We start from the raw sequence: 56,270 nt of genomic DNA on the forward strand, positions 1-56,270 counted from the left end.
GCTCAGATCATCGCTGAGACGCTGGTTGGTCTCGAGCTCCAGCTCGACGCCTTCGGACAGCTCGGTTGACGGCGGGAAGGCGCGCTCGATGGCAACGAGGGCGCCATTTTCCCGAAATGTGTTCCCGATTGGCTTTTCCCGAAACTGCCCGGTGCAGATGGAGAAACGGGACAACCTATGGCCGTCTGATCGACCTCCCCTTGGCGGTCGAAGCTGTTGGCAGATAACGTGAGTGCGACGCCTCGTTTGCGAGCAGCGCCGGATGATGGCGAGCACATTGGCAGCTAATTCGAGCACGGTGCCACGCGCCAGTGGCAGATAGCGTGAGCAGGAAATAGCGCTGTTGGCGAGCAGACACCGCTACGATTGCAAGCCCCTACACCTACCCGGGCGAGCCCATGCTAAGGAGCCGTTGAGAGCATCTATCGGGCAAGCCGATCGAGGCGGCCGCCTCGCCGGCTTCGGCGCCGACCTCCGAAGCAAAGGGCAGGCTGTACTCCCGCCCGATCGGAAACCGCCTACCTCCCACGACGATCGCGTCGCCGCGAGCGTCGAGGGTCGATCCTAGCGGCAGGACCGGCGTCAGGACGGTGGAGCCGACGCGGACCTGAAGGCAGCCATCCTTCACGAAGAAGGTGCCATAATCCCGTGTGGCGTTCCGCAACCGGTTCGCGGCCTCCGGCAGCTCGGTCACGACCGTCACGCCCGAGCTTTGGCCAACCGCGAACGGCCATACCTTCTTCTCCCGGTCAGCGTTACAGGCGGCGAGCGCCCCTAACGCCAACATCATCGGGACCGCTCGGGCGCTCAAGGCACCAATAGCCCTTGGGTGGTGTGGATCAGGAAGGGAACCCTGTCGTTCACCCGATCGATCGGCATATATGAGAACGAACAAGCGCTCCCGGTGCAGGGACGCCCATAAGCGTCGGTGCTGCCTCCCTTGAGAATGCCATAGGCGACGATCTCGTACGAGCCGTTCGGGTATGAGAATACAGGCGCCCCGCTGTCGCCGCCGAAGGCGATCACCTGCTGGCTCGATCCGCTGACCTTCACGAAGCTCGAATAACTCACGCCTCGATCATCGGTGCCCGACACCGAGCTTGACTGGACGGTGCCGCAGGTGAAGCCGGTCGTCATGCCGCTCTTGCACACGGGCATTCCGATATAGTGGTTCGAGTTGTAGGACGACTGCTTGAGCGTACCCCGGGTGGTGAAATAGCCATCTCCATAGAAGCCCGGAACCGTGTTCACGTAGGACGGGTAATCGGTCACCGCCTTGGAGTTCTGGAAATAGACCCAGTACCCGGTGCTAAGGCCGACCACCGGATGATAACGGAAATCATAGAGGTCGCCATAACGCGTCTCCGTTGCGGCCGGCAGTTGCACCAGGTGGCTACCATCGGACCCGACCACGTAGGGCGGGTTCGTCCGGCAGTGGGCGGCGGTCAGGATCGAGTCCCGGCCGTTGCTGTCCCTTCCGGCGAAACCGTAACTACAGGTCGCGCGCCCGGTCGAGTCGACCAGCTCCCATCCGCCATAGACCGCATCGCCTGGCCGCACGTTGGTCTGGAAGGTTTGTAGAATCGGCCCCACCTCGACCTTCACGGCCGAGCGCAACGTCGGGGGGATCAAGCCCCGGGCCGTCTGAGCAGCCGCTTGGTCTTTCACCGTGACGACATAATTCTGGCTTCTCGGCTCGAAATACGTCTCGAAGGGAAGCTTGGCGGCGGTGATGGCCTTCAAGATCGCATCCAGGTCCTGCTGCGCCGCCGCGAGCGATTTGGTCGCGTTGCGCAGCTGCACATAGCGCCGCAGCTTCGCCGGAATCTGATCCAGGAACGCCTTGCGCTCGTCCTGGCCGGTGAATGCGACGATGATCTTGAACGTCGGCGTGTGCTCCACCCACAGGCCCGCGAAGCCGTCCGGATCGCTGGCGACCGCGACGTCCACGATTTGCTGGACATCGCGGAGGACGTCGACACGCTCTGCCGCCTCCGCGGCCGAGATACCGTATTGCTGGGCTAGGTACTCGACCTGGAGGTCCTTGCCCGACCCCTTGGAGTTTTGCGGTGTCGGGAGTGGGGGAGCCTTCATCTCCTGCGCCGCGAGCGGCGTGGTGCAGAGAAGGGCCGAAATGACGGTAAGCAACGTACGCATGCATTCTCCTGATGACGATCATCTACAGCATGGACGGCCCGACCGTTGCGGCGGACCACCCAAGCCCGACTCACCATGAGTGCGGAACAAAGGGTGAACGATTTAGAATCCTACATTGCAAGCCCTTTTTGCAGGTCCGACCTGCGCTTCTCTGAAACGAGGGCGTATGAGAGAGCCCGCCTCGCTGTCGGCGTAAAGCGGGCGGCGAGGCGGGCTTTTCCCAGAATTTGTTCCCAATTCACTTTTCCCGAAATGGCTCGACCTCGACGGGAAATCGAGAAAGGATCAGGCGGCTTCCAAGGTCGGGATACGCGCGATGATATCGGCATCCTTCACGGCCTGCACGCGCAGGTCGTAATTGCGCTGCATGTTCACCCACATTTCGGGCGTGGTGCCGGTGAGCTTGCCGATCCGAAGCGCCATAGTCGGGGTGACATCCTGCTTTTCAGCGAGGATATCGTAGAGGGTCTGCCGCGACACCTCGATCAGCCTGGCGATCTCCGCCTTGGGCTTGTTGAGCGCGGGCAGAATGTCCTCCCGCAGCAGCTCACCGGGGTGCATCGGGGCAAGGCCGGATACGAGCTGGTTCATCATCTGTCTCCTGTCCGGGCCGATCCCGGATCATCATGCGTCTCTGTGTAAGTCCTATGTGTAAACTAAAGCCTTACATGTCAAGCAATGACTGACAGATTTTTAGGAGGGGGGACACCCTCCTAGTGATAGTCCTCGATGTTCACGTCGATCGCATCGCCGTCATCCCAAGCCCATGTGACCCGGTAATTGCCGCTGGCATCGACCGCATATCGTTTGGGCTTGGTGCTCAACCCATGAAAGCGAAAGCCCGGAACATTCATGTCCTCGGGCTTCGTGGCAGCATCCAGCGTGAGCAGGATGCGGCGAACGCGGTTGTGGTTCTGGACGGGAAGTTTTGAGCCATCTCCCTTGGTGGCGAAGGCTTCGAGCGCCTTGCTGGTGTATGTTTTAATCATAGACACATTGTAAGGCATTTCCTGACATTTGTCAAGCATTACCTTACACTCTGCCGAAAACGATTCTTCGACAGCGACCCTACCGCCCGAACCCGATATCCGGCCCGTCACGTCCACGCTGACGGTCTAGCTCCTGCTCTCGCTGCCGATCGCGCCCACGCTGCCCCGATTGGTCCAGCTCAATCGCCGGCACCTGGTCGCGCTGGGGTGACTGGTCGAGCGCCGGCACCGCCCCGAACCCGCCCTCGCTGCTGGTCTGTAGCCCCGATCGCATCGCCCGCGCTGCGCCCTGGACCAAGCTGGACATGCCCTGCATCGCTAGATCGGCACGCTCGCGGAGTTGGTGGGACCACTCCCGTATCCGCTCCTGACCACGCTCGATGTAGAAGCCCAGCCCCCGCTTCTCCATGATCGCCTCGTTCATCTGCCCGCGCGGGGTAACGGCGTGCGGCTCCTTGCCGGCCGCGATCTGCTCGGCCGACGCGCGCCGCTCGATCGCGGCCGACGCATGGCCCATCTTCACGGTCGGTTCGATATCCAGCCCCTGACGCTCGTAACTGCGGTGATCGACCCGCTCGGCTACCTGGGCGTGTTCCAGCGCGCTGTTGACCATCCCGGCCCACCGCTCGCGGATCGCCTCCACCTCCACCGAGGCCGTCGAGCGCTCGTACGACCAGTCTCAGAACCGAAAACTTCCCGCACCGCCCGCGCCCTCGTCAAAGACGATAAGCATCCCGGCTACGGCCAAACGGGCAAGGCGGCCCTCAGGCCACGCTTACAGCTTGTCTTGCTCGCAATCAGCGTAGATTCCTGCTCACGCTTGGTGAGAACGGGCGACCGCGCGTGCTCGCGCTCAACGACGCTGTGCTCGCATTCAGCGTAGCTTGCTCGATATCGGTGCCCTCATGCTCACATTGGGGTCACGACACGAAAGTGAGTTTTGCGTACGCTAGGAGCGAACAGAACGTGTCCGTAAACCCGTTGCGCGCCGATCTTGTCCGGCAAGCCGTCAAAACCGTGCGCTGCCGGACACTCTGACGCTGACCGGCATACCAGCGTTTGACGGCGACGGCAGGAACCGCCCAAATCCTGCCGTTCAGTAAATCGTCTCGGCGTTTCGAAACCGGCCATTTGCCGTGCAGAAATATTCCCGCTTTCCCATGTACGACGGGCTGTTTTGAGAAAACTCAATCGGGAACAGATTTCGAGAAAGTAGCTCCCCTAGGCGCATCAAGAGAACGATCCTGCCCAGCTTTCTCGCTGCGCCTTCCCAATCGGGAATAGGCGGCGAGCAGACAGCATTATTGCGGAGCCGATCATACGTGTTAGGCGTGTACGCATGACCAATACATACATGGCACTGGCGCTATCGTTAGCAGGACAGTCTCTTGGCTATCCCGTTTATGTTCATGTCGAAGAGGGGGTATGCCATTTTCAAATCCAAGATATGGTCATGTCGAAAGAGCGAGAAGTTCGCGATTGGTTAAGAGAATTGCCAGATAAGCAACGGAAAATCGATTTGGTTTCAGACGACAAGCGGGCAGCTAGTTGCGTTCGTAAGGCTGAAGCGATCGTGCGGCGATCTGGGTTCTTCCATATCGCTGTGCGCCGAGGTACAATGAACGACTACCCAGATGGCTTGCGGCCGGGAAAGTAAAAGCGACATATCGAAGGCTGCCGCCGCAACGGGAGGGATAGTCACTTTCCCATTTCTCGATCCCATGCGAGACGGGATCGCTATGCTTTGGGGTGTCATTCCGCCCCCAACCGGACCCGGCTACCAGCGGCACGTTTTTCAACAGCCCCTAGGGTTTCCAAGAGATAGCACATTCATTTGTAAACAGCGGAAGAGCCGTGCCGACCGGTGTCGCCCGGCTCCTCTATTTCTAACGCCGCGGCGTCCGCTCAGTGGCGCGCTCGGCCTGCAAACAGAGTTGCCAAGGAATTTGAACAGCGGGACGCGTGGATTGTCGGCTGCGTAGCCAGCTGCGAGCGATTGGACGCAATGGAAGAGTGCGCAGTCGCGCCGAGGGGCGTGTGGCATTCGTTCACTTCAGATTGGAGGGGTGTTCGCCGGCCGTGCGTAATGGATGTGAGGACGGCGGAGGAATGACCATGGACATGGATTTAGACAGCGCGTTGCGCCGCCTTGGCGAGCAACCGCTTGATCCCCGGCTCGCTGAACTGGAAGGCGAAGTCATGCGACTGATCGCGGCGGAGCGCCGCGCGGGTGGCGTAGTGGCGCTGCGATCCGGCATGCTGGCAGCGCTAGGCGCAGTCGCCTTGGGAGTGGTGGGCGGCGGATTGTCGTCCACAGCGGCGACTGCGCAGGTGCCGACGCTAACACCCTTCGGGCCTGCCATGCCGCTAGCGCCTTCGACCTTGCTCGCGTTCCAGTGACGAGCGGCGCCCGGAGGGCGATGCTGATCGCCATCATCGCGTTCGTGGCGGCGGTCGCAGGCGTTTGGGCTGGACGTGAGTTGTTCCCGTCCCCGCCAAGCCCGGGCGTTGAGCTTCACAGCTTGCTCCACGACGGGCTCGAGCTAGACGAAGCTCAACGGACTAAGCTCCAGGCGCTGGAGTCTCACTTCGCCGTTCGAAGGCGTGCCTTGGAGCTGGAGCTCAGAGCCGACAACGCCCGGCTCGCCGCCGCCATCGAGGCCGAACATGGTAACGGGCCGCAGGTCGCGGCGGCCGTCGATCGTTCGCACGGCGCGATGGGTGAGCTCCAAAAGGAGACGTTGAACCATATGTTCGCGATGCGGCAGATCCTGCGGCCGGATCAGACGACGGCGTTCGACCGCGCGGTGGTGAAGGCGCTGACCGCAGACGCGCGGTGAGCCTCGATCTCGCGGCCTGCACGGACGGCGAACTCGCCGCCTTGACGCTCGGCGGACGTCAGGCTGCGTTCGCTGAGATCATGCGGCGGCACCAAAAACCGGTCTACCGCCTGATCCGCTCGCATATCGGCGACGCCGAAGAGGCGCTTGACCTCACTCAGGAATGCTTCGTGGCCGCCTTTCAGAACTTGCGAAAGTATGACGGAGAGCGACCGCTCGCTGCGTGGCTGACCCGCGTGGCGATCAACAAGAGCCGCGACTGGCACAGGCGGCGGCGCATACGCCAGATACTATCGTTCGCCTCTTCGCTGCCGCCCGAGACCATGGAGAGTGGGCGGGACGAGGCGCCAGGTGCCGACGCGGTAACCTTCGATCGCGCAGAGCTTGCGCGGCTTTCGCGCGCGGTGTCCGAGCTGCCGGCCACGCTCAAGGAGACGCTTTTGCTGCGGACCGTGGAAGGACTGTCCCAGGGGGAGACCGCGGCCGCGCTGGGGATCAGCGGCAAGGCCGTGGAGATGCGACTCCGGCGCGCGCGTGAAAGATTGTCGAAAAATCTCGACTTAGTGTGAGGGGATGGGCCGGTTCGCGCGTAGTGAAAGGTAAGGTCGGCGGCCCTCCCCCGGGTCGCCGGCCGCAAGCCATGAACTTGGAGCGAAGGAACGGCATGAGCCGCAAACTGAACCGGCGCGACGTAATGCGCGGAACCGCCGCGCTCGGCGGCACCTTGGCCATGTCGGCCTACTTGCCAGCTTGGGCGCAACCTGTGTCGCGCGGTATCGCCAAACCCCTGCCGACCGTGTCGGGCACAAACATCGCGCTGACCATCGACCGAATGAAGCTGGTCATGGACGGGATCACCACGCCCGCGATCGGGGTAAACGGCACGGTCCCGGCACCACTCGTCCGCCTCAAAGAGGGCCAGAAGGTCCGCCTTGCGGTGACCAACAACCTCGACGAAGATAGCTCGATCCACTGGCACGGGCTCATTCTGCCGTTCCAAATGGACGGCGTACCCGGGATCAGCTTCCCCGGCATCAAGGCGCGTTCGACCTTTGTGTACGAGTTCCCGATCTTGCAGTCCGGCACCTACTGGTATCACAGCCACTCGGGCGAGCAGGAGCAGGCAGGACTCTACGGACCCATCGTGATTGATCCGGCGGGTGCCGACCCAGTCGCGTTCGACCGCGAGCATGTGATCGTCCTCTCCGACCATAGCGAAATGACGGGCGAGGAAATCTTTCGCAAGCTCAAGCAGATGGGCGGCGCCTATTTCAACTATCAACGCCCGACGCTGAGTGGGCTGCTGGCCGGCCGCGAAATGCGCCTTAAGGATCGCCTCGATTGGGGGCAGATGCGGATGGACCCGGCGGACATCGCGGACGTCACTGGTTCGACCTACACCTTCCTGGTCAATGGCTTTGGACCTTACGACAACTGGACGGGTCTCTTCCGACCGGGCGAGCGGGTTCGGCTGCGCATCGTCAATGCCGCGGCGCAGACGAACTTCAACGTGCGCATCCCTGACCTGCCGATGACGGTGGTGCAGGCCGACGGCCAGAACGTCCGGCCGGTAACCGTGGACGAATTCCAGATCGGCGTCGCGGAAACCTTCGACGTGATCGTGACGCCCGAGGACCGCGCCTACAGCTTCGTTTCCGAGGCGATCGACCGATCCGGCATGGGGCGCGCGACACTGGCCCCGCGCGAGGGCATGATCGCCCCGGTCCCGCCGCTCCGCCCACGCACGTTGCTGACCATGACCGACATGGGCATGGACATGAGCGGCATGAGCGGGATGGAGGGGATGTCCGGTATGGCGGACGAGAACCCGGTCGCAAAGCGCGGGCCGGATCCCACGTTGATGCAGAATGCCTCGCGCAACCTGTGGAAGCTCACCGGGTGGAAAGAGCCCACCGATCACGGAACGAAGGCGATAGGCGCTGCGATGGCCAGCATGGCTGGGATGGGGGGCGACCAGATGAGCGGCGCTATGCCTGGGATGGACCATAGCCAAATGGCGGCGGGCGCTGCCGGGATGGCGGGCATGGACCATGGTCAGATGAGCAGCGGCGGCATGGCCGGGATGGATCATGGGTCAGGCGGCAGCATGGACATGAACATGCGCAACCCCAAGAACGCGCCCGGCGTCAAGATGGGGCCGGGAGTGCAGACCATCTCGCCGATGCCGAAGGACCGCACGGGCGAGCCGCCGCAGGGGCTGGAGGATGCGGATCATCGCGTGCTCACCTATCGCGACCTTGTCGCGCTGGACCGCAACCCGGACGTTCGCGCCCCGTCGCGTCAGTTGGAGATCCACCTCACGGGCAATATGGAGCGCTACATGTGGGGCTTTGACGGCCAGAAGATGAGCGACCCTGCCGACCCCATCCCGTTCCGCAAGGACGAGCGCGCGCGCGTTACCCTGGTCAATGACACGATGATGCCGCACCCCATCCATTTGCACGGCCACTTCTTCGAGTTGGTGACCGGACATGGCGACTTTGGGCCTCGCAAGCACACTGTGAATGTGGCGCCAGGCGGTAAGATGACATTCGACGTAACGGCCGATGCGCCCGGCGACTGGGCGTTCCACTGCCACAATCTCTATCACATGACCGCGGGGATGATGCGTGTCGTGACGGTTCGCCCGATGGGCGAGGAGAATCGCGATGCAGCCTAAGTTCCTCCTGATCGCCGGCGGCGCGGCGCTTGGCCTCGCAACGCCGGCGGCCGCGCAGATGGACCATTCCAACATGCCCGGCATGAAGATGCCGCCGCCAAAGGCGCCAGCGGTAAAAAAGCCTGCCGCCAAGAAGCCCTCAGCGACCAAGCCCGCCGTGCACAAGGAGTCCGCGAAGCCTGCCGCCAGGTCGACACCGCGCGCGAAGGCGGGATCGGGGGCCAAGCCTGCCGCAAGTCGGTCCGCCAAGCCTCCGGTCGGTGGACCGGCTGTTGCTGATCCTCACGCCGGTCATGACATGTCCGCCATGCCCGGTATGAATATGCCTGAAGCCAAACCTGATGCCAGTTCGGGGCACGACATGTCCGCGATGCCAGGTGCGTCCGGCGGCGCCAACCCCGCTGAGCCAGGTGCTATGCAAGGCATGGACCATGGATCGATGCCGGGAATGGGCCAAAGTTCGGGCGCGATGCAAGGCATGCCGGGACACGGCATGGGAAGCATGCCCTCAGCCACGGGCGCGGCGATGATCGGCACCAACCTTCAGGCCGGCACCGCTCCGCCGCCGCCCATCCCGACCGATCGGGCCGCGGACCAGGTCTACTCTGCCGCTGCTATGGCGCATTCGCAGCAGCATCTGCGGTCGATGCACGGCGGGCAGAATTTCTCCCAGGTCATATTCAATCTGGCTGAAGTCCAGATCCGGGACGGTCGCGATGGTTACCGGTGGGACGGCAGTGCCTGGTATGGGGGTGATATCAACCGGCTGGTGCTCAAGACCGAGGGCGAAGGGAATATCGGGGGAAGTCTGGAAGCGGCGGAGGTACAGGCGCTTTATTCGCGCGCCATTGGCCCATACACCGATATACAGCTTGGCGTCCGCTACGATTTCAAGCCCAACCCCTCGCGCGTCTATGCGTCGGTCGGCTTCGAAACGCTGGCACCCGGCTTCTTCGATGTCGAGGGCGCACTGTTCCTGTCCAACAAGGGCGACCTGCTGGGGCGCCTGGAAGGTTATTACGATCAGCGGATCACGCAGCGGCTGGTTCTTCAGCCACGCGCCGAACTCAACTTCGCCGCGCAGGACGTGCCGGAAATCGGCATCGGCTCAGGCCTTTCCACGGCCGAACTCGGTCTGCGTCTCCGCTACGAGATCAGGCGCGAGTTCGCGCCCTATGTGGGCATATCGTACGACCGCAGCTTCGGGGACACAGCCCGCTTCGCGCGCGCCGAAGGCCAGGGCGCGGCGTCGACCAGCCTCGTTCTGGGCATTCGCACATGGTTCTAAGGCCAACTAGTCTTGTTGCGTTGGCCAAGGCCAAGAAGGAGAAATCGATGTTCAAGGCAGTAACGCTTCTGGCTCTGGCCGCGATGTCGGCGAGCCCCGCTTTGGCTCAGCAGGGCATGGACCACTCGAAAATGCAAGGCATGAACCACGACAACATGCCTGGCATGAACACGCCCTTCATGCCCGCCGAAATGGCGATGCATGAAAAGATGATGAAGGCCAAGGGCGCTAATGCGAGCGAGACGTGGGTCCGCAAGATGATCGAGCATCACCGCGGTGCGATCGCCATGTCGCAGATCGTTCTCCGGGAGTCGCCCGATGCGAAGACCCGGCAAATGGCTCAGAAATCGATTGCCGAGCAGAACAAGAGCATCGGTGAACTCCAGGCGATGCTCCGGTCGATGGGCAAGCGTCCTCAGTAATAAGCCTCATTCCTCCCGCCCCCAGCGAGCAACGGGAGGAATGACCAAGGAGATTCTTCCATGAAGTCAGCGTTGCGATTTGCGCTTACTGCCGCAGCCTTGTTGGTTCCGGTTGCCGCCAGCGCGGCTACCCCGATCGTTATGCACCGCGACCCCGGCTGCGGCTGTTGCGCCAAGTGGGCGGCGCAGGTGCAGCAGCAGCTCGGCCGGCAGGTGCGCGTCGTCGATGATTCTAACCGCCCGGCGCTGCAGAAGCGCGCGGGCGTTCCCGCGGACCTCTCGTCCTGCCACACCGCGATCGCCGATGGCATGGCTTTCGAGGGCCACGTGCCGATCGCCGACATGAAGCGGGCTCTTGCGACCCGGCCCAAGGGCGTGCGGGGCCTGGCGGTCGGCGGTATGCCGCTCGGCTCGCCGGGAATGGAAGTGCCGGGCGTCAAGGCGCAGGCCTATGACGTGGTCGCCTTCGGCACCGGCGGACGCCGCTTGTTCGCCCGCCACGGCAGCTGATCGGCGATTTTTCTGGTTAGGGCCGGCAGGACGCGCCTGCCGCTGCCAGCGTGACTCCTCCATCCAGTTCGCGTCGAAGCAGACGAAAAGTCTCACGGAAAGAGCTAGTGGGCGGGTGAGGGGAGAAGGCCGGGCGTGCGTAAACGGGAATGGATGAACACGGATCAAGGGGTCAGGTGATGGGCGGCAAACGAGGCGGGACCTTCGCTATACTTCTTGCGGTTGCAATATCAGTCAGCACGTCGGCATCGGCGCACGAAGATCACAATGCGCTCGGGGCGGGTCCCGGGCCGGTCGCTAACAGCGCAGCCGAGACGCAGAAAGCAGATGGGGCGGACGCTGGCGACGGCCACATGGGCATGGGCTCTATGTCGACTGTGGACATGAACATGGGTGGCCGCGACATCGCCGGCGACGACATGGACATGGGCGGCATGCACGAGGAGACCGCCAACAAGAACAAGAGTTTCGGCGAACGGCTTGTGAGCTGGCTGGGCCGGCTGCACACCATGGTCATTCATTTTCCCATCGCCATGTTCATCGGCGCGTTCGGGTTAGAGCTGTTCGGGTTATGGCGCCGCAACCGGGACTATCAGCATGTCGCACACATAATGCTGGTGGTCGGCGCGCTGGGAGCGATCGCAGCGGCGTTCCTGGGCTGGTTCGCAGGCGGGTTCTACCTGACCGACCGCAACCCTATCCTGATGACGCATCGCTGGCTCGGAACATCGATCGCGGTCTTCGGCGTCGTGCTGGCTTGGATGGCAGCCCGCCACCGCAAGGGTCCCGAGCGGTCGCGGTCGTTGTATTGGGTGGTGCTTGGCCTGATGACGCTCGCGATCTCAATTCAGGGGTTCCTCGGCGGAACCTTCATGCATGGCGGAATAAACCACTTGGCGTTCTGAGGGGCCCGACGCTTAGTAGCCGCTCGCGTGTTGGCGCGGTTCGAAGGAGAATGCGGCAGCGCCGACCTTCGTGCCGTAGGATGCCGCCAGCGATCCCGGCTCCGCTCGGGCGTGTCGAGGAACCCCGACCCTGATAATAGCACACTGTCTCGATGCACTCGCGCGCGAGCCACGGGATCGTGGTACGGGATCATCGAACGGAGAAAGGCCGTGTCGCCGATCGTCGTGTGGATACGAATAAGCGCGAAGCAGCCGAAGAAGATGACAAGCGAGCCGGCGATCAGCGCTTTGTTGGCGGTGTTCGCTCGTCGCACCGCCAATGGCTCCCGCTACGTCGGCGGTACGCTCCGAGCGGAATACAGCCCGGCGAGGGCGGATGACAATCCACTGTCGCGGTCGCGCAACAGGTTATGAATTGCGGTCGCAGCGATCGCCGCTTGTCCGGCTGCGACGCTGATCTGATCGAGCCCTTCCACGACGTCGCCGACTGCGTAGAGACCCTTAACCGAGGTTTGTTGGTGGGCATTGGTTAGCACGCACCCGGATTCGCTGAGCTGTGCTCCGAGCAAAGCGGCAAGCCGCGTCCGAGGTGATGAGCCGAGTGCGGGGTAAAGCGTGTCGAATTGTAGCTCCAAGCCATTGGCCAGCCTCACCTCGACACACTCGCCAAGACGCAACTGCCCGACAGGCGAGGGGGCGACATCAATGCCCTGCTGGTCCAGCTTGGCAAGTTCGGTCGGCCCAAGATCGAGCGAGCGTTCGGCCAGAAGCGTGACCTTGGCCCCATAAGCCCTCAGGAATTCGGCTTCTTCAGCACCATGACCATCGCCGCCGAGCACCGCCACGTTCATGCGCCGGGCCTCATAACCATCGCAGATCGGGCAATAGCGGAGAAGCCCACGCGCCACGCCGATGTCATGCATCGCATCAGGCATCTCGGGACGCCGGTTGACGACGCCCGTCGCAAGGACAACGGTCCGCGCATACAGGACGTTCAGTTCGCAGCTTGCCGAGAAGTGGTCGCCTGACGCGACGATTGCGTCAATCTCACCTCTCTGGACCGTACCGCCATATTCGCGCAGCTGAGCCTGCAAACGGGCAAGAAACGTGACGCCGGAAATGCCGCCGGGAAATCCTGGCAGGTTGTGCGAGCGCGGGATGGACGCGGCGCGCCCTGCCGCCGCATCGTAGACGACGCAGCTCCTGAGAAACCGCGACAGATAGATCGCGGTCATGAGGCCCGCTGGACCACCGCCCACTATCAGACAGTCGATGACCTCCTCAGGATCTCCAGTCCAGCCCTGATCGGTCAACCGCAACCTCATCATTACCCCGCGCATGCGCCTATCAGGCCCGCGGCCACAGTTGGTTTAAGGGGAGACGCAGTGAAAAAGCGCTCCATGCTCCCTTCTGAATACGCGCTGCCACCGCCGACCCCTCATCGAGAGCGGTGCGTCGGCACGAAAAAAGATCGTGAGGGGTGACCCGTCCAGCTGCGTAATACAGGTGAGCCCAATTGAAATGGAGATTACCTAAATGCGCCGCTTGTTCATCACGACTGCCGCCGCCGCCCTGTTCTTCGTAGGCGGCGTGGCGAACGCGCATCCGAAGCTGGTGTCCGCCAGTCCCGCTGCCAACGCGGCGGTCGCGACCCCCGAGAAGATCAGCCTCCAGTTCAGCGAGAAGCTCGTGCCGGCTTTCTCTAAGGCCGACCTTACCATGGCCGCGATGCCTGGCATGGCGGCCATGAAAATGCCCAGCAGCGCCGCAGTCGGCGCCGATGGCCGGACGCTCACCATCACCCCGAAGCAGCGTCTCCCGCGTGGACGCTACAGCGTCGACTGGCAGGTCGTCTCTGGCGACACACATAAAATCACCGGCAGCTACAATTTCACGGTGAAGTGAGCGAATGCTCGACTGGCCGACCGTCGCCATCCGCTTGGCGTTGTACCTGGTCCTGGCGGCGCTGTTCGGCCTGTCGGCCTTCAGCCTCTACGGCCTTCGCCTTGGCGAGCGCGATGATGCAATCGCGCTGCGGCCTTGGCTCACGGCAAGCGCGGCGCTCGGGTTGCTTCTCTCGGCCGCTGGCCTGATCCTCATGGCCTCGGCGATGGCCGGATCTCCGTTCTGGCCGATCGATCAGGCTGCTGCGGCCGCGCTGCTCGGAGGGTCGGCGGTTGGCACCGCCTGGAAGGTGCGTATGGTGGCGCTCGTCATCGCCGGCGGTGCAGCCCTGCTGGCGCGAGGCAGAGCATCATGGCTGGCTATGGCCATGATTGCGGCAGCCGCGGCATTGGCGACACTCGCGTGGAACGGGCATGGTGCCGCGAGCGAGGGAAGCACGGGATGGCTTCACCTCACTGCGGACATCCTCCATCTCCTTGCTGCCGGTCTGTGGGTCGGGGCGCTGTTCGGATTGCTTCTCCTGATGGCGCGGCGCGCCGAGGAGATCGATGCTGCGCACCTTCGGCTGACCCATCGCGCCCTGCACGGGTTTGGCTCCGTTGGTACGCTCGTTGTTGTTACCCTGGTGGTAACTGGTTTGATCAATAGTTGGCTGCTCGTCGGGCCGACCAATTTTATGGCTCTGGGAACGACACTTTACGGCCTGTTGCTGCTCGCCAAGCTAGCCCTGTTCGCCGGGATGCTGGGGCTCGCTTCGCTCAATCGGTTTCGCCTCACGCCGGCCTTTGAGCGCTCGATTGCCATGAACGACCATGGCGGGGCGCTTACGGCGCTGCGGGTCAGCCTTGCGGTCGAGACAGCCTGCGTGATCGGCATCCTGGCGCTCGTGGCATGGCTAGGCACCCTCGCGCCACCCGCGTCGGGCATGTAAGCGCTATGGACCAACCGTCCACGCAAGCGCCGCTCAGGCCTTCCACCTTCTTTTACCCACTTACGCGGCTTAACCCTCGCCTCCCAAGACACCCCCCGCTTGGACTGAGCTTACGTGTCCGACGCCCTAAGTCGCCCACAGGCGCTTGCGGGAAGGCCGCGTCGCGCTGCAAAGCTGGGCGTGCGAGAGGGTTGGTCCGGGTGGGCCTGTCAGTGTTTTCAGAGATGAATGAACAAGGGTGGCAAAGTCATGAACGATGGCAAACGCAGTGAAGCCGGCAGCGGCCAGGGTGGCGAAGTCGTCCTCATCACGGGCGCGAGCGGCTTCATCGCGGCCGCGTTGATCGCCAAGCTTAGCGAGCGCTATAGGGTCGTCGGCCTCGATCGCGCTGGTCCTCCCGATCCGCCGCCGCCCGCCGCAGCAGTCGACTTCGATCTCGGCTCTGACGAGGCAGTGCGCGCTGCACTTGATGAGGTTCGTGCCCGCTATGGCAACCGCATCGCCTCGGTGATCCATCTCGCCGCCTATTACGATATTACGGGCGATGCCAATCCGCTTTATGACAAGGTCACCGTGCAGGGCACCCGCCGGCTGATTGACGGGCTGCAATCGTTCGAAGTCGGACAATTCGTCTTCGCCAGCACGATGCTCGTTCATAAGCCGACCCCCACACCCTACGAGCGCATCAACGAGGACTCGCCGATCGGCGCGTCCTGGGCCTATCCGCAGTCCAAGGTCGACGCCGAGACATTGCTGCATGAGCGCCACGGAAACATCCCCGTCGTTTATATGCGCGCCGCCGGAGTTTACGACGACGACGGACGCTCGGCTTTTCTCGCGCAGCAGATATCGCAGATTTACGAGCACCGCCTGATCTCGCACTTTTATCCCGGCATGCTGTGTGCGGCGCAGTCATCGGTGCACCGCGACGACTTGGCTGACGCCGTGCTGCGTCTGGTCGATCGGCGGCACGAACTGCCGTCAGAACTGCCGCTGCTCATCGGCGAGCCCGACGCACCCGGCTATGCCGAGATCCAGGACATCGTCGGCGAGGCGCTCCACGGCGAGGGCTGGAAGACGATCCGGATTCCGCAGCCGCTCGCGAAAGCCGGGATCATCCTGCAGAACGAAGCGCTCGGCAGCGACGACTTCATCCAGCCCTGGATGATCGACAGCAGCAACGACCACTATATCCTCGATATTTCACGCGCCCGCTTGCTGCTCGGTTGGGAACCGAAGCATCGCCTCCGGGACACGCTGCCGACGATCGTCGCCGCGCTGAAGCGCCACCCGCGGGCCTGGTATCGGAACAACAAGCTTAACGAGAATCTGGTTGCCTGGCACGATAAGCTAAAGGCCGAACCTGTAGCGCCGGGCCAACAACCCGCAGCGGCAGGCGGTGGAATGGCCGGTATGGATCACGGGGCTGCGGACCATAGCAGCATGGACCATGCTGCCATGGGGCACCGACCTGGCGCGGCGGACATGGCGATGACCGGTCACGGTGCACACGGCGATCACATGGCCATAATGGACCGCGACGAGCGCCGTGCGCGCTGGGCTCTTTACGCAAACATCGGTCTTGGGCTGTGGCTCGCCTCCAGCCCGCTTATCTACGACTCCGTGACCACTCACAGTGTCGGCGAGGCGGCGCGCTTCGTAACTATTGATCGCGGGCTGCCGTCGATCGAGTGGCGGGCGAACGCGCTGGCCATCAGCGATGTCGTCAGCGGCCTCGCCATCGTGCTGTTCGGCGCGCTGTCGCTCGTTCCGCGCACCAAGACATGGGCGCAGTGGGCGGTCGCGTTCGTCGGCATCTGGCTGTTCTTCGCCCCGCTGATCTTCTGGAGCCCGAGCGCCGCTCAGTACAACAACAACCTGCTCATCGGCTCGGCCGTGATCGCCCTGTCGGTGCTCGTGCCGATGATGCCGGGCATGAGCATGGCGGGCATGATGGACCCCAAGAACATCCCGCCCGGCTGGACCTATTCGCCATCCACCGACGCACAGCGGCTGCCGATCGTCGCCATGGGTCTGATCGGCCTTCTCACCTCGCGCATCCTCACCGCCTACCAACTGGGGCATATTGACGGCGTTTGGGAGCCGTTTTTCGCCGGCTCCCTGAGCGATCCACGCAACGGCACCGAGGAGATCATCACCTCGGACATGTCCAAGGCCTGGCCGATTCCCGATGGTGGGCTCGGCACGGTCAGCTATGTCCTCGAGATCCTGATGGCGGTAATGGGCACCCGCGACCGCTGGCGGACCATGCCGTGGATGGTGACCTTCTTCGGCATCCTTGTCATCCCGCTCGGCGTCATCAGCATCTATTTCATCATCAGTCAGCCCATCGTCATCGGCACGTGGAGCACGCTGGCGCTGATCGCCGCGCTCGCCATGCTGATCATGATCCCGTTCGCGCTCGACGAGGTGATTGCGATGGGTCAGTTCCTTCTCTGGGCGCGCCGGCAAGGCAAACCGCTGATCCGCACCTTCTTCCAAGGCGACGCGATCGCGGCCGGCGGAGAGGACACCTCGGACGCGATGGCCTCGCCAAGCACCTTCTGGGCGGACGCGAAGAAGGGTCTGACCCTGCCATGGACGCTGACTGCGAGCATCGTCATCGGCGTCCTGCTGATGCTCACCCGGGTATTGTTCGGCACGGAAGGCGGGATGGCGAACAGCGATCACGTTGTGGGTGCGCTGGTCATCACGGTCGCGATCATCGCCACAGCGGAGGTTGCCCGCGTGCTGCGGCTGATCAATGTCGCGTTCGGAGCCTGGCTCGTGGCCGCGCCTTTCCTCCTGGACGGCGTTGGTCACCTTGGTGCCGTGGCCTCGGTCGTAGCGGGCATTGCGCTCGTCGGCCTCAGCTTTCCAAGGGGGAAGCGCAGCGCCGAGCATTATGCAGGCTGGGACAAGTACGTGATCTGAAAGTATCCTCGATCACTGCTGGCTCCATTGCGGACCTTGATCGCGCATCGCACCGTCTCGCGTGCCTTCGTCGCCGCTTTCTTGCGTCGTTCAATCGGGACCGGTTCACGGTCACGATCTGTCGCCGGCGACGATCGCCCGTTGACGCGGCGATGTTCATCATCGGCTGCCTTGGTGATCGCGCCCTCCGCCCAATACTGCTAATGAGAGCTGTTCGCATAGTGCGCGACGAGTAAAGCTTGGAGACGATCACCCATATGCTGTCACTTCGGGTCGCGCTGATTAAGCCTGCACTCGCGCTGGTCGCGTCGCTTATGCTGCTGTTGATTCCCGCTGCGGCGACGGCCGATCCCGGCGACGTGCAAACCGCTTGGCGTCTGCTCGATTATATGGCGGTCGATTATGGCGGTGCGGTCGCCAACGGCGCGGTCACAAGTGCGTCCGAATACGCGGAGATGACGGAGTTCGCCGCAGGCGTGTCCACCCGCCTGCGCGCGCTCCCTGCGACACCTGAGCGGCAATCCCTGATCCAACGGGCTTCGCAGCTCCAAGGCGTGATTGCCCGCAAGGGCTCGGCCCAACAGGTCGCGGCGCTCGCCTACGGGCTCGCCGCCGATCTGCTCAAGGCCTATCCGGTTCCGCTCGCCCCGGACAAGACACCGGACATCTCCACAGCAGGAGCGGTTTTTCGACAATCCTGCGCGTCCTGCCACGGCATGACAGGCAACGGGCACGGTCCCGACGCCGCCAAGCTCGACCCGCCACCGATCGCCTTTACTGATGCCGAGCGAGCGCGCCAGCGCAGCGTGTTCGCGCTCTATCAGGTGATAAGCCAAGGCATCGACGGAACCGCGATGCAGAGCTTCGTCGATCTGTCTAGCGATCAGCGCTGGGCGCTCGCGTTCCGCTCCGGCAGCTTCGCCTCCACCGACGCACAAGCGGTCGAGGGTGAGCGGCTGTGGAAGTCGGACGCGAGCTTGCGGGCACGAATTCCCGACCTGAAAACCCTGGTCGCGCTCACCCCCGCCGCGCTTGCGGGCAGCATCGGGCAGGTGAAAGCCGACGCGGTGCTCGCCTATCTGCGTCGCCACCCCGATCAGGTGATGCAACAAGCCCCAAGCCCGCTCGCCGTGGCGCGCGCCAAGCTTGCGCAAAGCCTCGCCGCGTTCCAGCGCGGCGACCGGCGCGCTGCAAAGGAACTGGCGCTGTCCGCCTACCTCGACGGGTTCGAGCCGATCGAACCGACGCTCTCGGCGCGCGACCCGAACCTCATGTCCCGGATCGAAGGCGCGATGGGAGAATATCGCGCCGCTGTGGAGAGCAGCACGTCAGCCGATGACGTGACCGAACGAGTGGCAGTGCTGGGCGGCCTGTTCGATGATGCCGAGGCCGCGCTCGCGCCCGACGCCGCGACGCAGGCGTCCACCTTCTTGGGAGCCTTCACGATCCTGCTGCGCGAAGGGCTGGAAGCTCTCTTGATCGTGGTGGCCATGATTGCGTTCCTCCGCAAAGCGGAGCGGCCGGAAGCCATGCGCTATGTGCATGGTGGCTGGGTCGGCGCGCTCGTCGCCGGCGGGATTACCTGGGCGGTTGCCACCTATGCGATCGGTATAAGCGGCGCGAGCCGGGAACTGACGGAAGGGTTCGGCTCGCTGTTCGCGGCCGTGGTCCTGCTCTCGGTCGGAATCTGGATGCACGGCAAGGCACAAGCTGATCAATGGCAACGCTATATCCGCGAGAAAATGTCACGGGCGCTATCGGGCGGGTCGGGATGGTTCCTGTTCGGGCTCGCATTCCTGGTTGTCTATCGGGAGGTATTCGAGACGATCCTTTTCTACGCCGCGCTCTCGACACAGGGGAACACCGCGATGCTGCTGGCCGGGGCCGGCGCAGCGATCAGCCTTCTCGCCGTCATCGCCTGGGCAATGCTCCGCTACAGCCGGACGCTGCCGATTACGCAGTTCTTCCGCTACAGCTCATGGCTGATGGCCGCTCTGACGGTCGTGCTGGCCGGTAAGGGAGTCGCTGCTCTCCAAGAGGCGGGGATCATCGACATAGCGCCGCTCGCCAGCGTGCCACGTATCTCGATGTTGGGCCTGTTCCCGACATTTCAGTCGGTGCTGGCACAACTCCTGATGCTTGCCGCGATCATGATCGGGTTCGCCTGGAACCGCCGCGCCAAGCCGCGGACGGGCGGGCCGCTAGCCTAGCGGCAGGGCAGGTGACGCCCCTCTCTAAAGCGTTGCTGCCAACCCTGACCGTGCATCGCACCGTCTCACGCGCCTTGGCTCGCAATGTAACGGGAGGGCGGCGGGGAAAGCGCCGCCCTCGGGCCATTTACGCGGCCATCTTGTCGCAAGCGTCGGCGCACTTGCGACACGCGGCGACGCAATCCTCCATGCCGTCCAGCCCTTCGCAGCTCGACGCGCACGCCCGGCAAATCTCGGCGCACTCGCGGCAGATATGCCGGTGGTGCTCGGACTTGCGCGCCATGAAGTCGATCGCGACACTGCAAATCTGAGCACAGTCCAGCATCAGCTTCATGTGCTGAGGCTCGGCGTGTCGCCCGCCCGCCTCCAGGCAGTGATTCATCGCCATGTGAAGGCAGGTGATGTGGCATTCATGGCAGGCGTCCATGCACGCCTTCATCTCGGGATCGATCTGATGCATTGTCTTTCCTTCCATATGCGCCCCCCTCCCCTTGTATATACGCGGTTCTTGGCGCTTTCCCTCGCCGGGGTCGGGACTTCACCGTCCTTGCGGCTCGGACCATGGTCCAAGGTCAACCCTTTTCTTTAACGCAACGCAGACTCACATGTTCCACTCCGATCGCAAGATCGTCCAGGATCGGGCAATCCGGTCGATCTCCGCCCGCGCAGCGACGCGCCAGATCTTCGAGCGACTTACGCATCGCTCGGAGCTCGTGCTCCTTGCGCTCCATCTCCGCGGCTCGTGCAAGCGCGAGGGCCTTGACCTCACCACTCGCCCGATCGCCGTCCTGCCACAGCGCGACGAGCTGGCCGATCTCCGAAATTGGAAAGCCCAGATCGCGTGCGCGGCCGATGAAGCGCAACATGTGGACTTCGCGTTCGTCATAGTCGCGGTAGCCGGAATCACGCCGCGTGGCCTTCGGAATGAGGCCGATCGCCTCATAATGGCGGATCATCCGCTGGCTGACGCCCGAAGCTTTGGCCGCCTGTCCTATATTCACGTATCGCCTCCTCAAGCCGCTGTCGGACGCCAACGGCGAAGCGTCAGAGCATTGGCGACGACGCTGACACTCGACAGCGCCATCGCCGCGCCGGCGATCACCGGGCTTAGATACCCGAACGCTGCCAGCGGGATGCCGACCAGGTTGTAGATGAACGCCCAGAACAGCCCCTGGCGGATCTTGGAATATGTCCGTTTGGAGATGTCGATCGCGTCCGCGACCAGGCGCGGATCGCCCCGCATCAGCGTGATGCCCGCTGCGTGCATCGCAACGTCTGTTCCGGTTGACATGGCGATGCCGACATCTGCTGCAGCGAGGGCAGGGGCGTCGTTGACGCCGTCCCCGACCATCGCGACCGTGCGGTCCCCGCCCCGCAATGCTGCTACCGCATCCGACTTTCCTTCCGGCAGGACATTGGCAACGAAATCGTCGATGCCGAGCTTGGCCGCCGCTGCGCGGGCGCTTCCCGCATTGTCTCCGGTCAGCATCACGCTGCGTATGCCACGGCCATGCAGCGCCGCCACGGCAGCAGCGGCGGAAGCCTTGACCTCGTCGCCGAACGCCAGAAGGCCGAGAAGGCGGCGTTCGGGCGCGCGTTCCGCGACCCAGGAGACCGTCCGTCCCTCGGCTTCCAGCCTGGCCGCCTCACTCGCCAGCGGTGTCATCACGATAGCTTCGTCGTCCATCAAGCGCGTGCTGCCGAGGATCAGGTTGCGGCCGTTGACGTCTGCAGCAACCCCGCGGCCGGGCAGGCCGCGCATCCCGTTGGCGCGGGCGGGTTCGACGCCTTCCGAGCTGGCCCACGCCAAGACGGCCCGGGCGAGCGGATGCTCGCTTCCAGCCTGAAGCGCCGCGGCGAGCGCGATCAGCTCGGCGCGTTCGGCCCCCTCGGCCGGCAGTGCGGCCAGCAGCGAGGGCTTGCCCTCGGTCAGCGTGCCGGTCTTGTCGAACGCGACGATGTTGATGCGGTGCGCGGTCTCCAGCGCCTCCGCGTCCTTGATGAGGACACCGGCCCGCGCGGCAACGCCCGTGCCGGCCATGATCGCGGTCGGCGTGGCCAGGCCGAGCGCGCACGGACAGGCGATGACGAGCACCGCGACCGCGTTCAGGATCGCGACTTCCACTCCGGCGCCGGCGATCAGCCAGCCGGCGAGGGTCAGCGCGGCTATGACGAGGACGATTGGCACGAACACGGCGCTGACCTTGTCGACGAGCCGCTGGATCGGAGCCTTGGCGCCCTGCGCGCTTTCGACAAGGCGCACGATGCGAGCGAGGGTGGTCTCAGCCCCCACCGCCGTCGTCTCGACCAGGATGAGGCCGTCCGCGTTGATCGATCCGCCGGTCACTGGGTCTCCAGCGGCCTTGGCGACCGGAAGGCTCTCTCCGGTGAGCATGGATTCATCGACATGGGTTGCTCCCTCGATCAGTCGTCCATCGACGGGGATGCGCTCGCCGGGCCGGACGCGGACGCGGTCACCCGAGCGCACCTCCGCCAGGGCAATCTCTCGTTCGCTGCCGTCGGTGCCGACAACGCGAGCCTGGTCGGGCCGCAGCGCCATCAGCGCGCGGATCGCCTCTCCGGTCTGACGCTTGGCGCGGCCTTCGAGCCATTTGCCGAGCAGGATAAGGGTGATGACGACGGCCGAAGCCTCGAAGTAATAATGCGCATCCATGCCGTGCATCGGCGCGAACAGCAGCTGGTAGAGGCTGAGCCCGTAGGCGGCCGATGTGCCGATCGCGACCAACAGGTCCATGTTGCCGGTTCGGGCGCGCGCGGCCTTCCAACCCGCGCGATAGAAGCGCGCGCCCAGCCAGAACTGCACGGGCGTCGCGAGCAGCAGCTGGATCCAGCCCGGCACCGCCACCTCGATACCGAACGGGGCCAGCAGCATCGGAACGACCAGCGGCAGCGACAGCGCCGCGGCGATCAGCACGTGGCGGAGCTCTCTTGTTGCGGCTGCGTCGCGGCGGGCGTCCTCGGCGCTTCGTTCCGCCTCCGCCGATCCGGTGCGCGCGAATGCGGTGTAACCAGCGCTTTCGACGGCCTCGACCAAGACATAAGTGGGGACGCCACCCACCGTTTCGATCCGCGCCGTCTCGGCTGCCAGGTTGACACTCGCGGAGCGGACGCCGGGCACTTTCAGCAGCGCCGTCTCGACCCGGCCGACACATGAGGCGCAGGTCATGCCCGTGATCGTCAACTCGGTCGTTTGCGTCAACGGGGTGTAGCCCGCCGCAAGAACCGCATCGGCTACGGCAGCGACATCGGATCGTCCATCGACGAACTCGACGTTCGCGCGCTCCGTCGCGAGATTGACCGAGACGCCGGCGACGCCCGGCACCCCGGCGATGGCGCGCTCCACCCGCCCGACACACGTCGCGCAGGTCATGCCATCGATGGCCAGCGACAGCCTGTCTTCGCTTCTCGCCTGTGTCTGCATTGGCAGCTGCGCCGGGGCGCTCATGGTCGTCTCCACTACTGAGTCGATGGCCTTATCGTCCCTCACATCGTGTCAAGGTCAACAGCTAAATACACCCCTTGACCCTGACACAGTGTCAAACCCCACATCTGCTTCATCCACCTCATGGAAGAACGAAGATGATCGATTTCAAAGTTCAGGGAATGACCTGCGGAGGCTGTGCGCGCGGTGTGACCAGCGCGCTTCAGCGCGTCGATGCCAAGGCCGTCGTCAACGTCGACTTGGCGAGCAAGACCGTTTCGGTAAACTCGACGGCCGATGTACAGCAACTCAAGCGGGCCATAGAGAAGGCCGGCTTCGCGGTGACGCAATAGAGAGCCCTATTTTGCCTGAGGGCTTTCGGGGCGGGCGCGTAAAAGGATTGTGCGTTGATCCGCACGCGCCCGCCTCGCGATCATAAGTGCACCGGCCTGAAACGGTCATGACACCGGCTGAAGCCTCAAAAGTCCGCGTTGTTACTTTATGGGGCGGGCGCGACCTTGACGGTGCATCGCACTGTGGATCGGCGTGGAAAAGGGACCCCGGTAGCGGGGTGATCGGCGTCGAAAAGGGACCCCTCATCCCGTTGGTCTAGGCTGTTCGCTTGGCGGTGTGTCAGGCGGCGAGATCGGGATGCTGGTATTGGAGACGGTGTTGAGGATCCGGCGCGAGCACGCGTCGGGGAAGGCCATCAAGGCGATAGCGCGGGACCTGCACCTGTCGCGCAAGGTGGTGCGCAAGGCGATCCGGGCGCCGGAAGCGGACATGGGGTATCGGCGGGAGGTACAGCCGCTGCCGAAGCTGGCGCCATTTCAGGCGCGACTGGATGCGTTGCTGGAGGAAGATGAGGCACGGCCGCGGCGCGAGAAGCTGCGCCTCACGCGCATCCACGACCTGCTGCTGCGCGAGGGGTTCGACGGCTCGTACGACGCGGTGCGGCGTTATGCGGCCCGCTGGCGGCGGGCGCGACGTCGCGATGTGATGAATGCGCCGGCGTTCATCCCGCTGCTGTTCCGGCCGGGCGAGGCTTACCAGTTCGACTGGAGCCACGAGGACGTGGAGATTTCGGGCAAGCCGATGCGGGTGAAGGTCGCGCATGTCCGGCTATGCGCGTCGCGGGCAATGTATGTGCGAGCCTATCCCCGCGAGACACAGGAGATGCTGTTCGACGCGCATGCGCGGGCGTTTGCCTTCTTCGGAGGTGTGCCGACGCGCGGCATCTACGACAACATGAAGACGGCGGTCACGAGCGTGTTCACGGGCAAGGAGCGTGTCTTCAACCGGCGCTTCCTGGTCATGGCCAACCATTACATGGTCGAGCCGACCGCCTGCTCGCCGGCGTCGGGCTGGGAGAAAGGTCAGGTCGAGAACCAGGTGCAAACCGCACGCGGCCGCTTCTTCCAGCCACGCCTGCGATTTACCAGCCTCGAGGAGCTGAACGGTTGGCTGGAGGCCGAGTGTCGGCGCTGGGCAGAGTTTCACCAGCATCCCGAGCAGAAGGAACTGACGGTTGCTCAGGCCTGGGCTGCCGAGCGCAGCGTGCTCCAGCCTGTTGTCGCACCCTTCGACGGCTTTCATGAGAGCGAGCATGCGGTAAGCGGCACATGCCTCATCAGCTTCGACCGCAACCGCTACTCCGTTTCTGCCAGGGTGGTGCGACGTGCCGTTCAGGTCCGCGCCTATGCCGACCGCATCGTCGTGTGCTGCGACGGGGAAGTCGTCGCCGACCATCCCCGGTTTTTCGGCCGGGACCGTACCATCTACGACCCGTGGCATTATCTGCCGGTGTTGGCGACCAAGCCGGGCGCCCTGCGGAACGGCGCGCCGTTCCAGGGCTGGGAGCTGCCGCCTGCGCTGGCACGACTGCGGCGCAAGCTTGGCGTCGGTGACGATGCCGACCGGCGGTTCGTGCGGGTGCTGGCCGCGGTGCTCGACGACGGACTCGAGGCGGTGGAAGCGGCCGTGCGCGAAGCATTGCTGGCCGGCGTCGCCAGCGACGACGTCATCGTCAACATCCTGGCCCGCCGGCGCGAACCGCCGCGACCGCTGACTATTGTCACGCCAGAAGACCTGGCGCTGCGCCATCCGCCCCGCGCCGACTGCAACCGCTACGACAGCCTGCGAGGCCTCCATGCAGCGGCATGAGATGATGACGGCCATGACCGAGTTGGGGCTGAAGGGCATGGCTGGCGCTTTCGACGAGGCGGTCACTACCGGTCTCCAGCGCAAGCGCACGACCATGGAGGTCCTGACCGACCTGCTGCGTGCCGAGGCGACGCACCGCCATGCAGCCTCGGTCCGTTACCGGATGTCGGCCGCCAGGTTGCCCGCGGTGAAGGACCTCGACGCCTTCGTCTTCGGCGACACTCCCATCAACGAGGGACTGGTGCGCTCGCTGTACAGCGGCTCGTTTCTTCCGGGCCGACGCAACGTCGTGCTGGTCGGTGGAACGGGTACCGGCAAGACGCATCTCGCCACCGCCATCACTGCCAATGTGGTACGAGCCGGCGCCCGCGGACGCTACTTCAACACAGTGGACCTGGTGAACCGGCTCGAGGAGGAAACGCGCCTTGGCAAGCCCGGCACGCTGGCGGCCCAGCTCTCGCGCCTCGACCTCGTGGTGCTCGACGAGCTTGGCTACCTGCCGTTTGCACGCTCGGGCGGTCAAATGCTCTTCCACCTCGTCAGCAAGCTCTACGAGCAGACCTCCGTCATCGTCACCACGAACCTCGCCTTTGGCGAGTGGCCGACCGTCTTTGGCGACCCCAAGATGACCACCGCACTGCTCGACCGTATTACCCACCATTGCGACATCGTCGAAACCGGCAACGACAGCTGGCGCTTCAAACATCGAAGCTGACGCCCAGGACCACCGGCAGAGAACGCTTCGCGCTGGTTGCGCCTCCGGTCGGGCTACGCCCGCCCTACGCCGCAACCAGCGCGAACGGTGCACCCGTCATACCCGTCACGCTGCTCGACGAAGGGGGTCCCTTTTGGACGCCGATAGGGGGTCCTTTTTGGACGCCGATTGACACCGCATAGGCGCAGAGCAGCGCGAGACCGAACCAGGTCAATGCGTAGACAAGATGGTTGTTCGGGAAAGTGATCACGGTCAGACCGCCCGCCGGCCATTCGCCCGGCGCACCTGCGTCAGCATCGATGAAGTAGGGGAGGGTATTTGAAAGGTCCCGAGCCGCGGCGATCGCGACGACGTCACGAGAGAACCAACGGTCCTGCTCGGGCCGGTTCGGGCGCAAGACTCGGCCGCCGGGCTCGCTGATGCGTAACAACCCGCTGACCCGGAGGATATCGTCGGGCAGTCCGTCGGAGCGGGCGGTACGGACCGAGCGCTCGGGCGGCACGAAGCCCCGATTGACAAGGATTGTTCCTCCCTTGTCGGTGACCAGAGGCGTCATCACCCAATAGCCGTTGCCCTGCTCCGTCACGGCCTGGACCAGTGTCTCCCGGTCATGGCGGAAGCGACCGACTGCGACGACTCGGCGATACTGCCAGTCGGCCGGTGAGTAGCGTTGCCATTCGGACCGCGCAGGCGCTGCAATCGGTGGCGCATGAACCCGCTGGTCCACAGCCTCGATCAAGGCCAGCTTCCAGGTGCGACGTTCGACCTGCCAGATGCCGAGCGAGGTGAACAAGGCGATGCCGGCGAGTGCCAGACCGGCGAGAAGCCATCGCTTACGAGACTGACGTTCCTCGCCCATGTCGCAGGTGAAGGTTAGCGCACCGGTCCTATGTGGCCGCCGCCCGGCATCGGCATCATGTTGGTGTTCAGATGGAACATGACCCAAATCGAACCGCCGATCGTTATCACCACGATCACGGCGGTGAATAGGAACGCCAAGAGCGTCCAGCCACCTTCCGATCTCGTGTCGAGGTGCAGGAAGCAGACGACGTGAACGACGATCTGGACGAGCGCGAGCGCGAAGATGACAGCTGCGATCCAGCCCGGGGCAGGGCCATCCTGCGACATGACCAGCCAGAACGGTACCACCGTGAGGACGATCGCGAGGAGCGACCCGATGCGATAGCCGAGCCGGCTGCCATGCCCGTGCGTGTCGCCGTGCGCGTGGAGCGCGGCGTCGTAGGGTTCGGTACTCAACGGATCACTCCATACAGATAGACGAAGGTGAAGACCCCGATCCAAATGATGTCGAGGAAGTGCCAGAACATCGACAGGCAGATCAGCCGTCGCTTCATGGGCTGGATCAGACCGTGCTGACCGATCTGGACCAGCGAGGCGGCGATCCAGATCAGGCCCACCGTCACATGGGCGCCGTGCGTTCCCACCAGGGTGAAGAAGGCCGACAGGAAGGCGCTGCGCTGCGGCCCGGCTCCTTCGGCAATCAGGTGCGAGAACTCGTAAAGCTCGACTCCGACGAAAGCGAGCCCGAGCAGGCCCGTGATCGCCAGCCAGAAGCGGGTGGGGCCAACCCGACCAGCCTCCATGTGCGGCATGGCCTCGCCGAAAGTGATGGAAGAGGCGAGCAGGAAAGCGGTGTTGAGCGCGACGAGCTTCAGGTCGAAGATCTCGCGCGGCACCGGACCGCCCGCATAGCTGGTGCTCACCACCCCGAACATCGCGAACAGCGAGGCGAAGATGAGCGCGTCGCTCATCAGGTAGATCCAGAAGCCCAGCACGGTGGCGCCGTTGCCGCCGTGATCATGGTCTTCCTGTTCGGCAAGGTGCCAGGTGGTGCCCGTCTCCGGGGCGCTCAGTGCGTGGTCGGTCATCTCAGGCTCCAGCAGCCAGCAGCTGCCGCCGCTCGCTTTCCGTGCGGGTCACTTCTTCCGAGGGGATGAAGTAGTCGCGCTTGAAGTTGAAGGTATGGCCGACAGCGACGACCAGCAGGCCGGCGAAGCTGAGTGCAGCGAGCCACCACATGTACCAGACCATCCCGAAGCCGAGCGCGAGGGCCAGACCGGACAGGATCACGCCTGTCCCAGTGTTGCGCGGCATATGGATTGGGCGGAACCCTTCCGCGGGCCGCTCATAGCCGCGCGACTTCATGTCGTACCAGGCATCCAGGTCGTGGACGACAGGCGTGATCGCGAAGTTGTAGGCTGGCGGCGGCGAGCTGGTCGACCACTCGAGCGTACGGCCGTTCCAGGGATCACCGGTCGTGTCTGCAAGCGCTTTGCGCTTCACGAAGCCCATGACGATGCTCATCACGAAACCGAGGATGCCGACCAGAATGATGACGGCGCCGATCGCGGCGATGATGAAGTATGGTTGGATGCTCGGATCGTCGAAGTGGTGGACGCGCCGCGGCTCGCCCATCAGGCCGACGACATAGATCGGCGTCCAGGCCACCCAGTAGCCGATCACCCAGCCCCAAAAGGCGACCTTGCCCCAGAACTCGTCGAGCTTGAAGCCGAACGCCTTGGGGAACCAGTACGTCATGCCGGCGAACAGCGCGAAGACGACGCCGCCGATGATGACGTTGTGGAAGTGGGCGACGAGGAACAGCGAGTTGTGGAGGACGAAGTCGGCAGGCGGAATGGCGAGAAGCACGCCCGTCATGCCGCCGACCACGAAGGTCAGCATGAACGCAACGACCCACTGCATCGGCAGCTCGAAGCGGATATCACCCTTGTACATTGTGAACAGCCAGTTGAAAATCTTGGCCCCCGTGGGGATCGAGATCACCATCGTGGCGATACCGAAGAAGCTGTTGACCGTGGGGCCAGCGCCCATGGTGAAGAAGTGGTGCAGCCAGACCAGATAGGAGAGGATGGTGATGACCACCGTCGCGTAGACCATCGACGAGTAGCCGAAGAGCGGCTTGCCCGAGAAGGTCGCGGTGATCTCCGAGTAAATGCCGAAAGCCGGAAGAACGAGAACATAGACCTCCGGGTGACCCCAGATCCAGACCATGTTCCAGTACATCATCGGCGCGCCGCCGAGCTCGTTGGTGAAGAAGTTCGTCCCGACGTAACGGTCGAGCATCAGCAGGAAGAAGGCGGCGGTCAGCGCTGGGAAGATGGCGATGGCGAGCACGTTGCTGCACAGCGCCGTCCAGCAGAAGACCGGCATCTTCATCATCGTCATGCCCGGGGCACGCATCTTGATGACTGTCGCGACCATGTTGATGGCCGATAAGGTTGTGCCGACACCCGCTATCTGGAGCGACCATAGGTAATAGTCGACGCCGGTGTCGGGACTGTAGGCGAGCCCGGCCAGCGGCGCATAGGACAACCACCCGGTCCGGGCGAACTCACCGACGAATAGCGAGATCATCACCAGCACCGCGCCTGCTGCGGTAAGCCAGAAGCTCAGGTTGTTGAGGAACGGGAACGCGACGTCGCGCGCGCCGATTTGGAGCGGCATGACGTAGTTGATGATCCCCACGACTAGCGGGATCGCGACGAAGAAGATCATGATCGTACCGTGCGCGGTGAAGATCTGATCATAGTGGTGAGCGTTGAGATAGCCCTCGTTCGGCCCGAAGGCGATCGCCTGCTGCAGCCGCATCATGATGGCGTCGGAGAACCCCCGCAGCAGCATGATGATGCCGAGAATGATGTACATGATACCGATCTTCTTGTGATCGACGCTCGTGAACCATTCCGACCAAAGATAGCCCCAGAGGCGGAACTTCGTGACGGCCCCGACGATGCCGAGCCCGAGCAGGGACACGACGATGAAGGTGGTGAGCAGGATCGGCTCATGGATCGGGAAGGATTCCCAGGTCAGCCGACCGAAGACGGATTTGAGGATGGATTCAGACATCGTGCTTCCGTTCGCGGGGGGTCAGGCCCGCACGGCGCGCGCGGCGCCGGGGACGAGGATGGGAGAGACCGCAGACATGTCGCGGTTGCGCTGGTCGCCTGGTTTGGTCTGGCCCGGCGCGCCGGGTTTTCCGGGCTTGGTCACGTTCGGACCGGAGCCCTTGTCCTCAGGAGCCTTCTGAAGCGCCGGAACCGGCTTCTCGCCGATGATCGGTGCTGCACCACGGCCAGGCGCCATGCCGGCTCCCATTCGATGATCGTTGGGGTTGCCGCCCGCGCGGGCCATGTCGCGCGCCATCACGTCGACCATGCACGGCTTGCCCGGCTCGACGCAGCGGTTGACAATCCGATCGAAGAGGCCGGACTGGACCGAGGCGAAGCGCATCACGGGCACCTTCTCACTCGGCTTGGCCAGGTCGATGTAGTTGGCCGTCTGGAGCGCGCCGCCGCCTGCCTTGATGCCGGACACCCAGCGGGCGAAATCGTCGGGACTCCGTCCGTAGAACTTGAACCGCATGTCCGAATAGCCGCGCCCGGTATAATTGCCGGAGTATCCCTCGCTGGTGACCGGCTTGTTGATGACGGCGTTCAGCTCGGACTTCATCGTCGGCATGGCATAGATCATGCCCGCCAGCGTCGGCACGTACAGGGTGTTGAACTGGTCGGTCGAGGTGATCGAGAAATGCACCGGAACGTCGACGGGGAGCGCCAGCTCGTTCACCGTGGCGATGCCGAGGTCGGGGTAGATGAACAGCCATTTCCAGTCGAGTGCGATCGCCTGAACCTCGAGCGGCTTGGTGCCGGCGGGAACAGGGCGCCCCGGACCGAGCCGCTCGAGCGGCCGGAATGGGTCAAGCAGGTGCGTGCTGGTCCAGGTGACCGCGCTCAGCGCGATGATGATCAGAAGCGGGCAGGCCCAAATCACGAGTTCGAGCGTCGTCGAGTGGTCGAACTTGGGATCATATGTCTTGTTGGCGTTGCCGCGCCGGTACTTGCGGGCGAATACCACCGTCAGCACCATGACCGGCACGATGATGAGCATCATGACGCCTGTCGAGAACAGGATAAGGTCGCGCTGCTGGACGGCGATGTCGCCGGCCGGGTTCATGACGACCATGTCGCAGCCGCCGAGCAGCGCAGGCAGCGCGAGCATAGGCAGGCGCTTGGCCCAGCGGATGAGGTTCGGTCCTGGTCTCAGCATGCGTCCCCGCTAATCCTCCACACCTCGACCGACTTTGACCGGGGTCAAAGGTCCGTCGATTGCTTACAGTTACGGGGAGGCTATACCAACCAGGATCGGTGCGCGCCACGTGCGCAACGCTCCGCGGGCGGCTGGATGGAGGACGTTGACGGATGGTAGCCAATACTCTCGACAGGGCGAATTCGACGCCGCTGGAGCGTGACGCTCGCCTGATCAACGCCCGCGAGCACGAGGTACGGCCGGCGGATATTGCCGTGGGCGTGATCATCGGGCGCTCGACGGAGTTCTTCGACTTCTTCGTCTATGCCATCGCCTCGGTACTCGTGTTCCCGAGCCTGATCTTCCCCAACGTCAGCGCGCTCCAGGGGACGATCTACTCCTTCGCCATTTTCGCGCTTGCGTTCGTGGCCCGGCCCTTCGGCGCGTTCGCCTTCCTCTGGCTTGACCGGCGCCACGGACGCGGTGTGAAGCTGACCATCGCGATGTTCCTGCTCGGCGGCTCGACCGCCGCCATGGCCTTCCTGCCGAGCTATGGACAGGTCGGAGGGATGGCTGCCGTCCTCCTCGCCCTCTTCCGGATCGGACAAGGCGTCGCGCAGGGCGGCACCTGGGACGGCCTGCCCGCTCTCCTGTCTCTCAACGCGCCGGCCAATCGTCGTGGCTGGTTTGCGATGATCCCGCAGCTCGGCGCGCCGATCGGGCTGTTTGTGGCGGCTGCGGTGTTCGCGTTCCTGCTGACGACGCTCAAGCCTGCCGACTTCCTCGATTGGGGTTGGCGCTATCCGTTCTTCGTCGCCTTCGTCATCAACGTCGTCGCACTGTTCGCCAGGCTGCGTCTAATTTCGACGCCGGAGTTCGAGGAGCTCTTCGACAGCCGAGAGCTGCAGCCCTCGCCGGTGGGTCAGATGTTCCGCGAGGAAGGACGCACGGTCATCCTGGGCGCGTTCGCGCCGCTTGCGAGCTTCGCGCTCTTTCACCTGGTTACGGTGTTTCCGCTTTCCTGGGTCGTGCTCACGTCCGGCGAGACGGCGACACACTTTCTCGTGATCGAGATGGTCGGCGCAGCTGTCGGTCTCGTGGCGGTCGCAGCCTCGGGGATCGTCGCCGATCGCATCGGCCGGCGAACGCTTCTGGGCATCTCGGCGGCGATGATCGGCGCCTATAGCGGGTTCGCGCCGCAACTGCTCGGGCGCGGGCCCGCCGGCGAGTGGGTGTATATGCTGCTCGGCTTCGTTCTGCTGGGGCTATCCTTCGGTCAGTCGTCGGGCGCGACCAACAGCAGCTTCTCGGCGCGGCACCGCTATACGGGCGCCGGGACCACGGCGACGGCCTCCTGGTTCATCGGCGCCGCCTTCGCGCCCTTGGCGGCCCTCCTGCTCGCCAGCAACTTCGGCCTGATCTCCGTAGGTGCCTATCTCCTTTCCGGCGCCGCCTGCACGCTGGGTGCGCTCGCGCTGAACCGTGAGTGGGGACGTCGAAGCGCATGACCGGAGCAAATGCCATGGAAAGCACAACCCGCGGCCGAGCGGACACCGGGTTCAATCATCTGGTCATCCTTGCCAATCCGGCTGCTGACGGCTTCGACCACGCGATCGCGACCGCCTATTCGCAGGAGGTCGAACGACTTCACCAGTCGGTGCATGTCCGTGACCTTTACGCGCTCGGCTTCGATCCGGTGCTGCGCGCGGATGAACGGCCGACTGAGCCCGGATGGTCGCCATCGCCAGACGTGGCGGCAGAACTCGAGCTGGTCCGCCGGTGTGATATTGTGGTCTTCATCTACCCGATCTGGTTCGGCCTGCCTCCGGCCATGCTCAAGGGCTATGTCGAACGGGTACTCGGTGCCGGCTACAGCTTCCGCGATCTTCAGGTCGCGGCGGGCCAGCCGCCTGTGGCGGGCAAGCCCCTCCTGTCGTTCAGCACGTCGGGAGCATCGTTGCCGTGGCTCGACGAGCAAGGGCAGGTTCTCTCTCTCAAGGACATCTTCGACGTCTATCTCTGGCGCGGGCTCGGCATGAGCCAGGCAGACCATGTGCGGATCGACTCGGTGGTGCCCGGCATGAACGCCGCCTATGCCGCCGAGCAGCTTGAGCGTGTCCGGGCAGCAGCCGAGAAAGCCTGCGCCAATCTCGCCTCGGGCCGGTATCGCGAACAGGCTGAGGCCGCGGTTCGACGCCGCGCCGCCTCGGAGCAGGATCACGCGTCCTGAGCGAAGGCTTGAGACAAAGCGCTTTGAACTGACCGGTCGGAAAGACGTTCTGTCGGTGAGGAGCGAATCCTATGAAAGAAGTCTTCGACGAGGCATCCAAGGCGGAAGAGGTTCAGGGCGTTGTCGTTGTGACCGGCCCCGACTCGGTTGATGTCGCGATGACGCCCGCGGCGGCGCTTCGCTCTGCCGAGCGGATCAGTTCAGCGGCTGTCGAAGCGCTGATCGGTGAGAGCGGCCGGAACGCCAAGGACTCGCACTGAGCAATCAGGCGCGCAGCGCCGCTACGGGTGCATGAAGCGACCAGATCAGGCCGGACGGCAATTCCTGGATGTCGGCTTGACCCCGCAGCCGGCGCGGTGTGGCGGTGAGCAGCAGACGCTTGCCGAGACCGTCGGGCAGGGGCGACCGATGCCGCGGACCGTCGCGCTCAGCCCATTGCAGCCATAGGTAAGGCTCATCCAGCGCGCTCACCTCCCAGCGTACTTCTACATAGCCGCCCCGGACCGTCAGCGCGCCCGAACTGAGGGCATGGACTTCAAGTTCATGCAGGGCGAGCGCCAGGGCGGCGCCGTTCGCCGAGGCGATCGGAAGGGGAGGGCCCTTGATCCGGATCCGACCGGTCCCGCCCTCTGCGAGCGCGACGCGCACCAGAGTGTCGAGGTCGCTGAACTGCGCATGCGGTTGCAGCATCAGGTCGGCTATCCGGGTCAGCATAGCGACCCGTGCCGCGATCTCCCGTCCTGCTTCAAGCGCCGGGCGATCGCCGTCGAGTGCTTGGCTGATCAACGCCGATACGATGGCGAGAAGATTGCGAAGCTGATGGCGCGCCGCACCGATAGAGATAATCCCGTCGGTCGCGCCGGCAAGAGCGTCCCCTCGGCTCAATCCGAGCTTCTCCGCGGCGAGGGGAAACGGATCGCAGAGACGTTCTTCCGTGCCGTCGAGCAGCAGCAGAACGGTTTGGTCGCCATCGGCGATGATGTGCGACACTGCAGCCGGGGCGACGCTGAGCGCGCGCCCGTCCGGCGTCGTGAACACATGTAGGTCCGGCGTCTCCTGTCCGGCCGATGCAGAAGCTGAACTAGGCTTGCCGTGATGCTCGATGGCAACGCCGTCTCGATTTGAAGAGAGCGGCTTCACTCCGACCACATCCAGCGCGCTCGAGAGACGAGCCGCAAAGGCGCTGTCGCCGACTTGTGCTTTGTCGAGAAGCGCAAGTGCCCGGCGCGCAAGTTCTACAGCCGCCTTTTCTCCATCCTGGCCGATCATCGTTCTCCTCGCTTGCCGGTCCACGCACACTTAGAGCAAGGCGCGTGGCGTTAACCGGTAGCGTAGTGCTCACCTTCCGACCAACTTTGATTCCCGTCAAATGCAGCGGAGGAAAACCGTGGGAAGGAGCAGGCTGGAGGATCGCCCCGTGGACAACAAGCCCATCGATCGACAGGTGCTTCCGTTTCGCAGACGCTGGCACGTCATCGCCGAAGTCGATCTGGCACCGCTCCTGGCCGACCATGCGGCGGTCAGGCGGATGTGTCGCTCGGTCGAAGCTTTGGCCGATCGCCTTGCGGACGTGCCCGGGCCCGAGGAGCGGTATGCCGTCGCTGACCAGATCGAGCGATGCATCCGCGATCACGTGACCATCACCAGCGCGTTCCTCGAGCGCATGTTCGCCGGCCAGGACCTCGCCTTCGGCGGGGGGCTGTTGACCCGCATATTGCTCGACCAGATCGCCGACGGGGTGCACGCCGAGGACGTGATCGAGGCGTTGCGCGTCGACGTTCTCGATCCGGGAAGCGTCGAGACACTCGGCTACATGCTTCGTTGTCTATTCGATAGTTGCCGGCGTGCGCTGGACTTCGAGGAACTCGCGCTGCTGTCGCTGGGCGGACCGCGCCTGTCGCGCGACGCTCGTGAAGCGCTGGAACATGTCCTGGACACTTCTGCCGCGGGCGCAGCTGCCTAGGCCGCTGCTGCAATCGCCTCGAGCGCTGCCCGGTCGGAGATCGTCACCGCGCGCGTGCCCGGCAAGGTGATGATGCCCGAGGCTTTCAGGCGCGTCAGTTGCCGGCTCACGGTCTCGATCGTAAGACCGAGCACATCGGCCATCTGGCCACGGGTGAGCGGTAGATCGAAGGTGAGGGGGCCGCCAAGCGCAGGGCGACAACCGCCCGCTCCGACCTTCGCAGCCATTTCGAGAAGGAAGTCCGCCACCTTCTCGCTCGCCGACTTGCGTGCCAGCATCAGCATGCGCGAACGCGCCTCCTGAAGCGCGGTCAGGGTTCGCTGGAGCAGCAAGCGCTCCATGCGGGCATGATCTTCGAGCACGTGCTCGAACTGTCGTCGCGGAAAGACACACAGCTCGACGTCGGTCAGAGCCTCGACCGTATTATCGGCCTCGTCGGCGTAAGGCTGCCCGACGAAGTCGGCCGGATAGAGCAGCCCGACGATCTGCTCGCGGCCATCCGGCGTCGACGTCGCGAGCTTCAGCATGCCGCTCAGGAGGTTGGCGCAGATGACGCTTTCATCGCCGGCCCAGATGATGGTGGACCCGCGGGGGTAGCGGCGCCGCTCCCCGATCGAATTGAGCGCCCGCAGTTCACCGTCGTCGAGGCTGCCGCACAAAGCGGCGTCGCGAACCGCGCAATCCAAGCAAATGTTCGAGCTTGCCATGGGAACGATATAGCGATCACTCTCCCCGTTGTCCTCCCAGAAACCCGGTAAGCTACCGTTCGACGGACAAAGAGGCGAGCCCGAAGGCCTGAGAGGGGAGTTCCTCTCAGGCCCGCTCGCTCCTAGAGCCTGAACCCGAGGCCGACGCCGACCACGAACGGATCGAGATGGAGCTTTACCTGCTGCGTTCCGACGGCCGTGGTCTGCAGCCGGGCGGTGGTGTCGATGTCGATATATTTGACGTCGAGGTTGAGGAAGACCTTGCGGGTGAGATCGACATCCACGCCCGCCTGCGCGGCCCAGCCGAAGCTGTCATTCATGTGAACGCGGGTGGTTCCTACCGCCTTCTCGAGCCCTGCAGAGGCCTTCTCGTTCCAGAAGATCGTGTAGTTGAGGCCGGCACCGACATAGGGTCGGACGTGGCTTGCCGGCGCAAAATGGTACTGAGCCGTCAGCGTCGGCGGAAGCACCCAGGTCGAGGCGAGCCGACCGATGGATCCTGTCGTTCCGGTGCGACCGTCCGCGTGGTGCTTCGTCGTCGAGGCGATGAGTTCGAAGCCGACATGATCCGACGCCATGTAGGTCGCATCCACCTCGGGCATGAAGCTGTTGTCCACCCGGACCTTCTCGCCCGGGAAGGCGGGGAGCACGCTTCCGGAGCGCTCGTTGGGTGCGACCATGATGGCTCGCACACGCAACAGGACGTCGCCCGACCTCACGCCGGTCTGCTGGTCCGCATTCGTCTGCGCAGCCGCGGGAGTGGCTACCGCTGAAAGGGCGAGGGCGCCCGCTGCGCCGATGAACACTGTTCGCTTCATACAAACCTCCGTGGTGATGACCCACGGCTAGGAAGGGTTGAGCGGGCGAGCTTTGACCACCGTCAAAGACGATCGCGGGCGTTCATTGCACTCGGGCATGTATGTGGACCTATCATCCCGATCTTCTGGCGCGTCCGGTGCCTCGCTATACCAGCTATCCGACGGCTGCCGAGTTCACCAGCACCGTCGACGGTTCGGATCTGGCGAGCGGTCTTTCGGGCGTGCGGCCGAATGAGGACATCTCGCTTTACCTGCACATTCCATACTGCCGGGAAATCTGCTGGTATTGCGGGTGCAATACGGGAGCCGCGACGAAAGAAGCGCGGCTGACCGCCTACATCGACCGCTTGCACGACGAGGTCGACCTTGTTGCTGCCCATCGCGGCGGACGCGGACAGGTGCGGCGTATCGCGTTCGGCGGCGGGAGCCCTAACGCCATAGCACAGCAAGCGTTTTCGGCTCTGCTCCAGCACGTCAAGCGCGCCTTCGATTGTTTCGAGCCGATCGTCTCGGTAGAGCTCGATCCGCGCGGTTTCGATGAGGGATGGGCGTCGACGCTGGCTGATGCCGGGGTCCGTCGGGCCAGCCTTGGCGTTCAGACATTCGACCCGGCGATCCAGGCCGCGATCGGCCGCGTGCAGCCCCACGAACATATCGGGCGGACAGTGGAGCTTCTGCGGCAGGCCGGTATCGACAGCCTCAACTTCGACCTCATGTACGGATTGCCCGGCCAGGATGTCGCAAGCTTGGCCGGGACGCTGGAGGCTGCGCTCGCGTTCGCTCCCGACCGACTGGCCGTGTTCGGCTATGCGCATGTGCCGCAACTCATCCCCCGTCAGCGCCGCATCGACGCCTCGCGCCTGCCCGGACCCGAACAGCGGTTCCAGCAAGCAGCGTACGCCTATGAGCTGCTGCTCGGTCGCGACTACCGGGCTGTGGGCTTCGACCATTTCGCACGCGCCGAGGATCCGCTCGCGCTAGCGTCGGCAGAAGGGCGGCTGCGCCGGAACTTTCAGGGCTTCACGGACGACGCTGCGGATTATGTGCTCGGCCTCGGCTCGAGCGCGATCAGCGCTCTTCCCGACCGGCTTCTCCAGAACGAAAAGAACACGGGGCGTTGGCATCTGGCGGTCGGGGCCGGACGGCTGCCGGTCGAGCGGGGTAGCTACCGTAGCCCGGACGATCAGGCCCGTGGCCTCATTATCGAGCAGATCCTCACGCGCGGATCGGCGGACCTCACGCCCTTGCTGGACCGCGCCTGCTACCGAGCGCCCCTGCTCGACTTCGAGCGACGCGGCCTGCTCGCCTGGGAAGGGGCCCGGATCGTCCTGACGGACGGAGCGCTCCCCTATGCTCGAGCGGTCGCGGCGCGTATCGACGCTTATCGTGACCAAAGCACCGGTCGCTTCAGCAATGCCATCTGACGCTGCCCCAGCTTTCCGCGAAACGCTCCCTGCGAAGGATGTGGGAGGAGCGTTCGAGAACATGCCGTGCGACCTATGCGCTTCTTTCCAGCCTGAGAACGGTGAGGATCGGCGCGATGCCGGCCGGCGCTATGCGGTGCGCAGGGGTCAGGCCATCGGCGATATCGCGGCTACCGACAGCTGGTGCGCCAGCTTAGCGACCGGTGTCCTGCGCATCGACGCGTCGCAAGGCGCGGCGCCGCGAACGGTCGGGCTGATCTTCCCAGGACAGATCGTCGCTCATCCCTTCGACGCCGACCCGTGCGGCACGGCAGTTGTTGCCGTGACGCGCTCGAACATCTGCCTTCATGCACGCGGCGATCTGCAACACGTCACCGAGCACTATCCGAGCATCAGGCGGTTGCTCCTGCGCAGCGCATTTCAGACCCTTGCCGAAACGCGGCGGTGGATGCTCGTGATCAGCCGCCCGCGGGCGCGCGAACGGGTCGCCGCCTTTCTTGTCTCGGTTGCGGGAAGATTCCCAACCTCCGGCCACGACACCTTCGATCTCGTGCTCAGTCGTGGCCGGATCGGTGAGCTTCTCGGCCTCTCGCTCGAAACGGTCAGCCGTCAGATCCACGCTTTGGCGAAAGCGGGGCTGATTGCGCTTCCGCGTCGCCGCCATGTCCGTCTGCTGAATCGAAGCGGTCTCGAAGCCGTTGCCGGCATCACCTTCCGCCATCCCTCAGGAGCAGCTGCATGACCTCTGACGAGATCGCCCATCTACAGACACGGTCCGGCTTTCGCCTCAGCGTGCGGACGGCGTCAGCCGAAGATGAAACAAGGCTCGCGGACTTTTTCCAGCAAGTCGGCCCGGAGGATCTGCGGTTTCGCTTCCTCAGCACGGTTCGGAACGTCTCTCACGATCGGCTTGTCACGATGGTCGATCCTGATGGTCGGACCGACAGCGTCATCGCCGAGAATGAGGACGGTGAGATCGTCGCAACCGCCATACTGGCGGGCGATCAGGCCGGCGACCGCGGTGAGGTCGCCGTCAGCATCCGCAGCGACCACAAGGGCCGCGGGATCGGGTGGACGCTGTTAGACTATCTGGTCGACACGGCTCGTGCTCGGGGCTACGCGAGCATCGAGTCGATCGAAGACCGACAGAACCGCGCCGCGATTGCGCTGGAGCAGGAGATGGGATTCGTCACCGAGCCCGTCGACGGCGAGCCGACACTGATCCTGGTGCGAAAGAGCCTCAGCTAGGGCTCGGCGCTCAAGACCGACAGGCGCGTACCGGTCCCGCTGCTTGCTAAAGACTCGCGCGTGACCAGCAACGTCGCTCCCGGCTGGACGATCCCCTCGAGCTTGATGCGGAACGCATCGGGAAGGTGACCGCGGCTACGCTCCGAGTCCGTCAGCTCGCCAGCCTCCCCCAGCGCCTGGCCGGGCAGCGGCAGGCGAAGCCAATGCGGGCCTGCCTGATCAACGGATCGCAGGGTGAACGCCTCTGTCCTGGAGACGGGCGCGTCGAGCTGGATGGTGGCCGACCCGATTTCCACGCCGTTGCGCAACACGACGAGCCGCCGGTCGCGACCGCTCACGACGATCGAAAGCGGGCCTGTGGGAGAACGTTCGGGCATCCAGCGATAGCTCTTGGGCGCGGCATGACCGTCCTCCGGCACCTCGGCGAGCATGTCCGCGGGTGCAACTTCCGGCACGAGAGCATCGTCGGTGATCACGACCGTCAGACCGGGCTTGGTGGCACCGTACAGGAGCTTGCAAAGGCGAGCGGAAGCCGCACACACCCATGGCTCGCTGGATAGCCAGGCAGGGCGCCGGCGTGGAGAGCGACGCCATCCCAGGTCAACCTCTGCATGAACGGCATCGGGGCGCCGTTGTAGAGGTTGGATTTGTGGTCCACTTCCTTCTGGAGGATCGTGAAGACTCCGGTCGGCGTTTCATGGCCGGGCATGCCTGATGAGATCGTGGACACCCCGATTGGAACGCCGTTGCGATAGACGAACGCGCGCTGTGCCTTGAGGCTGACGATCATCGTGACAGGGCCGTCAGGCGCAATCTGCGGTGCCCAGAAGTATTCGCCGGGCTTCAGCTTCTCGATAGGCCCGGCGACCGGTGCCGGAGCCACGTTCTGGAGGGGGTGTGCGGCTGCGAGCAGTAGGGCAGGGATGAAGGGCAACACCACTGAGCTTTCGAGAGGGAGGGCAGTCGATCGTTGTCGCTGCGGCCACCCTGTAATCCCGACGCCCTGAACGCGAAGCCTGCGGGCGCACGGCTTTGCCGCACTACCGATTGCTGAGGTGTCTCTCGAACGCGGACTTCAAGCGGCGATCGAGAGACGATTGCGGCCCGCACCTTTCGATGCGTAGAGGGCCGCATCCGCCGCCCGCAGCGCCTCTGCGAGGCTTCGGTCCTCACGCAGGGCTGCGAGCCCGACGCTTACCGTCGTTGCCACCGAGCTCCCGTCGGGCGCGGTGACGGTTGCGGCGGCGAACTGTGCTCTCACACGCTCGCAAGCCTCCTGGGCCTCGACCTGGCTCAGGCCGTCGAAGAGCACGCCGAACTCCTCTCCGCCCAATCTGGCGACGGTGTCAGCGGACCGCACGTTCGCCTTGAGAATGGCTGCGAATGCCCGGAGCACATCGTCGCCGGTCGCGTGGCCGAAGCGGTCGTTGACTCTCTTGAAAAAATCAAGATCGAACAGCGCGAGATAGCTTCGCCCATGGCATGCAGTAACGTCGGCAATGGCGTCCTCATAGGCGGCTGTGAAGATACGACGATTCGAGAGGCCGGTGAGCGGATCCGTTGCCGCGGCACGCGCCAGGTTGAGCTCACGCGCTTTGCGCCTGGACACCTCTCGCACGACGTTGACCGTGCCGGTGACCTCGCCGTCCTCGGCGCTGATGGCGCGGGCATGGCTTTCGAACCAGGCGAGCTCGCCCGACGCCTTGTGGGCTCGGAACTCGAACATCACCGTCGCCGCCGGATCGGCCATGGCGTTTCTGTGCGCACGGATAACGCGGTCGATATCCTCGAACGCCACCACGTCACGCGCGAGACGACCGGTCACCGCTGCAGGAGAGAAGCCGGCGATCACCGAGAGAGACGGCGAGGCGAAACGGATCGTACCATCGGCGTCGACGGCCATGATGATATCGCCGCTACGGTCCGCGATGATGCGATGCAGCGCTGCGCCCTCCTGCACGGCAGAAAAAAGGAGCTTGCGCCGCTTCAACTCGGTGGCGACCGGGAGAGCGATCAGCGTCGCAAAAACCAGATAGAGTTGGAAGAGCTGGAGCTTGGTTCCGATCCCGGTGCCTGGCGGGGTTATGGGCCCGAGCCCTTCCGCCGTGCAGGCAGTGCCGACCACCGTCAACACCAGCAGAGAGATAGCCGCGCCGAGGCGACCGATCCGAAAGACCATCAGCAGCAGGGGAACGAACGGCACGTACAGAAGAGGGTAACGGCTCGCAAAAACGAGCTCGTGACGGCGACCATCAAAGCTGTCAGCGCACCCGCTTCGATCAACTCGCGCCGATCAACCTTGCGTACCCATCCGCTGATATCGCCTCCGACCGCCAGCTTCACGATCGGCATAACGGTCAAGGTCCCGAGCGCATGGGCGCAGAACCAGCCGATCATGTTATGGGTGATCGGAACACCAGCGGCGTAGTGTGCCAGGGCGCCTGCGGGGAGTGCCGTCAGGCCGGGAACGAGGATCCCTGCGACCACGATCAGCGTGCCGAGCTCTCGCACCGATGTCAGATGACCCGGCTCCGGTTCGAGGCGCCGCATGAGCCATGCGATCGCGCTGCCCTCGAAAACATTGATCGCGGCCATCGGCAGCGCCACGGCAGCGCCCAGCCCCTGGAGCGAGGTGGCAAGCGCGCTCGCTGCGGCGCAAACAACCATTCTCAGGGTCCAGGAGCGTTCCGGTCGATAACGAAGATCGACCGCCAGAATCGGCGTGGCGATCCATAGAAGGGCGACCCCGCCATCGAGGCGCGTATAGCGGACGGCGAGCAGAGCGGCAGCGAAGTAGCTCAGTCCCAGCAGCAAGGCCTGGGGGAACTCGATACGCCAGTGATGAAGAAGATCCCTGAACCGTGACATGACCAGAAACTAGGCCACAATGGTTTACAGATACCTGCCGAAGGGGTGATTAAGCGGAGGCGACGGGCCGCGGGTTGGATGGCCTGACGAACCTCGGCAAGCGCTGAACAAGGGCATCAACCGGTGCAGGTCGGGTGCGTTGCCGGAATGCGCGCCCCACCGGCTCACCAGAACGCCACGCATGCGACGCTGGTCCTGCGTTCCGGTCGTGTCACATCAGCGAAGTCGTTCATCCTTTTCCTGACCGGGAGCGAACACCGCAGTAAGAGCTTGACCCTGACACAATGTCAGACCTTACATGTCCTCGGGTCGATGGAGCCACGTGATGAACGACCCGCATTCTGACACCTCGGAGGGCGGCTGCGGTTGCTCAGGCAAGCCCGCTGTCGCGCTCGGTACTCCGTCCTGCTGCTCGGCATTTCTGGCTGCACAGACGACCCTTGCTGATCGTCGCGGTCACCAACACGTCAAGGGTGATGCGTGCTGCGGAAGCGGCGACACCGCTGCCGAGGTCGGCGATAAAGCGAAAGATCTTGTCTGCGGCATGACGGTCGACCCCGCAACGACGCGCCACCATGCCGAGCATGGACGGCACGCCTATCACTTCTGCAGCGCCGGATGCCGGACCAAGTTCATCGCTAACCCACAAGCCTATCTCGGCGACACAGAGCCCCCTAAGCCGAACGTGACGCCGGGTGCGATCTGGACGTGTCCGATGCACCCGCACATCCGCCAGGATGGTCCGGGAACCTGTCCTATCTGCGGCATGGCGCTCGAACCTGAAGAGCCGTCGCTCGATGATGCTCCCAACCCCGAGCTGGTCGATTTCACGCGCCGGCTGTGGGTCGCCGGCGTGCTCACGATCCCGCTGCTCGTCGTCTCGATGCTCGCCGAAATGCTCGGGGTTCACGTCGTCAGCGCCACGGCTTCCCCCTGGGTCCAGTTCGCGCTCACCGCGCCGATCGTGCTGTGGGCGGGATCGCCGTTCTTCGTCCGGGGGTGGCAGTCGATCCGCACCCGCCACCTCAATATGTTCACCCTCATCGCTATCGGTGTGGGCGCGGGTTTCCTCTACAGCTTGGTCGCGACGGTCGCGCCGGGTATCTTCCCCACCGCCTTCCGCACGCATGGCGGGATGGTGCCGGTCTATTATGAGGCGGCCGGCGTCGTCGTTGGGCTTGTGCTTGTGGGGCAGGTCTTGGAGCTGCGCGCCCGAGCGGCGACAGGCCGCGCCATTCGCGCGCTAATGGACCTCGCGCCCAAAACCGCGTGCCGCCTCCGCCCGGACGGCTCGGAAGAAGAGGTTCCGCTGGCCGATGTGGCCGTGGGCGATCGACTGCGCGTTCACCCCGGCGAAGCGCTGCCGGTTGATGGCGTCGTGGTCGAGGGCCGCTCCTCGGTCGATGAGTCCATGCTCACCGGGGAGCCCGCGCCGATCCCCAAGGAAACCGGTGCGGCCGTCACCGGGGGAACCGTCAACGGCACAGGAAGCCTGGTCATGGAAGCCTACGCAGTCGGCTCCGACACGATGCTCGCGCGCATCGTCCGCATGGTGGCGGAAGCGCAGCGTAGCCGCGCGCCTATTCAGGCGCTCGCGGATCGCGTCTCGGGCTGGTTCGTGCCGCTGGTGCTGCTGATCTCGGCCGTCACTTTCCTCGTGTGGATGCTTGTCGGCCCCGAGCCCCGCCTGGGCCATGCCCTCCTCAATGCAATTGCGGTCCTAGTGATCGCCTGCCCCTGCGCGCTCGGGCTCGCCACGCCCATGTCGATCATGGTGGCGACGGGCCGCGGCGCGCACGCCGGCGTTCTGGTCAAGAGCGCGGAAGCTTTACAGGCTTTCGAGAAGGTCGAGACGCTGGTGATCGACAAGACGGGCACGCTCACCGAAGGCAAGCCCAAGCTGGTAGCGATCGAGGTAGTCAACGGCGCCGACGAACGCGAGCTGCTGGCGCTCGCGGCCGCAGTCGAGGCGCAATCGGAACATCCGCTCGCCCACGCGATCGTGACCGGCGCGAGCGCGAAGGGATTGCAGCTCGGCCGGGTCGAGGGCTTCGCTTCGCAAACCGGCCTTGGTGTCAGCGCCACGGTGAACGGCCGCCAGGTCGTGATTGGCAACGCCGCGCAAATGCGACGAGTAGGGGCCAATCCCGTACCGATCGAAGCCTTGGCCGATCGTCGCCGGCGCGAAGGCGCCGGAGTCATGCTGGTGGCGATCGACAGCACGCTCGCCGGTCTCATCGCGGTGGCCGATCCGGTGCGGCCTTCCGCCCGCGACGCGATTGCGGCGCTCCGGCGCGAAGGGCTGCGGGTCGTCATGCTCACCGGCGACAATGTCACTACGGCCGATGCGGTCGCGCGCGCCGTGGGCGGCTTGGACGATGTGCGCGCCGATCTGAGGCCAGAGGACAAGGCCCGGATCGTGGCGGAGCTGAAGGCGAAGGGCGCTCGGGTCGCGATGGCCGGCGACGGGATCAACGATGCCCCTGCTCTCGCTGCTGCCGACGTAGGCTTGGCGATGGGCACGGGAACCGACGTGGCGATCGAGAGCGCTGGCATGACGCTTACGCGGGGCGATCTGTCGGCGATCGTGCGGGCGCGGCGCTTGGCGCACGCCACGATGCGTAACATCCGCCAGAATCTGTTCTTCTCGTTCCTGTTCAACGGGATCGGAGTACCGATCGCGGCGGGGGTTCTCTACCCCGTAGCGGGCATCCTGCTCTCACCGATGATCGCCGGCGCGGCGATGGCGCTCTCGTCGTTCACCGTCGTCCTGAACGCGCTGCGGCTCAACGGCGTGAAGCTGTGAACATCGGGGCGGCCTCGGATGCGAGCGGCGTATCGCAACGCATGATCCGGCACTATGAGAAGATCGGCCTGGTGCCCGCGCCGCCCCGACGCGGGAGCTACCGCGACTATAGCGGCGGTGACGTTCACCGGCTGCGATTTATCGCTAACGCGCGCGATCTCGGATTTCCGATCGAGGAAATTCGAACGCTGCTTGGCCTCTGGTCCGATCGGGAGCGGTCCAGCGCCGAAGTAAAGGCACTGGCGGAAGCGCGGGCGGCTGAACTCGGCCGTAAAGTGCGCGCCCTAGAAGCCATGCGGCGCACGCTGACCGATCTGGCGGGAACCTGCCACGGAGATGATCGGCCCGAATGTCCGATCATCGAGCGGCTTGCCAGGTAGGCACACCGAGCACCGATATACAGGCGACGTCCGTGATCGCGAGATCCGAACGCCCTCTTGATGGCCCGACCGGAGGGCTATGACTTTGACGGGCGTCAATTCGAGGGTGGCGGAGCCGTGCGATCTGCTTCGTTTAAGGATTGTAACACGTGATTCATGACATTCTGATCGTGGGCGGCGGCCCTGCCGGACTTGCCTTTGCGCGGGCGCTGGATGGCACCGGGCTCAGCATCGGCCTGGTCGAGCGGCAGCCGGCGGATCTGCTCGCCTCGCCGCCGGTCGACGGGCGGGAGATTGCGCTGACGCATCGGTCCGTGGCGACCCTGACCCGGCTTGGCGCCTGGGCGCATCTCGGACCCGAGGATATCTCCCCCTTGCGCGAGGCGCAGGTGCTGAACGGCGCATCGCGCTTTACGCTCGCCTTCAACACGGCGGGGACGGGAGAAGATCGGCTCGGCCAACTGGTTCCGAACCACCGCATCCGTCAGGCGCTGTTTCGCGCGATTGACGGCCAGCCGGGGCTGGACCTGATCACCGGAACGGGCGTGGCGTCAGTCGGCACGGATCGGGCCGGCGCACGGGTGAGGCTCGCTGACGGGCGCGTGCTCGACGCGCGGCTGCTGGTCGCGGCAGATTCGCGCTTCTCGGCGGTCCGAGAGCAACTCGGCATCGCCGCGGAGGTCAATCGGCTCGGGCGGTCGATGATGGTCTGCCGCGTCGCGCATGAGGGCGATCACCGGAGCATTGCGACCGAGTGGTTCGACCATGGCCAGACGATCGCCATGCTGCCGCTCAATGGCCGGCAGTCCTCGGCCGTGCTGACCCTGAGTTCAGGCCAGATCGAGCAGCTGGCGGCGCTGAACCCCGGAGCGCTCGGGGCCGAAATTACGCGCCGCTACGATGCGCGTCTGGGAGAGATGCAGGTGGTGGAGGGGCCGCATGTCTATCCGCTCGCGACCACCTATGCCCGGCACTTCGCCGCGACCCGCGCCGCGCTGATCGGTGACGCGGCCGTCGGCATGCACCCGGTCACCGCGCACGGTTTCAACCTGGGGCTGCAAGGCGCGACGACGTTGGCGGGACTGGTAGCTGACGCGGCGGCCAGGGGCGGCGACATTGCCTCCTCGCTGCTGCTGCGGCGGTTCGAAGCGACGCACCGGCTCGAGAGCCGGCCCATCTACGCTGCGACCAATCTGCTCGTCGGCCTCTACACCGATGAACGCCCCGCCGCGCGGATCGCACGCCGCGCCACGCTGAGGGCGGGTGCCCGCTTGCCGATGGTCCGCCAGACCATCAGCCGCTTCCTGATGCAGCACTGACCACGAGACGAGACCTTTCATGACGACCAGCCGTATTGCCGCCGCTGCCCTTCGCTCCCGAATCATGAGCGCCGAGGACGCCGCGGCGCTCATCACGTCGGGCAGCACGGTGGGGATGAGCGGCTTCACCGGCTCCGGCTATCCCAAGGCGGTACCGCTCGCGCTCGCTGCCCGGATCGAGGCGGAGCATGCCGCAGGCCGCGCCTTTCGCGTCCGCGTCTGGACCGGTGCCTCCACCGGGCCCGAGCTGGACGGGGCGCTGGCCAAGGCGGACGGGATCGAGTTCCGGCTTCCCTACAACTCCGATCCGCTCGCCCGCGAGAAGATCAATCGCGGCGAGATGGAATATTTCGACATGCACCTCAGCCAGGTCGCGCCCATGGCGTGGCAGGGGTTCCTAGGGCCGCTCGACACGGCCGTGATCGAAGTGACGGGTGTTCGTGAGGACGGATCGCTTATCCCCTCCTCGTCGGTCGGCAACAACAAGACGTGGCTGGACCGGGCGAGCAAGGTCATCCTGGAGGTGAACCGCTGGCAGAATGCGGCGCTGGAGGGGATGCACGACATCTATTATGGCACCCGCCTGCCGCCCCATCGCGTGCCGATCCCGCTGGTTCGGCCGGATGACCGGATCGGCCAGTCTTACCTCGCCTGCGACCCCGACAAGATCGTCGCGATCGTGGAGACGGACGCGCCGGACCGGAACCTGCCCTTTGCCGCGCCCGATGAGTCCGCACAGGCGATCGCGGGGCACCTGATGGAGTTCTTCCGCCATGAGGTGGCCATCGGGCGGCTGCCGGCCTCGCTGCTGCCGATCCAGTCGGGTGTCGGCAACATCGCCAACGCGGTGCTGACCGGGCTGGTCGACAGCCCGTTCGAGGACCTGACCGCCTATACCGAGGTGATCCAGGACGGGATGCTGGACCTGCTCGACGCGGGCAAGCTGCGCATGGCCTCGGCTACCGCCTTCTCCCTGTCGCCCGAAGCCGCCGCGCGGATCAACGCGAACATGGGCGCTTATCGCAGCCGTATGATCCTGCGCCCGCAGGAGATCAGCAACCACCCCGAACTGATCCGGCGGCTGGGCTGCATCGCCATGAACGGGCTGATCGAGGCAGACATCTACGGCAATGTGAACTCGACCCACGTCATGGGATCGCGAATTCAGAACGGGATCGGGGGCTCGGGCGATTTCGCGCGCAACGCCTATGTTTCGATCTTCATGACCCCGTCCACCGCGAAAGGGGGCAGGATCTCCGCCATCGTGCCCCAGGCGGCGCATGTCGATCATATCGCGCAGGACGTGCAGGTGATCGTGACGGAGCAGGGCCTGGCCGACCTGCGCGGTCTCAGCCCCAAGCAGCGGGCGAAGCTGATCATCGAGCGCTGCGCCCACCCAAGCTACCGGCCGATGCTGGAGGATTATTATGCGCGGGCGCGGGCCGGCTCCTATGGCCAGCAATCGCCCTCGCTGCCGGGCGAGGCGCTGAGCTGGCATCAGCGGTTCATCGAGACGGGGTCCATGCTGCCATGAGCGACGAAGAAACCGGCTCGGGCGAGGCGAACAAGGCCTCGCTCTTCGACCGTATCGGCGGCGAGGACGGCGTGCGCGCCGTCGTGGAGCGCTTCTACGATCTGATGGAGCATGAGCCGGCCTATGACGAACTGCGTGCGATGCACGAGGCGGACCTGCTACCCATGCGCATCTCGCTGACCGAGTTTCTGTCGGCATGGCTCGGCGGCCCTCGCACCTGGTTCGAATCTCGCCCAGGCACCTGCATCATGTCTATGCATCGTAACATCGCCGTGTCGAAGACGACGGCGGCCCAGTGGGTTCAGGCGATGAGCCGTGCGATGGCGGAAGCGCGGATCGAGCCCGCCCTCGGTACGCAGATGCAGCAAGCCTTTCTCCGAATGGCCGGCGCGATGATTCCGCGCTGATACCCTGCTTTCGCCAGCAAGTGCCGGTTTGACCGGCGTCAAACGACCGGGCCGTCTTCTCAGCTAGAACTTGCTGCGAATTGGACGGACAAACGAGAATGAGCAAAGCGGCAGCGGCACAGCCGTCATTCTGGAAGCGTTCACACCATCTCGATCGCATGACGTTGCGCGAGCTCGTGGCTGCATACTTCCAGCACTACACGATCCTTTCCTATCTGGCGCTCCTGGCCGGGTCGATCATGCTTTTCGTGCTGCATCCAGCGTCAGCGATCCAGGCCGCGGGCATCGTCGTGCTGATCGCGTTGGCCTATCCGCTGGTGTGGTACGGGCTCCATCGTTGGGTACTGCACTGCCACTGGATGTTCAAGGTGCCGGCGCTGGCCGCGGTCTGGAAGCGCATTCATTATGATCACCACCAGGATCCGAACCACCTCGAAGTGCTGTTCGGCGCGCTATACACGACACTGCCGACTTTGCTGATCGTGTCGGCACTTCCCGGATGGCTGATCGGCGGTACCGGCGGTGCGGCTGCCGGGTTTGCTACGGGTCTGCTGTGCACCTGTTTCTACGAATTCTTCCACTGCATCCAGCATCTTGCCTACAAGCCCCGTCTGCAATGGCTGGCGACAATGAAGGTGCGGCACATGGAACATCATTTCCATGACGAGACCGGCAACTTCGGCATCACGAATTTCGTTTGGGATCGTCTGTTCGGAACGCTGTACACGCGCGCTGACCGCGCGGCAAAGAGTCCGACCGTCTTTAACCTCGGCTACACCGCGGAAGTCGCAGCGATCCACCCGAAAGTGGCAGAGCTCTCCGGAGGAGTCGCGACGGGCCATCCGCGGAAGAGGAACTGAGCCGCGTGACTGAGGCCTGAGCGCGCAAGGAGGGAGTCGGCCCGTGCCGGCTGAGCAAGGTCGGGCAAGAGGTATGGGCGGTCGCTCGCCCCCACACGACACGGAGGTCTGCATGAGCTACAAGTCCGTCCTGGTCCACGTGGGTCCCGAGCCACCGAGCGCGGCGTCGCTTGCTGCAGCCGAGCAGCTTGCCCGACAATTCGATGCGACCCTTATCGGCGTTGCGGCTGAAGCGCTCGAACCGCCGGCGACGGGGTTCGAGGACGGTCTGCTCCTGCAGACGCTTCGAGAACAGGTCGAAGCGGATCTCGCGACCGCCGGTCAACGCTTCCAGGATGCCGTCGCCGAGAGCGGGTTGCAGACGAAGTGGCTTGCCATCCCCAGCGCGCCGGACCGAGTCATGGCGCTTCATGCGCGCGGCGCCGACATCATCGTCGCCAGTCGTCCTGCGGACGGCTTCGGATCGTCGCTACTCCCGTCGATCGCATCCTTGGTCCTCGATACGGCGACGCCGGTTCTGGTCACGCCGAGTCATGACCATCGGGAGCTCAAAGCCCAGCGTATCATCGTCGGGTGGAAAGACACGCGCGAGACACGTCGTGCGGTCACCGACGCGCTGCCGTTCCTGCTTGCGGCAGACCAGGTCATCGTGGCGGCGATCTGCAGGGAAGGCCGGTCGGACGAGGCCACCGGTCTGGAGGAGATCGTCGGGCGTCTCGAGCGACACGGGGTGCGCGCGGAAGGGAAGCTGGTGCCGCGCAGACAAAGGACCGTGGCTGATGACCTGGAAGAGGTCGCGCACGAGCATGCGGCTGATCTTCTCGTCCTCGGCGCCTATGGTCATAGCAGGTTGCGCGAGTGGGTCTTGGGCGGCGTCACGCAGGGTCTCATCGACCGTTTCTCGAGGTACCTCCTGTTCAGCCACTAGGAGGTCTTCTCCACCGTTAACCTTGCGAGTGAGATCGCGATGAGAGGTTTTTCATGACCAAGATGAAAGCTGCCGTAGCGCGCGCCTTCAAGGCGCCTCTCCTGATCGAAGAGGTCGATGTGCCGGCGCCCGGACCCGGTGAACTGCTCGTCAAGATTGAGGCGACCGGTGTCTGCCACACCGACCTCCATGCCGTCGATGGCGACTGGCCGGTGAAGCCGACCCTCCCTTTAATCCCTGGCCATGAAGGCGTCGGCTACGTCGCCGCGGTCGGCACCGGCGTCGCCGACATCAAGGAAGGAGATGCTGTCGGGATACCTTGGCTACACGATGCCTGCGGTCAGTGCGAATATTGTCAGACCGGCTGGGAGACGTTGTGCGAACACCAGCATAACAGCGGCTACAGCGTGAATGGCACCTACGCCGAATATGCTCTCGCCAGCGCACCGTACGTCGGCCACCTCCCGCCTGATCCGGATTTCGCCGCATTGGCGCCGATCTTGTGTGCGGGCGTGACGACGTACAAAGGGCTCAAGGAGACGGAGGCGCGACCCGGGGAATGGGTCGTGATTTCGGGCGTCGGCGGGCTCGGGCATGTCGCCGTGCAATATGCCAAGGCGATGGGGTTTCACGTCGCGGCCCTCGATGTCTCCGCCGACAAGCTCGCGCTTGCGCGGGAGCTCGGTGCCGATCTGGCGTTCGACTGCTCCGAAGGCGACGGCGTTGAAAAGCTGTTGCGCGCAACGGGAGGCGGCGCCCACGGCGTGCTCGTGACCGCAGTCTCGCCAGCCGCGTTCAGCCAGGCGATCGCGTGCACCCGCCGCCGCGGAACGATCGCTTTGGTGGGGCTGCCGCCGGGCGACTTCCCGACCCCGATCTTCGATGTCGTGCTGAAGCGGATCACCGTGAGAGGATCGATCGTCGGCACCCGCCGCGATCTGGCAGAGGCGCTATCTTTCGTGGCCGATGGGAAGGTCCGTACGTCCGTAATCGAGGAGCCGCTCGCGGCCGTGAACGACGTGTTCGACCGCTTACGTCAGGGCCGGATCGAGGGCAGGGCAGTCTTGCGCCCCTGATCGCGCGGTTTCCGCGGGCTCAAGCAGCGGGGCTGCGGCAGGCCGTCTAGGCTGCGCCAAAACGCTCTCTCGAGCTCACGTCGGTGAAGGCGCGATTGTCGTTGACGTCAGCGTAGGGAAGCGCCTTTCCAGCTGCCGCATTGCGCGGTTGACGGCCGACTTTCCTGTCCACGAGGTCCGCCAGCGAGTAGTCGCCGAGGACGCTCCAGAACGCCGCCATCGCCTCGTCGAGGATCGGCTCGAGGCGGCAGCGGGCGATCAGTCGGCAGCCTAAACAATCGACCAGCGGACACGAGGGCTCCGTGGCGCGGATCACATCCTTGAGCTTGATTGTTTCAGCGGTCCGCGCAAGCGAGATCCCGCCGCCGCGGCCACGTGCAGCTGCGATGAACCCGCGGACCGTCAGCAGGTTCGCGATCTTCATCAGGTGGGTGCGCGATATGCCCTGCGCTTCTGCCACCTCCGCGATCGACACCCGGCGACCGACCGCGGCGAGATAGATGAGCAGGCGCAATGCATAGTCGGTCTGCTTGGTCAGTTGCACCGCGCGACGATCTCCTTGCCTGCACTACCTCATGCAACCGCCTTCCAGGCACGAGTTTGACGCCGGTCAAAGTGCCGTCTGCAGCGGCGCTTAAAGTGGAGTTCAGAGTTCATCTTTGGCGAAGGGCCGTGCCATGTACTGCGTGCAATGCGAACAATCGAACAAAGGCGGATGTGCGGCCAAGGTAGGATCCTGCGGCAAGAGCGCGACCGTCGCCGACCTGCAGGACGTCCTGCTCCGCCTTATGCAGGGTGTCTCCGTCTACGCGGATCGTGCAGCGCGCGTCGGCGGCTATGATCGCCGGGTCAACGCGTTCACGCCACACGCCTGGTTCACCACGCTCACGAACGTCAATTTCGACGACAACCGCTTCGTCGCGTTGATCGCGGAGGCTTTGCGGATGCGTAACTCGGCGCGAGACCTTGCAACCCGCATGGGCGCTGACCTCACGGACCTGCCCGAGCCCGCCACGTGGCAGCCCGGCACCACAGCTTCCGAGCTGGCGGCGGCGGCTCCGTTCGCCGCGATCCAGCGGTTCATGGACCGCGATGGGCCCAGCATCGTCGGCCTGCGTAACCTTATCCTTTACGGGCTCAAGGGTACCGCTGCCTATAGCGAGCATGCGCGCGTGCTCGGCACCGAAGAGCAGGCAGTCAGCGCCGAGTTTCACCGGATCAGCGCGTTTCTCGCTTCCGACCCGACCGACATGGATGCGCTCCTGCGCGAAGCGTTGGCGCTTGGAGCGCTCAATCTCAAGGTGATGGAACTGCTCGATGCGGCCAACACCGGGCGGTTCGGGCACCCCGAAGTCACCATGGTGCGCATGACACCCAAGGCGGGCAAGGCGTTGCTCGTATCCGGCCACGACATGGGGGACCTCGAGACCATTCTGCTGCAGACCGAGGGCACGGGCGTCAACGTCTATACGCACGGGGAGCTTCTGCCGGCAAACGCATATCCAAGGCTCAAGAGGTTCCCGCATCTCGCCGGCAACTATGGCGGCGCCTGGCAGGACCAGCAGAAGGACTTCGCCGCTTTCCCGGGCGCGATCGTGATGACGTCCAACTGCCTGATCAACCCGAACCTCAAGGGCTATGCGGATCGGCTGTTCACGGCGGGGCCGGTGGGCTGGAACGGTATCGCACACGTAAGCGATCACGATTTCAGCCCTGCCATTACCCGTGCGCTGGCGCTTCCCGGCTTTCTGGAGAATGCGGTCGAGCGGACGATCCCGATCGGCTTCGCGCGCAACACCGTGATGGGTGTCGCCGATACGCTGCTCGGCATGATCCGGAAGGGCGATGTCCGCAATCTGTTCCTGATCGGCGGTTGCGATGGGGCCCGGCCCGGTCGCAACTACTTCCATGATCTCGCCGTCCACACTCCACAGGACAGCCTGATCCTCACTCTGGGTTGCGGGAAGTTCCGGTTCAACGGCGAGGACCTCGGCACCATCAACGGCGTGCCGCGGGTGCTCGACGTTGGGCAGTGCAACGATGCCTATAGCGCGATCCGCATCGCGACCGCTGTCGCCGATGCGCTCGGCTGCGGTGTCAACGACCTTCCGCTGCACTATGCGATCAGCTGGTTCGAGCAGAAGGCGACCGCGGTCCTGCTGACGATGCTGCATCTGGGTCTTCGCCGCATCCACCTCGGACCGACCTTGCCGCAATTCCTTACGCCCGACGTATTGAACGTGCTGATCGAAAAGTTCGACATCCGTCCCACCGGCGACGCACAGCAGGACCTGGAGGCGATGCTTCAGGCCGCCTGACAGTTCCCAGGACCGGGCATCGGCGGGTGACCTTCTGCCGTGCCCGCTTCGATGTCCCTCGCAGCACAGGCGGTCAGCTGGTGCTATGATCGCCTCGCGTGAGCAATGGCCGACCTGGAGAACGCAGCTCGCGCGGCAATCGTCAACGAGGAGGAGCGCGTGGTTCAGCTGGGGATTGCAACGGCGATGGTCGCCATCACAGTCGTCATGCACCTCGCGGGCCTTGCCCTCCTCGTCGCGCTGCTGCGTGGACATCGGCGCCGCTTCGGCGAGCGCTTCCGCGAGTGGTCGCAATTGGCGGCGATCTTGGGTGCCGCCTTTGGGCTTTTCGCGCTGCACACCGCGGAGATCTGGGCCTACGCTCTCCTGTATGCACGCTATGCCGGGTTGATCAACTTTGATGATGCTCTGTACTTTTCGACCGCCACCTACACCACGCTCGGGACGGCTGATCTTGCGCTTCCGAGCGCCTGGAGGCTCGTCGGTGCGATTGAGAGCGCCAACGGCATCATCTTGTTGGGCTGGTCGACCGCCTTCTTCGTTTCGGTGATTAATCGGATCAGGCTGTTCGAACAGGAGGCGAGAGGAAGCGGCTGATGCGCCCTCTCTTACCCAAACCTTCGAAGACCATCATGGTCGAACTCGATCTTCAAGAAGACGACCTTCAGCGTGTCGTTCACGCGTTTTACGCGCAAGTGCGAACGGACTCCCAGCTGCAACGCGTCTTCAATGGAGCCATCGGCGACTGATCCGACATTTTCAAGGAGCTTTGCGACTTCTGGTCATCGGTGATGCTGACAAGCCGGTCGCTCCAAAGGGCATCCCAGGGCTGTGCACCTCCGGCACGCTGAGGCCATGGCGACGTCCGCATTTGCACGCCTGGCTGCGACTGTGGGAGGAGACACCAACGAGATGCTCGCACCTGAGCAGGAATCAGCGCTGCAGGACAATGCGGCGCGGATCGCCGAGAGCCTCGCGCTCGGGATAGGTTCCAGCGTGGCGACGTTCCTGGCGCAGGCGTCAGGCCGGTAGCCTGCGCGCATACCTAAGCCTCGAGGAGCAGTGCGCATTTGCGGACAGGCCGTACATGGAATGCAACTCGGCACTAACCCATCAGCGTCGAACCGGTGGGAAGGTACCACAAGGTAGCCATTCCTGTGGTACCATACGATACGCACACCTGAGTGGAACTTGACCACCTTCGCCGGTAGGCCCGAACGCATCACAGCCTCTACCGCGCGGCAAGCGGTCGATGGCGTCGAAGCTGTCGTGTCCGGGAATCCAAGGGTGGGATCATAAATTCGCTTGCTCGTCGGCCGACAGATCCGCGTCCGGGCTGTAATAGAGCGACGCACATTCCTCAGCGAGGCAACCGCCCTCGATTTCGATGTCGTCCCGATAGGCATCGCCGATGAAGGCCAGCGTGTCGACGTGCTTCGCCTCAAAGTACATGGGGTGCACGTCCTCGCGCCCCGCGCCATAGACGACTCGGCCTACCTTCGACCAGATGGATGCCATGGTGCACATGCCGCAGGGCTGGAGCGTCGAGTAGAGCGTGGCGCCTCTCAGCTCCATCTCGCCGGTGGTCTCGCACGCGCGGCGGATCGCCATCATCTCCGCATGAGCCGTGGCATCCGGGAGCTCTTGGGTCTGATTGCGCTCGGCCGCGATGACTTCGCCATCCAGGACGATCACGCAGCCGAGCGGCGAGGTTGACGGATCCGACCCCTTGGAGCGCGCGACCTCAAGCGCCACGCGCATGTACGTCTCATCAGCGCCGACACACATTCTCTTCCTCCATCCGGTCGAACAACCGAACGCCTGCGGACGCGATCGGCTTCTCATGCGGCGAGGCAGATCGGCGACAATCTTAATTTCGGGCCTGAGGCCCGCTTACGAACGGCATTCGCTCGTTTGACTGCTCGCCAGCACGCCCAAATGGATACAGGCCACGCTGGCCCGCGAAAGCATCCGCTGGCCGGCACCGCTCCGCGCGCGGGTCTTGGCGCATCATCGGCTGGCGGGCCTGGACGTCGAGGACATTCTGGAGCAGTTTCGCGCGTGGCTTGTTGAGCGGGAGCAGCGCTTGCGTGAACGAACATCGCTGATCGGGTAAGGGCGCAACAAGCTCCTAAACACCTAACCTGTAGAGCAAATCTGTGTTGCTGCCGGTTAGAAAAGACACATTCTTCGCCAATTAGAAATGACACACGGTTGTTAGCAGCG

Annotated in this window: 56 protein-coding genes and 1 pseudogene; 33 read left to right on the top strand and 24 right to left on the bottom strand. The window is 64.4% G+C overall.

The window, feature by feature from the left end:
* Positions 1 to 382: 382 nt before the first annotated feature.
* From ACFSC3_RS16395 to ACFSC3_RS16415, 5 genes are all read right to left on the bottom strand, one after another.
* The gene (locus tag ACFSC3_RS16395; RefSeq protein WP_345880565.1) at positions 383 to 703 is read right to left on the bottom strand and encodes a hypothetical protein; all 321 of its coding nucleotides are present in this window, start codon (positions 701 to 703) and stop codon (positions 383 to 385) included.
* A 104-nt stretch (positions 704 to 807) separates the two neighbouring features.
* A complete protein-coding gene (locus ACFSC3_RS16400) occupies positions 808 to 2,157 on the bottom strand; it encodes a S1 family peptidase (protein WP_037447533.1) in 1,350 nt (449 codons plus the stop codon).
* Between the two features lie 285 nt (positions 2,158 to 2,442).
* Positions 2,443 to 2,748 (bottom strand): HigA family addiction module antitoxin, encoded by a 306-nt coding sequence (locus ACFSC3_RS16405; RefSeq protein WP_205499322.1) that lies wholly within the window; start codon positions 2,746 to 2,748, stop codon positions 2,443 to 2,445.
* A 122-nt stretch (positions 2,749 to 2,870) separates the two neighbouring features.
* The gene (locus ACFSC3_RS16410) at positions 2,871 to 3,263 is read right to left on the bottom strand and encodes a type II toxin-antitoxin system RelE/ParE family toxin (protein WP_380941491.1); all 393 of its coding nucleotides are present in this window, start codon (positions 3,261 to 3,263) and stop codon (positions 2,871 to 2,873) included.
* Complete coding sequence (locus tag ACFSC3_RS16415) at positions 3,226 to 3,795, bottom strand: MobA/MobL family protein (RefSeq protein WP_066778371.1); 570 nt, start codon at positions 3,793 to 3,795, stop codon at positions 3,226 to 3,228. The genes ACFSC3_RS16410 and ACFSC3_RS16415 overlap by 38 nt, the downstream gene beginning before the upstream one ends.
* Before the next feature lie 690 nt (positions 3,796 to 4,485).
* On the opposite strand from ACFSC3_RS16415, the gene ACFSC3_RS16420 reads away from it, so the two are divergent.
* The 9 genes from ACFSC3_RS16420 (at position 4,486) to ACFSC3_RS16460 (ending at position 11,791) form a co-directional block, all read left to right on the top strand.
* Positions 4,486 to 4,803 (top strand): hypothetical protein, encoded by a 318-nt coding sequence (locus ACFSC3_RS16420; RefSeq protein WP_125962618.1) that lies wholly within the window; start codon positions 4,486 to 4,488, stop codon positions 4,801 to 4,803.
* Positions 4,804 to 5,261: 458 nt separating this feature from the next.
* Entirely contained in the window at positions 5,262 to 5,546 is a 285-nt protein-coding gene (locus tag ACFSC3_RS16425) for a hypothetical protein (protein ID WP_007407013.1), read from the top strand.
* A 20-nt stretch (positions 5,547 to 5,566) separates the two neighbouring features.
* Positions 5,567 to 5,986, top strand: coding sequence for a periplasmic heavy metal sensor (locus ACFSC3_RS16430; RefSeq protein WP_046407154.1), 420 nt, complete (start codon positions 5,567 to 5,569; stop codon positions 5,984 to 5,986).
* A complete protein-coding gene (locus tag ACFSC3_RS16435) occupies positions 5,983 to 6,555 on the top strand; it encodes an RNA polymerase sigma factor (protein ID WP_046407140.1) in 573 nt (190 codons plus the stop codon). Before ACFSC3_RS16430 ends, ACFSC3_RS16435 begins: the two co-directional genes overlap by 4 nt.
* A gap of 95 nt (positions 6,556 to 6,650) precedes the next feature.
* On the top strand, positions 6,651 to 8,666 hold the full coding sequence (locus tag ACFSC3_RS16440; RefSeq protein WP_066486605.1) for a copper resistance system multicopper oxidase: 2,016 nt from the start codon (positions 6,651 to 6,653) through the stop codon (positions 8,664 to 8,666).
* Complete coding sequence (locus ACFSC3_RS16445; RefSeq protein ID WP_066486608.1) at positions 8,656 to 9,954, top strand: copper resistance protein B; 1,299 nt, start codon at positions 8,656 to 8,658, stop codon at positions 9,952 to 9,954. The genes ACFSC3_RS16440 and ACFSC3_RS16445 overlap by 11 nt, the downstream gene beginning before the upstream one ends.
* 47 nt (positions 9,955 to 10,001) lie before the next feature.
* Complete coding sequence (locus ACFSC3_RS16450) at positions 10,002 to 10,376, top strand: DUF305 domain-containing protein (protein ID WP_066486611.1); 375 nt, start codon at positions 10,002 to 10,004, stop codon at positions 10,374 to 10,376.
* Between the two features lie 60 nt (positions 10,377 to 10,436).
* Positions 10,437 to 10,886 (top strand): DUF411 domain-containing protein, encoded by a 450-nt coding sequence (locus ACFSC3_RS16455; RefSeq protein ID WP_004212951.1) that lies wholly within the window; start codon positions 10,437 to 10,439, stop codon positions 10,884 to 10,886.
* 179 nt (positions 10,887 to 11,065) lie between these two features.
* Complete coding sequence (locus ACFSC3_RS16460; RefSeq protein WP_205499320.1) at positions 11,066 to 11,791, top strand: DUF2231 domain-containing protein; 726 nt, start codon at positions 11,066 to 11,068, stop codon at positions 11,789 to 11,791.
* A gap of 179 nt (positions 11,792 to 11,970) precedes the next feature.
* On the opposite strand, the pseudogene ACFSC3_RS16465 reads toward ACFSC3_RS16460, so the two are convergent.
* Positions 11,971 to 12,096: pseudogene (locus tag ACFSC3_RS16465) on the bottom strand (DUF305 domain-containing protein); the annotation flags it as partial.
* 24 nt (positions 12,097 to 12,120) lie between these two features.
* Positions 12,121 to 13,131, bottom strand: a complete 1,011-nt coding sequence (locus ACFSC3_RS16470) for an NAD(P)/FAD-dependent oxidoreductase (protein WP_338152231.1) — start codon at positions 13,129 to 13,131, stop codon at positions 12,121 to 12,123.
* Between the two features lie 196 nt (positions 13,132 to 13,327).
* On the opposite strand from ACFSC3_RS16470, the gene copC reads away from it, so the two are divergent.
* From copC to ACFSC3_RS16490, 4 genes are all read left to right on the top strand, one after another.
* Entirely contained in the window at positions 13,328 to 13,696 is a 369-nt protein-coding gene (copC, locus tag ACFSC3_RS16475) for a copper homeostasis periplasmic binding protein CopC (RefSeq protein WP_007407009.1), read from the top strand.
* 4 nt (positions 13,697 to 13,700) lie between these two features.
* Positions 13,701 to 14,627, top strand: coding sequence for a copper homeostasis membrane protein CopD (gene copD / locus ACFSC3_RS16480; protein ID WP_066706733.1), 927 nt, complete (start codon positions 13,701 to 13,703; stop codon positions 14,625 to 14,627).
* Positions 14,628 to 14,876: 249 nt separating this feature from the next.
* The gene (locus ACFSC3_RS16485; RefSeq protein ID WP_380941492.1) at positions 14,877 to 17,561 is read left to right on the top strand and encodes a vitamin K epoxide reductase family protein; all 2,685 of its coding nucleotides are present in this window, start codon (positions 14,877 to 14,879) and stop codon (positions 17,559 to 17,561) included.
* 257 nt (positions 17,562 to 17,818) lie between these two features.
* On the top strand, positions 17,819 to 19,771 hold the full coding sequence (locus ACFSC3_RS16490) for a cytochrome c/FTR1 family iron permease (RefSeq protein ID WP_345880190.1): 1,953 nt from the start codon (positions 17,819 to 17,821) through the stop codon (positions 19,769 to 19,771).
* Positions 19,772 to 19,898: 127 nt separating this feature from the next.
* On the opposite strand, the gene ACFSC3_RS16495 is transcribed toward ACFSC3_RS16490, so the two are convergent.
* From ACFSC3_RS16495 to ACFSC3_RS16505, 3 genes are all read right to left on the bottom strand, one after another.
* Entirely contained in the window at positions 19,899 to 20,231 is a 333-nt protein-coding gene (locus ACFSC3_RS16495; protein WP_046985870.1) for a four-helix bundle copper-binding protein, read from the bottom strand.
* Between the two features lie 112 nt (positions 20,232 to 20,343).
* On the bottom strand, positions 20,344 to 20,772 hold the full coding sequence (gene cueR, locus ACFSC3_RS16500) for a Cu(I)-responsive transcriptional regulator (RefSeq protein ID WP_079247197.1): 429 nt from the start codon (positions 20,770 to 20,772) through the stop codon (positions 20,344 to 20,346).
* Positions 20,773 to 20,783: 11 nt separating this feature from the next.
* Positions 20,784 to 23,237, bottom strand: coding sequence for a heavy metal translocating P-type ATPase (locus tag ACFSC3_RS16505; protein WP_380941493.1), 2,454 nt, complete (start codon positions 23,235 to 23,237; stop codon positions 20,784 to 20,786).
* Positions 23,238 to 23,371: 134 nt separating this feature from the next.
* On the opposite strand from ACFSC3_RS16505, the gene ACFSC3_RS16510 reads away from it, so the two are divergent.
* From ACFSC3_RS16510 to istB, 3 genes are all read left to right on the top strand, one after another.
* A complete protein-coding gene (locus ACFSC3_RS16510) occupies positions 23,372 to 23,566 on the top strand; it encodes a heavy-metal-associated domain-containing protein (protein WP_007407007.1) in 195 nt (64 codons plus the stop codon).
* Between the two features lie 298 nt (positions 23,567 to 23,864).
* Positions 23,865 to 25,376 (top strand): IS21 family transposase, encoded by a 1,512-nt coding sequence (gene istA / locus ACFSC3_RS16515; protein WP_375244914.1) that lies wholly within the window; start codon positions 23,865 to 23,867, stop codon positions 25,374 to 25,376.
* Positions 25,363 to 26,091 (top strand): IS21-like element helper ATPase IstB, encoded by a 729-nt coding sequence (gene istB / locus ACFSC3_RS16520; RefSeq protein ID WP_375244915.1) that lies wholly within the window; start codon positions 25,363 to 25,365, stop codon positions 26,089 to 26,091. The genes istA and istB overlap by 14 nt, the downstream gene beginning before the upstream one ends.
* A gap of 64 nt (positions 26,092 to 26,155) precedes the next feature.
* On the opposite strand, the gene ACFSC3_RS16525 is transcribed toward istB, so the two are convergent.
* Genes ACFSC3_RS16525 through cyoA form a run of 5 tightly spaced genes read right to left on the bottom strand, consistent with a single transcriptional unit; the run spans position 26,156 to position 31,179 of the window.
* Positions 26,156 to 26,950: an SURF1 family protein gene (locus ACFSC3_RS16525; RefSeq protein ID WP_380941494.1), complete on the bottom strand. Its 795-nt coding sequence runs from the start codon at positions 26,948 to 26,950 to the stop codon at positions 26,156 to 26,158.
* Positions 26,951 to 26,964: 14 nt separating this feature from the next.
* A complete protein-coding gene (gene cyoD, locus ACFSC3_RS16530; RefSeq protein WP_064311225.1) occupies positions 26,965 to 27,348 on the bottom strand; it encodes a cytochrome o ubiquinol oxidase subunit IV in 384 nt (127 codons plus the stop codon).
* The gene (gene cyoC, locus ACFSC3_RS16535; RefSeq protein WP_380941495.1) at positions 27,345 to 27,980 is read right to left on the bottom strand and encodes a cytochrome o ubiquinol oxidase subunit III; all 636 of its coding nucleotides are present in this window, start codon (positions 27,978 to 27,980) and stop codon (positions 27,345 to 27,347) included. The genes cyoD and cyoC overlap by 4 nt, the downstream gene beginning before the upstream one ends.
* Position 27,981: 1 nt before the next feature.
* Entirely contained in the window at positions 27,982 to 29,979 is a 1,998-nt protein-coding gene (gene cyoB / locus ACFSC3_RS16540; protein WP_380941496.1) for a cytochrome o ubiquinol oxidase subunit I, read from the bottom strand.
* Between the two features lie 21 nt (positions 29,980 to 30,000).
* Complete coding sequence (gene cyoA, locus ACFSC3_RS16545) at positions 30,001 to 31,179, bottom strand: ubiquinol oxidase subunit II (protein WP_380941497.1); 1,179 nt, start codon at positions 31,177 to 31,179, stop codon at positions 30,001 to 30,003.
* A gap of 152 nt (positions 31,180 to 31,331) precedes the next feature.
* Here cyoA and ACFSC3_RS16550 point away from each other — a divergent pair, with 152 nt between their 5' ends.
* The 3 genes from ACFSC3_RS16550 to ACFSC3_RS16560 all read left to right on the top strand — a co-directional run bounded on the left by ACFSC3_RS16550 (position 31,332) and on the right by ACFSC3_RS16560 (position 33,648).
* Positions 31,332 to 32,666: an MFS transporter gene (locus ACFSC3_RS16550; protein ID WP_064311229.1), complete on the top strand. Its 1,335-nt coding sequence runs from the start codon at positions 31,332 to 31,334 to the stop codon at positions 32,664 to 32,666.
* The gene (locus ACFSC3_RS16555) at positions 32,645 to 33,388 is read left to right on the top strand and encodes an NAD(P)H-dependent oxidoreductase (RefSeq protein WP_380941498.1); all 744 of its coding nucleotides are present in this window, start codon (positions 32,645 to 32,647) and stop codon (positions 33,386 to 33,388) included. The genes ACFSC3_RS16550 and ACFSC3_RS16555 overlap by 22 nt, the downstream gene beginning before the upstream one ends.
* A gap of 71 nt (positions 33,389 to 33,459) precedes the next feature.
* Positions 33,460 to 33,648: a hypothetical protein gene (locus ACFSC3_RS16560; protein WP_064311231.1), complete on the top strand. Its 189-nt coding sequence runs from the start codon at positions 33,460 to 33,462 to the stop codon at positions 33,646 to 33,648.
* 4 nt (positions 33,649 to 33,652) lie between these two features.
* Here ACFSC3_RS16560 and ACFSC3_RS16565 read toward each other — a convergent pair whose 3' ends face one another.
* Complete coding sequence (locus tag ACFSC3_RS16565; RefSeq protein WP_115381565.1) at positions 33,653 to 34,657, bottom strand: HWE histidine kinase domain-containing protein; 1,005 nt, start codon at positions 34,655 to 34,657, stop codon at positions 33,653 to 33,655.
* Positions 34,658 to 34,805: 148 nt separating this feature from the next.
* Here ACFSC3_RS16565 and ACFSC3_RS16570 point away from each other — a divergent pair, with 148 nt between their 5' ends.
* A complete protein-coding gene (locus ACFSC3_RS16570) occupies positions 34,806 to 35,351 on the top strand; it encodes a hypothetical protein (protein ID WP_064311233.1) in 546 nt (181 codons plus the stop codon).
* Here ACFSC3_RS16570 and ACFSC3_RS16575 read toward each other — a convergent pair.
* Entirely contained in the window at positions 35,348 to 36,058 is a 711-nt protein-coding gene (locus ACFSC3_RS16575) for a Crp/Fnr family transcriptional regulator (RefSeq protein ID WP_380941499.1), read from the bottom strand. The two genes, ACFSC3_RS16570 and ACFSC3_RS16575, sit on opposite strands and share 4 nt — an antisense overlap.
* A gap of 122 nt (positions 36,059 to 36,180) precedes the next feature.
* Positions 36,181 to 36,876 carry an OmpW/AlkL family protein gene (locus ACFSC3_RS16580; RefSeq protein WP_064311235.1) on the bottom strand — a complete coding sequence of 232 codons (696 nt, stop codon included), beginning with the start codon at positions 36,874 to 36,876 and terminating at the stop codon, positions 36,181 to 36,183.
* Positions 36,877 to 36,977: 101 nt separating this feature from the next.
* On the opposite strand from ACFSC3_RS16580, the gene hemN reads away from it, so the two are divergent.
* The 3 genes from hemN to ACFSC3_RS16595 are packed head-to-tail and all read left to right on the top strand — an operon-like array spanning position 36,978 to position 39,548.
* On the top strand, positions 36,978 to 38,300 hold the full coding sequence (gene hemN, locus ACFSC3_RS16585; RefSeq protein WP_380941500.1) for an oxygen-independent coproporphyrinogen III oxidase: 1,323 nt from the start codon (positions 36,978 to 36,980) through the stop codon (positions 38,298 to 38,300).
* Positions 38,263 to 39,042, top strand: coding sequence for a helix-turn-helix domain-containing protein (locus ACFSC3_RS16590; protein ID WP_157968817.1), 780 nt, complete (start codon positions 38,263 to 38,265; stop codon positions 39,040 to 39,042). Before hemN ends, ACFSC3_RS16590 begins: the two co-directional genes overlap by 38 nt.
* Positions 39,039 to 39,548 (top strand): GNAT family N-acetyltransferase, encoded by a 510-nt coding sequence (locus ACFSC3_RS16595; RefSeq protein ID WP_064311238.1) that lies wholly within the window; start codon positions 39,039 to 39,041, stop codon positions 39,546 to 39,548. The genes ACFSC3_RS16590 and ACFSC3_RS16595 overlap by 4 nt, the downstream gene beginning before the upstream one ends.
* Here the strand turns inward: ACFSC3_RS16595 and ACFSC3_RS16600 are convergent.
* The 4 genes from ACFSC3_RS16600 to ACFSC3_RS16615 form a co-directional block, all read right to left on the bottom strand.
* Complete coding sequence (locus ACFSC3_RS16600) at positions 39,545 to 40,024, bottom strand: hypothetical protein (protein ID WP_198665978.1); 480 nt, start codon at positions 40,022 to 40,024, stop codon at positions 39,545 to 39,547. The genes ACFSC3_RS16595 and ACFSC3_RS16600 overlap by 4 nt on opposite strands.
* A gap of 5 nt (positions 40,025 to 40,029) precedes the next feature.
* On the bottom strand, positions 40,030 to 40,485 hold the full coding sequence (locus ACFSC3_RS16605) for a L,D-transpeptidase family protein (RefSeq protein ID WP_337303186.1): 456 nt from the start codon (positions 40,483 to 40,485) through the stop codon (positions 40,030 to 40,032).
* 138 nt (positions 40,486 to 40,623) lie between these two features.
* On the bottom strand, positions 40,624 to 41,751 hold the full coding sequence (locus tag ACFSC3_RS16610; protein ID WP_115381577.1) for a sensor domain-containing diguanylate cyclase: 1,128 nt from the start codon (positions 41,749 to 41,751) through the stop codon (positions 40,624 to 40,626).
* Positions 41,727 to 42,416, bottom strand: coding sequence for an MASE1 domain-containing protein (locus tag ACFSC3_RS16615; protein WP_380941501.1), 690 nt, complete (start codon positions 42,414 to 42,416; stop codon positions 41,727 to 41,729). Before ACFSC3_RS16615 ends, ACFSC3_RS16610 begins: the two co-directional genes overlap by 25 nt.
* A 544-nt stretch (positions 42,417 to 42,960) precedes the next feature.
* On the opposite strand from ACFSC3_RS16615, the gene ACFSC3_RS16620 reads away from it, so the two are divergent.
* The 8 genes from ACFSC3_RS16620 to adhP all read left to right on the top strand — a co-directional run bounded on the left by ACFSC3_RS16620 (position 42,961) and on the right by adhP (position 51,726).
* Positions 42,961 to 45,222, top strand: a complete 2,262-nt coding sequence (locus tag ACFSC3_RS16620; protein ID WP_232318416.1) for a heavy metal translocating P-type ATPase — start codon at positions 42,961 to 42,963, stop codon at positions 45,220 to 45,222.
* Positions 45,219 to 45,602 carry a MerR family DNA-binding protein gene (locus ACFSC3_RS16625; RefSeq protein ID WP_064311242.1) on the top strand — a complete coding sequence of 128 codons (384 nt, stop codon included), beginning with the start codon at positions 45,219 to 45,221 and terminating at the stop codon, positions 45,600 to 45,602. Before ACFSC3_RS16620 ends, ACFSC3_RS16625 begins: the two co-directional genes overlap by 4 nt.
* 149 nt (positions 45,603 to 45,751) lie before the next feature.
* Positions 45,752 to 46,921: a 5-demethoxyubiquinol-8 5-hydroxylase UbiM gene (ubiM, locus tag ACFSC3_RS16630; protein ID WP_380941502.1), complete on the top strand. Its 1,170-nt coding sequence runs from the start codon at positions 45,752 to 45,754 to the stop codon at positions 46,919 to 46,921.
* A 19-nt stretch (positions 46,922 to 46,940) separates the two neighbouring features.
* Positions 46,941 to 48,455, top strand: a complete 1,515-nt coding sequence (locus tag ACFSC3_RS16635) for an acetyl-CoA hydrolase/transferase family protein (RefSeq protein WP_115381585.1) — start codon at positions 46,941 to 46,943, stop codon at positions 48,453 to 48,455.
* Positions 48,452 to 48,862: a group II truncated hemoglobin gene (locus tag ACFSC3_RS16640; RefSeq protein ID WP_064311245.1), complete on the top strand. Its 411-nt coding sequence runs from the start codon at positions 48,452 to 48,454 to the stop codon at positions 48,860 to 48,862. Before ACFSC3_RS16635 ends, ACFSC3_RS16640 begins: the two co-directional genes overlap by 4 nt.
* A gap of 98 nt (positions 48,863 to 48,960) precedes the next feature.
* Positions 48,961 to 49,722 carry a sterol desaturase family protein gene (locus tag ACFSC3_RS16645; RefSeq protein ID WP_064311246.1) on the top strand — a complete coding sequence of 254 codons (762 nt, stop codon included), beginning with the start codon at positions 48,961 to 48,963 and terminating at the stop codon, positions 49,720 to 49,722.
* Between the two features lie 112 nt (positions 49,723 to 49,834).
* A complete protein-coding gene (locus tag ACFSC3_RS16650) occupies positions 49,835 to 50,650 on the top strand; it encodes a universal stress protein (protein WP_064311316.1) in 816 nt (271 codons plus the stop codon).
* Positions 50,651 to 50,703: 53 nt separating this feature from the next.
* On the top strand, positions 50,704 to 51,726 hold the full coding sequence (gene adhP, locus ACFSC3_RS16655; protein ID WP_064311247.1) for an alcohol dehydrogenase AdhP: 1,023 nt from the start codon (positions 50,704 to 50,706) through the stop codon (positions 51,724 to 51,726).
* 46 nt (positions 51,727 to 51,772) lie between these two features.
* Here the strand turns inward: adhP and ACFSC3_RS16660 are convergent, their stop codons facing one another.
* A complete protein-coding gene (locus ACFSC3_RS16660; protein ID WP_115381589.1) occupies positions 51,773 to 52,270 on the bottom strand; it encodes an RrF2 family transcriptional regulator in 498 nt (165 codons plus the stop codon).
* Positions 52,271 to 52,385: 115 nt separating this feature from the next.
* Between ACFSC3_RS16660 and hcp the strand changes: the two genes are divergently transcribed.
* Together hcp and ACFSC3_RS16670 are read left to right on the top strand one after the other, a co-directional pair.
* Positions 52,386 to 54,044 (top strand): hydroxylamine reductase, encoded by a 1,659-nt coding sequence (hcp, locus tag ACFSC3_RS16665; RefSeq protein WP_380941503.1) that lies wholly within the window; start codon positions 52,386 to 52,388, stop codon positions 54,042 to 54,044.
* A 105-nt stretch (positions 54,045 to 54,149) separates the two neighbouring features.
* The gene (locus tag ACFSC3_RS16670; RefSeq protein WP_084445248.1) at positions 54,150 to 54,641 is read left to right on the top strand and encodes an ion channel; all 492 of its coding nucleotides are present in this window, start codon (positions 54,150 to 54,152) and stop codon (positions 54,639 to 54,641) included.
* A gap of 696 nt (positions 54,642 to 55,337) precedes the next feature.
* On the opposite strand, the gene ACFSC3_RS16675 is transcribed toward ACFSC3_RS16670, so the two are convergent.
* Positions 55,338 to 55,832: a nucleoside deaminase gene (locus ACFSC3_RS16675; protein ID WP_064311250.1), complete on the bottom strand. Its 495-nt coding sequence runs from the start codon at positions 55,830 to 55,832 to the stop codon at positions 55,338 to 55,340.
* Between the last annotated feature and the right edge of the window lie 438 nt (positions 55,833 to 56,270).

Source organism: Sphingomonas floccifaciens (assembly GCF_042681125.1).
Lineage (GTDB): Bacteria > Pseudomonadota > Alphaproteobacteria > Sphingomonadales > Sphingomonadaceae > Sphingomonas > Sphingomonas floccifaciens.

Bases quoted from the DNA above. Each gene is read 5' to 3' on its own strand.
- cyoA (WP_380941497.1), bottom strand. From the start codon at position 31,179: ATGCTGAGACCAGGACCGAACCTCATCCGCTGGGCCAAGCGCCTGCCT.
- ACFSC3_RS16675 (WP_064311250.1), bottom strand. From the start codon at position 55,832: ATGTGTGTCGGCGCTGATGAGACGTACATGCGCGTGGCGCTTGAGGTC.
- ACFSC3_RS16565 (WP_115381565.1), bottom strand. From the start codon at position 34,657: ATGATCGGCCAGGATGGAGAAAAGGCGGCTGTAGAACTTGCGCGCCGG.
- ACFSC3_RS16580 (WP_064311235.1), bottom strand. From the start codon at position 36,876: ATGAAGCGAACAGTGTTCATCGGCGCAGCGGGCGCCCTCGCCCTTTCA.
- ACFSC3_RS16525 (WP_380941494.1), bottom strand. From the start codon at position 26,950: ATGGGCGAGGAACGTCAGTCTCGTAAGCGATGGCTTCTCGCCGGTCTG.
- ACFSC3_RS16495 (WP_046985870.1), bottom strand. From the start codon at position 20,231: ATGCATCAGATCGATCCCGAGATGAAGGCGTGCATGGACGCCTGCCAT.
- ACFSC3_RS16430 (WP_046407154.1), top strand. From the start codon at position 5,567: ATGCTGATCGCCATCATCGCGTTCGTGGCGGCGGTCGCAGGCGTTTGG.
- ACFSC3_RS16670 (WP_084445248.1), top strand. From the start codon at position 54,150: ATGGCCGACCTGGAGAACGCAGCTCGCGCGGCAATCGTCAACGAGGAG.
- ACFSC3_RS16645 (WP_064311246.1), top strand. From the start codon at position 48,961: ATGAGCAAAGCGGCAGCGGCACAGCCGTCATTCTGGAAGCGTTCACAC.
- ACFSC3_RS16510 (WP_007407007.1), top strand. From the start codon at position 23,372: ATGATCGATTTCAAAGTTCAGGGAATGACCTGCGGAGGCTGTGCGCGC.
- ACFSC3_RS16405 (WP_205499322.1), bottom strand. From the start codon at position 2,748: ATGAACCAGCTCGTATCCGGCCTTGCCCCGATGCACCCCGGTGAGCTG.
- ACFSC3_RS16640 (WP_064311245.1), top strand. From the start codon at position 48,452: ATGAGCGACGAAGAAACCGGCTCGGGCGAGGCGAACAAGGCCTCGCTC.
- ACFSC3_RS16595 (WP_064311238.1), top strand. From the start codon at position 39,039: ATGACCTCTGACGAGATCGCCCATCTACAGACACGGTCCGGCTTTCGC.
- ACFSC3_RS16420 (WP_125962618.1), top strand. From the start codon at position 4,486: ATGACCAATACATACATGGCACTGGCGCTATCGTTAGCAGGACAGTCT.
- ACFSC3_RS16550 (WP_064311229.1), top strand. From the start codon at position 31,332: ATGGTAGCCAATACTCTCGACAGGGCGAATTCGACGCCGCTGGAGCGT.
- cyoB (WP_380941496.1), bottom strand. From the start codon at position 29,979: ATGTCTGAATCCATCCTCAAATCCGTCTTCGGTCGGCTGACCTGGGAA.
- ACFSC3_RS16560 (WP_064311231.1), top strand. From the start codon at position 33,460: ATGAAAGAAGTCTTCGACGAGGCATCCAAGGCGGAAGAGGTTCAGGGC.
- ACFSC3_RS16635 (WP_115381585.1), top strand. From the start codon at position 46,941: ATGACGACCAGCCGTATTGCCGCCGCTGCCCTTCGCTCCCGAATCATG.
- ACFSC3_RS16455 (WP_004212951.1), top strand. From the start codon at position 10,437: ATGAAGTCAGCGTTGCGATTTGCGCTTACTGCCGCAGCCTTGTTGGTT.
- ACFSC3_RS16650 (WP_064311316.1), top strand. From the start codon at position 49,835: ATGAGCTACAAGTCCGTCCTGGTCCACGTGGGTCCCGAGCCACCGAGC.
- copC (WP_007407009.1), top strand. From the start codon at position 13,328: ATGCGCCGCTTGTTCATCACGACTGCCGCCGCCGCCCTGTTCTTCGTA.
- ACFSC3_RS16425 (WP_007407013.1), top strand. From the start codon at position 5,262: ATGGACATGGATTTAGACAGCGCGTTGCGCCGCCTTGGCGAGCAACCG.
- adhP (WP_064311247.1), top strand. From the start codon at position 50,704: ATGACCAAGATGAAAGCTGCCGTAGCGCGCGCCTTCAAGGCGCCTCTC.
- hemN (WP_380941500.1), top strand. From the start codon at position 36,978: ATGTGGACCTATCATCCCGATCTTCTGGCGCGTCCGGTGCCTCGCTAT.
- copD (WP_066706733.1), top strand. From the start codon at position 13,701: ATGCTCGACTGGCCGACCGTCGCCATCCGCTTGGCGTTGTACCTGGTC.
- ACFSC3_RS16460 (WP_205499320.1), top strand. From the start codon at position 11,066: ATGGGCGGCAAACGAGGCGGGACCTTCGCTATACTTCTTGCGGTTGCA.
- cyoC (WP_380941495.1), bottom strand. From the start codon at position 27,980: ATGACCGACCACGCACTGAGCGCCCCGGAGACGGGCACCACCTGGCAC.
- ACFSC3_RS16445 (WP_066486608.1), top strand. From the start codon at position 8,656: ATGCAGCCTAAGTTCCTCCTGATCGCCGGCGGCGCGGCGCTTGGCCTC.
- ACFSC3_RS16505 (WP_380941493.1), bottom strand. From the start codon at position 23,237: ATGAGCGCCCCGGCGCAGCTGCCAATGCAGACACAGGCGAGAAGCGAA.
- ACFSC3_RS16615 (WP_380941501.1), bottom strand. From the start codon at position 42,416: ATGTCACGGTTCAGGGATCTTCTTCATCACTGGCGTATCGAGTTCCCC.
- istA (WP_375244914.1), top strand. From the start codon at position 23,865: ATGCTGGTATTGGAGACGGTGTTGAGGATCCGGCGCGAGCACGCGTCG.
- ACFSC3_RS16575 (WP_380941499.1), bottom strand. From the start codon at position 36,058: ATGGCAAGCTCGAACATTTGCTTGGATTGCGCGGTTCGCGACGCCGCT.
- ACFSC3_RS16440 (WP_066486605.1), top strand. From the start codon at position 6,651: ATGAGCCGCAAACTGAACCGGCGCGACGTAATGCGCGGAACCGCCGCG.
- ACFSC3_RS16450 (WP_066486611.1), top strand. From the start codon at position 10,002: ATGTTCAAGGCAGTAACGCTTCTGGCTCTGGCCGCGATGTCGGCGAGC.
- istB (WP_375244915.1), top strand. From the start codon at position 25,363: ATGCAGCGGCATGAGATGATGACGGCCATGACCGAGTTGGGGCTGAAG.
- ACFSC3_RS16485 (WP_380941492.1), top strand. From the start codon at position 14,877: ATGAACGATGGCAAACGCAGTGAAGCCGGCAGCGGCCAGGGTGGCGAA.
- ACFSC3_RS16470 (WP_338152231.1), bottom strand. From the start codon at position 13,131: ATGCGCGGGGTAATGATGAGGTTGCGGTTGACCGATCAGGGCTGGACT.
- ACFSC3_RS16400 (WP_037447533.1), bottom strand. From the start codon at position 2,157: ATGCGTACGTTGCTTACCGTCATTTCGGCCCTTCTCTGCACCACGCCG.
- ACFSC3_RS16620 (WP_232318416.1), top strand. From the start codon at position 42,961: ATGACGGTCGACCCCGCAACGACGCGCCACCATGCCGAGCATGGACGG.
- ACFSC3_RS16490 (WP_345880190.1), top strand. From the start codon at position 17,819: ATGCTGTCACTTCGGGTCGCGCTGATTAAGCCTGCACTCGCGCTGGTC.